59 protein-coding genes and 3 pseudogenes (1 of these 62 running past the window's edge) are annotated in these 53,789 nt (G+C 72.4%); 32 read left to right on the top strand and 30 right to left on the bottom strand.

Features of this window, described 5'->3' with window-relative positions:
* Positions 1–543, bottom strand: the 5' portion of a protein-coding gene (locus tag HCK04_RS31570; RefSeq protein ID WP_142651021.1) for an SDR family oxidoreductase. It extends 357 nt beyond the left edge of the window; only the first 543 of its 900 coding nucleotides appear in the window; its start codon is at positions 541–543; its stop codon lies off the left edge, out of view.
* Positions 544–669: 126 nt separating this feature from the next.
* Between HCK04_RS31570 and HCK04_RS31565 the strand changes: the two genes are divergently transcribed.
* Complete coding sequence (locus tag HCK04_RS31565; protein WP_142651020.1) at positions 670–1,242, top strand: TetR/AcrR family transcriptional regulator; 573 nt, start codon at positions 670–672, stop codon at positions 1,240–1,242.
* A gap of 37 nt (positions 1,243–1,279) precedes the next feature.
* Here HCK04_RS31565 and HCK04_RS31560 read toward each other — a convergent pair whose 3' ends face one another.
* Together HCK04_RS31560 and HCK04_RS31555 are read right to left on the bottom strand one after the other, a co-directional pair.
* Complete coding sequence (locus HCK04_RS31560) at positions 1,280–2,455, bottom strand: HAMP domain-containing sensor histidine kinase (RefSeq protein WP_260617482.1); 1,176 nt, start codon at positions 2,453–2,455, stop codon at positions 1,280–1,282.
* Positions 2,452–3,105, bottom strand: a complete 654-nt coding sequence (locus tag HCK04_RS31555) for a response regulator transcription factor (protein WP_142651045.1) — start codon at positions 3,103–3,105, stop codon at positions 2,452–2,454. Before HCK04_RS31555 ends, HCK04_RS31560 begins: the two co-directional genes overlap by 4 nt.
* Before the next feature lie 156 nt (positions 3,106–3,261).
* Between HCK04_RS31555 and HCK04_RS31550 the strand changes: the two genes are divergently transcribed.
* From HCK04_RS31550 to HCK04_RS31535, 4 genes are read left to right on the top strand one after another with little or no spacing between them, the layout of a single operon-like run.
* A complete protein-coding gene (locus HCK04_RS31550; RefSeq protein WP_142651019.1) occupies positions 3,262–3,777 on the top strand; it encodes a hypothetical protein in 516 nt (171 codons plus the stop codon).
* The gene (locus tag HCK04_RS31545; RefSeq protein WP_260617481.1) at positions 3,774–4,838 is read left to right on the top strand and encodes a peptidoglycan-binding protein; all 1,065 of its coding nucleotides are present in this window, start codon (positions 3,774–3,776) and stop codon (positions 4,836–4,838) included. Before HCK04_RS31550 ends, HCK04_RS31545 begins: the two co-directional genes overlap by 4 nt.
* Positions 4,835–5,626: an ABC transporter ATP-binding protein gene (locus HCK04_RS31540; protein WP_142651018.1), complete on the top strand. Its 792-nt coding sequence runs from the start codon at positions 4,835–4,837 to the stop codon at positions 5,624–5,626. The genes HCK04_RS31545 and HCK04_RS31540 overlap by 4 nt, the downstream gene beginning before the upstream one ends.
* Positions 5,623–6,819: an ABC transporter permease gene (locus HCK04_RS31535; protein WP_142651017.1), complete on the top strand. Its 1,197-nt coding sequence runs from the start codon at positions 5,623–5,625 to the stop codon at positions 6,817–6,819. Before HCK04_RS31540 ends, HCK04_RS31535 begins: the two co-directional genes overlap by 4 nt.
* Before the next feature lie 4 nt (positions 6,820–6,823).
* Here HCK04_RS31535 and HCK04_RS31530 read toward each other — a convergent pair whose 3' ends face one another.
* The 5 genes and pseudogenes from HCK04_RS31530 to HCK04_RS31510 all read right to left on the bottom strand — a co-directional run bounded on the left by HCK04_RS31530 (position 6,824) and on the right by HCK04_RS31510 (position 11,898).
* Positions 6,824–8,176, bottom strand: coding sequence for a serine hydrolase domain-containing protein (locus HCK04_RS31530; protein WP_142651016.1), 1,353 nt, complete (start codon positions 8,174–8,176; stop codon positions 6,824–6,826).
* A gap of 104 nt (positions 8,177–8,280) precedes the next feature.
* The gene (gene add / locus HCK04_RS31525; RefSeq protein WP_168066426.1) at positions 8,281–9,228 is read right to left on the bottom strand and encodes an adenosine deaminase; all 948 of its coding nucleotides are present in this window, start codon (positions 9,226–9,228) and stop codon (positions 8,281–8,283) included.
* Between the two features lie 162 nt (positions 9,229–9,390).
* On the bottom strand, positions 9,391–10,131 hold the full coding sequence (locus HCK04_RS31520) for an alpha/beta hydrolase (RefSeq protein WP_168066424.1): 741 nt from the start codon (positions 10,129–10,131) through the stop codon (positions 9,391–9,393).
* A 101-nt stretch (positions 10,132–10,232) separates the two neighbouring features.
* Positions 10,233–10,670: a MarR family transcriptional regulator gene (locus tag HCK04_RS31515; protein ID WP_142651014.1), complete on the bottom strand. Its 438-nt coding sequence runs from the start codon at positions 10,668–10,670 to the stop codon at positions 10,233–10,235.
* 287 nt (positions 10,671–10,957) lie between these two features.
* Positions 10,958–11,898: pseudogene (locus HCK04_RS31510) on the bottom strand (chlorophyllase).
* Positions 11,899–12,123: 225 nt separating this feature from the next.
* Here HCK04_RS31510 and HCK04_RS31505 point away from each other — a divergent pair.
* Positions 12,124–12,714 (top strand): TetR/AcrR family transcriptional regulator, encoded by a 591-nt coding sequence (locus HCK04_RS31505; RefSeq protein ID WP_142651013.1) that lies wholly within the window; start codon positions 12,124–12,126, stop codon positions 12,712–12,714.
* 65 nt (positions 12,715–12,779) lie between these two features.
* On the opposite strand, the gene HCK04_RS31500 is transcribed toward HCK04_RS31505, so the two are convergent.
* Positions 12,780–13,610, bottom strand: a complete 831-nt coding sequence (locus tag HCK04_RS31500; protein ID WP_240971990.1) for a helix-turn-helix domain-containing protein — start codon at positions 13,608–13,610, stop codon at positions 12,780–12,782.
* 89 nt (positions 13,611–13,699) lie between these two features.
* Here HCK04_RS31500 and HCK04_RS31495 point away from each other — a divergent pair, with 89 nt between their 5' ends.
* Both HCK04_RS31495 and HCK04_RS31490 read left to right on the top strand, forming a co-directional pair.
* Positions 13,700–15,136: a serine hydrolase gene (locus tag HCK04_RS31495; protein WP_205830944.1), complete on the top strand. Its 1,437-nt coding sequence runs from the start codon at positions 13,700–13,702 to the stop codon at positions 15,134–15,136.
* Positions 15,137–15,209: 73 nt separating this feature from the next.
* Positions 15,210–17,456 (top strand): ATP-dependent RecD-like DNA helicase, encoded by a 2,247-nt coding sequence (locus HCK04_RS31490; RefSeq protein ID WP_142651012.1) that lies wholly within the window; start codon positions 15,210–15,212, stop codon positions 17,454–17,456.
* Positions 17,457–17,509: 53 nt separating this feature from the next.
* On the opposite strand, the gene HCK04_RS31485 is transcribed toward HCK04_RS31490, so the two are convergent.
* Positions 17,510–18,601 (bottom strand): hypothetical protein, encoded by a 1,092-nt coding sequence (locus HCK04_RS31485; RefSeq protein WP_142651011.1) that lies wholly within the window; start codon positions 18,599–18,601, stop codon positions 17,510–17,512.
* 315 nt (positions 18,602–18,916) lie between these two features.
* Between HCK04_RS31485 and HCK04_RS31480 the strand changes: the two genes are divergently transcribed.
* From HCK04_RS31480 to HCK04_RS31460, 5 genes are all read left to right on the top strand, one after another.
* The gene (locus HCK04_RS31480) at positions 18,917–20,041 is read left to right on the top strand and encodes a cytochrome P450 (protein ID WP_142651010.1); all 1,125 of its coding nucleotides are present in this window, start codon (positions 18,917–18,919) and stop codon (positions 20,039–20,041) included.
* Positions 20,038–20,826 carry an isocitrate lyase/phosphoenolpyruvate mutase family protein gene (locus HCK04_RS31475; protein WP_142651009.1) on the top strand — a complete coding sequence of 263 codons (789 nt, stop codon included), beginning with the start codon at positions 20,038–20,040 and terminating at the stop codon, positions 20,824–20,826. The genes HCK04_RS31480 and HCK04_RS31475 overlap by 4 nt, the downstream gene beginning before the upstream one ends.
* A gap of 208 nt (positions 20,827–21,034) precedes the next feature.
* Positions 21,035–22,189: an Ig-like domain-containing protein gene (locus HCK04_RS31470; protein WP_260617479.1), complete on the top strand. Its 1,155-nt coding sequence runs from the start codon at positions 21,035–21,037 to the stop codon at positions 22,187–22,189.
* A 59-nt stretch (positions 22,190–22,248) separates the two neighbouring features.
* On the top strand, positions 22,249–22,581 hold the full coding sequence (locus HCK04_RS31465; RefSeq protein ID WP_142651008.1) for a metalloregulator ArsR/SmtB family transcription factor: 333 nt from the start codon (positions 22,249–22,251) through the stop codon (positions 22,579–22,581).
* Positions 22,582–22,682: 101 nt separating this feature from the next.
* On the top strand, positions 22,683–23,588 hold the full coding sequence (locus tag HCK04_RS31460; RefSeq protein ID WP_142651007.1) for a TIGR03620 family F420-dependent LLM class oxidoreductase: 906 nt from the start codon (positions 22,683–22,685) through the stop codon (positions 23,586–23,588).
* A gap of 15 nt (positions 23,589–23,603) precedes the next feature.
* On the opposite strand, the gene HCK04_RS31455 is transcribed toward HCK04_RS31460, so the two are convergent.
* On the bottom strand, positions 23,604–23,783 hold the full coding sequence (locus HCK04_RS31455; RefSeq protein WP_142623945.1) for a hypothetical protein: 180 nt from the start codon (positions 23,781–23,783) through the stop codon (positions 23,604–23,606).
* Positions 23,784–24,050: 267 nt separating this feature from the next.
* Here HCK04_RS31455 and rox point away from each other — a divergent pair, with 267 nt between their 5' ends.
* Complete coding sequence (gene rox / locus HCK04_RS31450; protein WP_142651005.1) at positions 24,051–25,550, top strand: rifampin monooxygenase; 1,500 nt, start codon at positions 24,051–24,053, stop codon at positions 25,548–25,550.
* On the opposite strand, the gene HCK04_RS31445 is transcribed toward rox, so the two are convergent.
* Positions 25,545–26,165, bottom strand: coding sequence for a methyltransferase domain-containing protein (locus HCK04_RS31445; protein WP_221890001.1), 621 nt, complete (start codon positions 26,163–26,165; stop codon positions 25,545–25,547). The genes rox and HCK04_RS31445 overlap by 6 nt on opposite strands.
* A 70-nt stretch (positions 26,166–26,235) precedes the next feature.
* Here HCK04_RS31445 and HCK04_RS31440 point away from each other — a divergent pair, with 70 nt between their 5' ends.
* The gene (locus HCK04_RS31440) at positions 26,236–26,673 is read left to right on the top strand and encodes a MerR family transcriptional regulator (protein ID WP_142651003.1); all 438 of its coding nucleotides are present in this window, start codon (positions 26,236–26,238) and stop codon (positions 26,671–26,673) included.
* Positions 26,674–26,688: 15 nt separating this feature from the next.
* Positions 26,689–26,835 carry a hypothetical protein gene (locus HCK04_RS31435; protein WP_168066422.1) on the top strand — a complete coding sequence of 49 codons (147 nt, stop codon included), beginning with the start codon at positions 26,689–26,691 and terminating at the stop codon, positions 26,833–26,835.
* A 113-nt stretch (positions 26,836–26,948) separates the two neighbouring features.
* Here HCK04_RS31435 and HCK04_RS31430 read toward each other — a convergent pair whose 3' ends face one another.
* From HCK04_RS31430 to HCK04_RS31415, 4 genes are all read right to left on the bottom strand, one after another.
* Positions 26,949–27,710 carry a mitomycin antibiotics/polyketide fumonisin biosynthesis protein gene (locus HCK04_RS31430; RefSeq protein WP_142651002.1) on the bottom strand — a complete coding sequence of 254 codons (762 nt, stop codon included), beginning with the start codon at positions 27,708–27,710 and terminating at the stop codon, positions 26,949–26,951.
* A gap of 193 nt (positions 27,711–27,903) precedes the next feature.
* Entirely contained in the window at positions 27,904–28,221 is a 318-nt protein-coding gene (locus HCK04_RS31425) for a MerR family transcriptional regulator (RefSeq protein WP_142651001.1), read from the bottom strand.
* A gap of 62 nt (positions 28,222–28,283) precedes the next feature.
* Positions 28,284–28,724 (bottom strand): Hsp20/alpha crystallin family protein, encoded by a 441-nt coding sequence (locus tag HCK04_RS31420; RefSeq protein ID WP_142651000.1) that lies wholly within the window; start codon positions 28,722–28,724, stop codon positions 28,284–28,286.
* Between the two features lie 137 nt (positions 28,725–28,861).
* Positions 28,862–29,311 carry a carboxymuconolactone decarboxylase family protein gene (locus HCK04_RS31415; protein WP_142650999.1) on the bottom strand — a complete coding sequence of 150 codons (450 nt, stop codon included), beginning with the start codon at positions 29,309–29,311 and terminating at the stop codon, positions 28,862–28,864.
* A gap of 82 nt (positions 29,312–29,393) precedes the next feature.
* On the opposite strand from HCK04_RS31415, the gene HCK04_RS31410 reads away from it, so the two are divergent.
* A complete protein-coding gene (locus HCK04_RS31410; RefSeq protein WP_142650998.1) occupies positions 29,394–30,278 on the top strand; it encodes a sigma-70 family RNA polymerase sigma factor in 885 nt (294 codons plus the stop codon).
* A gap of 139 nt (positions 30,279–30,417) precedes the next feature.
* Here the strand turns inward: HCK04_RS31410 and HCK04_RS31405 are convergent, their stop codons facing one another.
* The 3 genes from HCK04_RS31405 to HCK04_RS31395 all read right to left on the bottom strand — a co-directional run bounded on the left by HCK04_RS31405 (position 30,418) and on the right by HCK04_RS31395 (position 34,225).
* Positions 30,418–31,566: an epoxide hydrolase family protein gene (locus HCK04_RS31405; protein ID WP_142650997.1), complete on the bottom strand. Its 1,149-nt coding sequence runs from the start codon at positions 31,564–31,566 to the stop codon at positions 30,418–30,420.
* 274 nt (positions 31,567–31,840) lie between these two features.
* Positions 31,841–32,917 (bottom strand): radical SAM protein, encoded by a 1,077-nt coding sequence (locus HCK04_RS31400; RefSeq protein ID WP_142650996.1) that lies wholly within the window; start codon positions 32,915–32,917, stop codon positions 31,841–31,843.
* Between the two features lie 396 nt (positions 32,918–33,313).
* The gene (locus HCK04_RS31395; protein ID WP_142650995.1) at positions 33,314–34,225 is read right to left on the bottom strand and encodes a hypothetical protein; all 912 of its coding nucleotides are present in this window, start codon (positions 34,223–34,225) and stop codon (positions 33,314–33,316) included.
* 64 nt (positions 34,226–34,289) lie between these two features.
* Between HCK04_RS31395 and HCK04_RS31390 the strand changes: the two genes are divergently transcribed.
* The 3 genes from HCK04_RS31390 to HCK04_RS31380 all read left to right on the top strand — a co-directional run bounded on the left by HCK04_RS31390 (position 34,290) and on the right by HCK04_RS31380 (position 35,711).
* Positions 34,290–34,613 carry a multidrug efflux SMR transporter gene (locus HCK04_RS31390; protein ID WP_142650994.1) on the top strand — a complete coding sequence of 108 codons (324 nt, stop codon included), beginning with the start codon at positions 34,290–34,292 and terminating at the stop codon, positions 34,611–34,613.
* Between the two features lie 106 nt (positions 34,614–34,719).
* Positions 34,720–35,397 (top strand): TetR family transcriptional regulator, encoded by a 678-nt coding sequence (locus HCK04_RS31385; protein WP_168066420.1) that lies wholly within the window; start codon positions 34,720–34,722, stop codon positions 35,395–35,397.
* Positions 35,394–35,711: a DUF952 domain-containing protein gene (locus HCK04_RS31380; RefSeq protein WP_142650993.1), complete on the top strand. Its 318-nt coding sequence runs from the start codon at positions 35,394–35,396 to the stop codon at positions 35,709–35,711. Before HCK04_RS31385 ends, HCK04_RS31380 begins: the two co-directional genes overlap by 4 nt.
* A gap of 118 nt (positions 35,712–35,829) precedes the next feature.
* Here HCK04_RS31380 and HCK04_RS42895 read toward each other — a convergent pair whose 3' ends face one another.
* A complete protein-coding gene (locus tag HCK04_RS42895; RefSeq protein WP_240971988.1) occupies positions 35,830–36,135 on the bottom strand; it encodes a hypothetical protein in 306 nt (101 codons plus the stop codon).
* Here HCK04_RS42895 and HCK04_RS42890 point away from each other — a divergent pair.
* The 3 genes and pseudogenes from HCK04_RS42890 to HCK04_RS31365 form a co-directional block, all read left to right on the top strand.
* A pseudogene (locus HCK04_RS42890) lies at positions 36,134–36,535 on the top strand (MFS transporter); the annotation flags it as partial. The gene HCK04_RS42895 and the pseudogene HCK04_RS42890 sit on opposite strands and share 2 nt — an antisense overlap.
* Before the next feature lie 59 nt (positions 36,536–36,594).
* Positions 36,595–37,515 (top strand): annotated as a pseudogene (locus tag HCK04_RS31370) (MFS transporter); the annotation flags it as partial.
* The gene (locus HCK04_RS31365; protein WP_142650991.1) at positions 37,479–37,877 is read left to right on the top strand and encodes a VOC family protein; all 399 of its coding nucleotides are present in this window, start codon (positions 37,479–37,481) and stop codon (positions 37,875–37,877) included. The pseudogene HCK04_RS31370 and the gene HCK04_RS31365, both read left to right, overlap by 37 nt.
* Before the next feature lie 30 nt (positions 37,878–37,907).
* Here the strand turns inward: HCK04_RS31365 and HCK04_RS31360 are convergent, their stop codons facing one another.
* Together HCK04_RS31360 and HCK04_RS31355 are read right to left on the bottom strand one after the other, a co-directional pair.
* On the bottom strand, positions 37,908–38,615 hold the full coding sequence (locus HCK04_RS31360; protein WP_185949074.1) for a helix-turn-helix domain-containing protein: 708 nt from the start codon (positions 38,613–38,615) through the stop codon (positions 37,908–37,910).
* Between the two features lie 278 nt (positions 38,616–38,893).
* On the bottom strand, positions 38,894–39,388 hold the full coding sequence (locus HCK04_RS31355) for a GNAT family N-acetyltransferase (RefSeq protein ID WP_168066416.1): 495 nt from the start codon (positions 39,386–39,388) through the stop codon (positions 38,894–38,896).
* A 112-nt stretch (positions 39,389–39,500) separates the two neighbouring features.
* Here HCK04_RS31355 and HCK04_RS31350 point away from each other — a divergent pair, with 112 nt between their 5' ends.
* Complete coding sequence (locus tag HCK04_RS31350; protein WP_142650989.1) at positions 39,501–39,824, top strand: VOC family protein; 324 nt, start codon at positions 39,501–39,503, stop codon at positions 39,822–39,824.
* A 14-nt stretch (positions 39,825–39,838) separates the two neighbouring features.
* On the opposite strand, the gene HCK04_RS31345 is transcribed toward HCK04_RS31350, so the two are convergent.
* Positions 39,839–40,600, bottom strand: coding sequence for an SDR family NAD(P)-dependent oxidoreductase (locus tag HCK04_RS31345; RefSeq protein WP_142650988.1), 762 nt, complete (start codon positions 40,598–40,600; stop codon positions 39,839–39,841).
* 160 nt (positions 40,601–40,760) lie between these two features.
* Between HCK04_RS31345 and HCK04_RS31340 the strand changes: the two genes are divergently transcribed.
* Positions 40,761–41,573 (top strand): helix-turn-helix transcriptional regulator, encoded by an 813-nt coding sequence (locus HCK04_RS31340; RefSeq protein ID WP_142650987.1) that lies wholly within the window; start codon positions 40,761–40,763, stop codon positions 41,571–41,573.
* 330 nt (positions 41,574–41,903) lie between these two features.
* Here the strand turns inward: HCK04_RS31340 and HCK04_RS31335 are convergent, their stop codons facing one another.
* Positions 41,904–42,854, bottom strand: coding sequence for a YafY family protein (locus HCK04_RS31335; RefSeq protein ID WP_142650986.1), 951 nt, complete (start codon positions 42,852–42,854; stop codon positions 41,904–41,906).
* Positions 42,855–43,042: 188 nt separating this feature from the next.
* Between HCK04_RS31335 and HCK04_RS31330 the strand changes: the two genes are divergently transcribed.
* Positions 43,043–43,480 (top strand): carboxymuconolactone decarboxylase family protein, encoded by a 438-nt coding sequence (locus tag HCK04_RS31330; RefSeq protein ID WP_312845783.1) that lies wholly within the window; start codon positions 43,043–43,045, stop codon positions 43,478–43,480.
* A 31-nt stretch (positions 43,481–43,511) separates the two neighbouring features.
* Positions 43,512–44,114 carry a YdeI/OmpD-associated family protein gene (locus HCK04_RS31325; protein WP_142650984.1) on the top strand — a complete coding sequence of 201 codons (603 nt, stop codon included), beginning with the start codon at positions 43,512–43,514 and terminating at the stop codon, positions 44,112–44,114.
* Between the two features lie 123 nt (positions 44,115–44,237).
* On the opposite strand, the gene HCK04_RS31320 is transcribed toward HCK04_RS31325, so the two are convergent.
* Positions 44,238–45,275, bottom strand: a complete 1,038-nt coding sequence (locus HCK04_RS31320; RefSeq protein WP_142650983.1) for a WYL domain-containing protein — start codon at positions 45,273–45,275, stop codon at positions 44,238–44,240.
* A gap of 135 nt (positions 45,276–45,410) precedes the next feature.
* Here HCK04_RS31320 and HCK04_RS31315 point away from each other — a divergent pair, with 135 nt between their 5' ends.
* Positions 45,411–45,833: a VOC family protein gene (locus HCK04_RS31315; RefSeq protein WP_142650982.1), complete on the top strand. Its 423-nt coding sequence runs from the start codon at positions 45,411–45,413 to the stop codon at positions 45,831–45,833.
* A gap of 16 nt (positions 45,834–45,849) precedes the next feature.
* The gene (locus HCK04_RS31310; protein WP_142650981.1) at positions 45,850–46,962 is read left to right on the top strand and encodes a winged helix DNA-binding domain-containing protein; all 1,113 of its coding nucleotides are present in this window, start codon (positions 45,850–45,852) and stop codon (positions 46,960–46,962) included.
* 263 nt (positions 46,963–47,225) lie between these two features.
* On the opposite strand, the gene HCK04_RS31305 is transcribed toward HCK04_RS31310, so the two are convergent.
* From HCK04_RS31305 to HCK04_RS31295, 3 genes are read right to left on the bottom strand one after another with little or no spacing between them, the layout of a single operon-like run.
* A complete protein-coding gene (locus HCK04_RS31305) occupies positions 47,226–48,026 on the bottom strand; it encodes an ABC transporter permease (RefSeq protein ID WP_142650980.1) in 801 nt (266 codons plus the stop codon).
* A complete protein-coding gene (locus HCK04_RS31300; protein ID WP_142650979.1) occupies positions 48,026–48,799 on the bottom strand; it encodes an ABC transporter permease in 774 nt (257 codons plus the stop codon). Before HCK04_RS31300 ends, HCK04_RS31305 begins: the two co-directional genes overlap by 1 nt.
* Before the next feature lies 1 nt (position 48,800).
* Positions 48,801–49,736 (bottom strand): ABC transporter ATP-binding protein, encoded by a 936-nt coding sequence (locus tag HCK04_RS31295; protein ID WP_221890000.1) that lies wholly within the window; start codon positions 49,734–49,736, stop codon positions 48,801–48,803.
* 197 nt (positions 49,737–49,933) lie between these two features.
* On the opposite strand from HCK04_RS31295, the gene HCK04_RS31290 reads away from it, so the two are divergent.
* Positions 49,934–50,383 carry a universal stress protein gene (locus HCK04_RS31290; RefSeq protein WP_142650978.1) on the top strand — a complete coding sequence of 150 codons (450 nt, stop codon included), beginning with the start codon at positions 49,934–49,936 and terminating at the stop codon, positions 50,381–50,383.
* A gap of 96 nt (positions 50,384–50,479) precedes the next feature.
* On the opposite strand, the gene HCK04_RS31285 is transcribed toward HCK04_RS31290, so the two are convergent.
* Positions 50,480–51,223, bottom strand: coding sequence for an ATP-binding protein (locus tag HCK04_RS31285; protein WP_142650977.1), 744 nt, complete (start codon positions 51,221–51,223; stop codon positions 50,480–50,482).
* Positions 51,224–51,423: 200 nt separating this feature from the next.
* On the opposite strand from HCK04_RS31285, the gene HCK04_RS31280 reads away from it, so the two are divergent.
* Positions 51,424–51,822, top strand: coding sequence for a DUF3224 domain-containing protein (locus tag HCK04_RS31280; protein WP_142650976.1), 399 nt, complete (start codon positions 51,424–51,426; stop codon positions 51,820–51,822).
* A gap of 114 nt (positions 51,823–51,936) precedes the next feature.
* Here the strand turns inward: HCK04_RS31280 and HCK04_RS31275 are convergent, their stop codons facing one another.
* A complete protein-coding gene (locus HCK04_RS31275) occupies positions 51,937–53,277 on the bottom strand; it encodes an FAD-binding oxidoreductase (RefSeq protein ID WP_142650975.1) in 1,341 nt (446 codons plus the stop codon).
* Between the two features lie 269 nt (positions 53,278–53,546).
* Between HCK04_RS31275 and HCK04_RS31270 the strand changes: the two genes are divergently transcribed.
* Positions 53,547–53,789, top strand: a 243-nt coding sequence (locus HCK04_RS31270) for a sigma factor (RefSeq protein WP_277351573.1), incomplete at its 3' end; no start/stop codon positions are given.

Raw genomic sequence — 53,789 nt, 5'->3', positions numbered from 1 at the left:
GCCCTTCTCGCGGGCGATCGCGGCGAGGATCGCGATGAAGCCGTGGTCGCCGGTGCCGTGCACGGTCGGCGCGAAGCGCAGGCTCACGGTGTGCACGCCACGCTCGACGAACTCCAGCGCCAGGTTCTCGCTCCCGCCGCGGGGCGAATCGGGGCCGTGGAACGGCGACGGGTCGTCCTCGGTGGCGGGCCGGCCCGGGGCGAAACCGGCGAGTCCCGAGGCGAGCAGGAACGGACGACCGGTTCCCTCCAGCGCCTCGCCGATGGTCTGCACGGCGGCTCGTTCGGTCGCCGCCGTGCCGGCCGGGTCGGACCAGTCGTGCTTGTTCGCGAGATGGATGACGGCGTCGGCGTCCCGGGCGCCCAGGCGGATGCCGTCGAGATCGTCGAGGTCGCCGCGGCGGACCCGGGCCCCCTTGCCCTCCAGGGCGGCGGCGGACGCGTCCGACCTCGCCAGTCCGATGACCTCGTGACCGGCGGCGAGCAGCTCATCGGTCACCGCGGAGCCGATCCATCCGGAGGCTCCGGTGACGAAAACACGCATGAGGAATCTCCTTCGGCGCACCGCCGGCAGGGCGGAGCGACTTCCCGAAAAACTGATGTCTGTGACTGACGTCAGTCACAGACATTACGGTACTCCTTCGTGGCCGTCATCACTACACTTGATCGCATGACGCGTTGGGCGCCCGGGGCCGCCGAGCGGCTGCAGGAGGCCGCGCTCGAACTGTTCGCGACCCACGGGTTCGAGCAGACGACCGCCACGGACATCGCACAGTCCGTCGGCCTGACCGAGCGCACCTTCTACCGCCACTTCAGCGACAAGCGCGAGGTCCTCTTCCACAACCAGCACCTGTTCACCCAGGCGTTCCTCGCCGGTGTGGAGGCCGCGCCGCCGGACGCGTCGCCGATCGAGATCGTCGCCTGCGCCCTGCGGTCCGCGACGTCCTTCTTCCCGGACGAGCGCCGGCATCATTCGCGAACCCGGCAGTCCGTGATCGACCAGAACCCCGCGCTGCAGGAACGCGAGCGGCACAAGCTCGCCACCCTCGCCGAGGCGGTCGCGGGCGCCCTGCGCGCGCGAGGCGTGGACGAGCCCGCGGCCACCCTGGCGGCGGAGTCGGGCGTCACCGTGTTCAAGATCGCTTTCGTTCAGTGGCTCCGCGAGGACGAGCAGCGCTCCCTCGCCGCCCTCGCGGAGGACATGCTGCGCGAACTGCTGGCCCTGACCCGCGACCAGGCCTGAGCGACCCGCGGGGTCACGGCGCGCACGGCCGCACGGCTCACTTCGGCAGGCGTACGGTCACCACCAGGCCGCCCTCGGGCCGGGCCAGCGCCTCCACCCCGCCGCCGTGTGCCACCGCGATGGCCCGGACGATCGACAGGCCCAGGCCCGCCCCGCGGGCGGAGCGGACCCGGTCGCCCCCGAGCCGGCGGAACGGCTCGAACAGGTCGTCCACCTCGTACGGCGGAACCGGCGGCCCGGTGTTCTCCACCGTCACGCTCACCCCCGCCTCGTCCTCCCGCAAGCGGACCCAGACCTCCCCGTCCCGCACGTTGTACTTGATCGCGTTCTCCAGCAGGTTGAACACACAGCGTTCGAGGAACAGCGGATCGCCGTGCGCGACCACCGGGCACAGGTCCTCGTGCACGATGACCTTCCTGCGGCGCGGCTGCAGGTCGATCTGCTCCATCGCCGTACGGACGACCTGCCGCAGGTCGACCGGCTTGCGCGCGGTCACCTCCTGCTCCGACTGCGCCAGCATGAGCAGGCCCTCGATCAGCCGCTCATACCTCGCGTTGGTGCCGAGCAGCGCGCGGGCCAGCGCCTTGAGGTCCTCCGAGGCCGCCGGCTCCTCCAGCGACACCTCCAGCACCGTACGGTTGATCGCCAGCGGGGTGCGCAGCTCGTGGGAGGCGTTGGCGATGAACCGGCGCTGGGCGTCGAACACCCGGTGCAGCCGGTCGAGCATCGCGTCGAAGGTGTCGGCGAGCCGCTTGACCTCGTCCTGGGGGCCGCGCAGCGCGATCCGCTCGTGCAGCGTGCTCTCCGACAGCCGCTGCGCGGTCTCGGTCACCCGGTCGAGCGGGCGCAGCGCGCGGTCGGCCACCAGGTAGCCCACCACCACCGCGACGGCGCCGACGAGGACCATGACGACCACCGAGGAGCGGAGCACGTCGCTCAGCACGTCGGCCGCCCCCTGCTCGACGTTGGTGCGCACCCGCTGCGCGAGCGTGTCGCTGTCGGGCAGCGTGGTCCCCATGACGGCCCCGGGGGCGCCGACGCCGGTCACCTTCGACGCCACCGCCACCACGAACCGCTGGTTGAGCGCCCGCGCGGTCAGCAGGTGGGTGAACCACAGCAGCACCGACCCCGCCAGGAAGAACAGCCCGCCGTACAGCAGGGTGAGCCGCATCCGCAGGCCGAGCCTGCTCCACAGGGACAGCACACGCCTCACAGCCGATACCCCCGGCCCGGCACGTTCTCGATCACCGGCGGCTCGCCCAGCTTGCGGCGCAGCGAGGTGATGGTGACGCGCAGCACGCCCGTGCCCGCGTCGGCGTGCTCGTCCCACACGCTCGCGCGCAGCCGGGCCGAGCTGACCAGCCCTCCGCCGGCGCGCATGAGCTCGTGCAGCACGTCGAACTCCCTGCGGCCCAGCGCCACCTGCCGCCCGTCGCGCACCACCGTACGGCGGGCGGGGTCGAGCCGGATCCCGGCCCGCTCCAGCACGGGCCGCACCGCCCGGGGCGAGCGCCGGGCCAGGGCCCGGATGCGGGCCACCAGCTCGGCGAACGCGAACGGCTTGACCAGGTAGTCGTCGGCGCCCAGGGACAGGCCCCCGACCCGGTCACGCACCCGCCCGGCCGCCGTCAGCATGAGGATGCGGCTCGCCCCGGCGGCCGTGACCAGCTCCCGGCACACGTCGTCGCCGTGCACCTCGGGCAGGTCGCGGTCGAGCACGACCACGTCGTAGTCGACGTAGGAGGCCAGCTTCAGCGCCTCCTGACCGTCGTAGGCCACGTCCACCGCGATGGCGTGCAGCCGCAGCCCCCGGGCGACGGCCTCGGCCAGCTGTTCCTCGTCCTCGACCACGAGCACCCGCATCCGAACCTCCCGCTCGGGTTCGAGGGTGGCGCAGCCGGTGTTAGCCATGGATAAGCCGATCTCGCTTATCCGCGTTTAGCACCGCCTCCGCTGGAGTTGGGCCCCGTCCCGGGCGAACGCCCCGGACGAGGAGAAGCGACGGAGGAGGAAGGACCTATGCGCTCACGACCACTGCGCGCCCTGGGCCCGGCATTAGGGCTCGCACTGGCGCTGGCCGGCTGCGGCGCGGCCCCCGCGGACGACGGGATCGCCAGCGCGGGCGGCGCCACGGCCGGACCGGCGGCATCGGCGTCGGCCCCGGTGGACCGGCAGGACGCCCAGCTCAAGTTCGCCCAGTGCATGCGCGAGCACGGCGTGGACATGCCCGACCCCGGCCCGGACGGCCGCATCCGCATCACGAGCAAGAAGGGCGACCAGGCCGCGACGGAAAAGGCCATGCAGGACTGCCGGCACTTCATGAAGGACGCGATCGGCGACAAGGCCGGCGGCGGCGATCCCGAGGCGCGTGACCGGATGGTCAAGTTCGCCCAGTGCATGCGCGAGCACGGCATCGACATGCCCGACCCGGCCCCCGGCCAGGGCATCCAGATCAAGATCAAGCCGGGTCAGCGGAAGACGCTGGAAGAGGCCCAGAAGGCCTGCGAGGAGTTCGCGCCGGGGAGGAAGCCGTGAGGAAGGGCCTGGTGATCGCGGGCGCCGGCGTCCTCGCCCTGGCCGCCGCCGGAACGGCCGTCGCCATGGCGGGCGGCGACGGCGCGGGAGCGGCCGAGCCGTCCCCGCCCCCGGTGCCCGCCACCGCGTCGATCACGCGTCAGGACCTGATCGACACCAAGACCGTGGAGGGGGCGCTGACCTACTCCGGCGAGCGGCAGGTGACCGCCGACGCCGCCGGCACCGTGACCTGGACGCCCGCCGAGGGCGCGGTCGTCCGGCGCGGCCGCCCGCTGCTCAAGATCGACCGCAGGCCGGTGGTCCTCATGTACGGATCGCTGCCCATGTATCGCCCGCTGCGGCAGGGCGTCGACGACGGCCCGGACGTCGAGCAGCTCGAACGCAACCTCAAGGTCCTCGGCTACGGCGACGACCTGACCGTGGACGACCACTTCAGCTACGCCACCTATCTGGCCGTCAAGGAGTGGCAGGAAGCCGCCGGGCTCCCCGAGACCGGGCAGGTGGACGCCTCCCAGGTGGTCTTCCTGCCGGCCGCCGCCCGGGTGACCGACGCCAGGGTCGAGGTCGGCGACAGGAGCACTCCCGGACGTCCGGTCCTGACCGTCACGGGCGTACGGCGGCTGGTGCACGTGGACCTGTCCACCGACGACCAGTCGCTGGCCAGGAAGGGCGCCAAGGTCACCGTCGAACTGCCGGGCGGCGAGCGGGTCACCGGGAAGATCACCTCGGTCGGCACGGTGGCCAAGGCCGTCTCGTCCGGGCAGGGCCAGGACCAGGGCAGCACCATCGACGTCGACATCACCTTGAGCAAGCCGCCCAAGACACGGCTCGACAAGGCCCCGGTCGAGGTCGAGCTGGTCAGCGAGCGGCGCGAGAACGTGCTGGCCGTGCCGGTGGAGGCGCTGCTGGCCCTGCGCGAGGGCGGCTTCGGCGTCGAGGTGGTCGAGGGCGCCTCCACCCGCGTGGTCCCGGTCGAGCTCGGCGCCTTCGGCGGCGGCATGGTCGAGATCACCGGCGCCGGCCTCGCCGAGGGCATGAAGGTCGGGGTGCCCGCCACATGAGCATCCCGCAGCCCGAGCAGCCCGCCGTGGTGGAGCTGCGCGAGGTGACCAAGGTGTACGGCGCCGGCGTGCGGGCCCTGCGCGGCGTGGACCTGCTGGTCGGACGCGGCGAGCTGGTCGCCGTCGCCGGCCCGTCCGGATCCGGCAAGTCGACCCTGCTGCACCTCATCGGGACCCTCGACCGGCCCACCACGGGCACCGTACGGATCGCCGGGCACGACGTGGCCGGGCTGTCCGACCGGGAGCTTTCCGCGCTGCGCGCCCGCCACCTGGGCTTCGTCTTCCAGCAGTTCCACCTCGCACCGGGGGTGAGCGCGCTGGACAACGTCGCCGACGGCCTGCTCTACACCGGCACGCCGCTGCGGGCGCGGCGCGAACGCGCCGCCGCCGCGCTGGAACGGGTGGGCCTCGGCCACCGGCTCGGCCACCGGCCCGATCAGCTGTCGGGCGGGGAGCAGCAGCGGGTCGCGGTGGCCCGCGCCGTGGCGGGCGACCCGCCGCTGCTGCTGGCCGACGAGCCGACCGGCAACCTCGACTCGGCGGCGGGCGCCGAGGTGCTGAACGTCCTGCGCGACCTGCACGCCGCAGGCACCACGATCGTGGTCATCACCCACGACCCCGAGATCGCCGCGTGGTGCCCTCGACAGGTGCGCGTACGCGACGGCCGGGTCGTCGCCGACGCCGGGGCGGGCGCCGGACGCCGGCCACCCGGGCCCAACCCCAAAGCCGGCCCGAAAGCCCCCGCCGGCCCCGAAACGGCGTGGGCGGCGAAGGGAGCACCACGATGACCCGTCAGCGGCTGACCCCCGCCCGGCTCGGGCCGTCCGACATCCTGCGGACCGGCGCGGCCGGGCTGCGCACCCGCCCCGCGCGGGTGATCCTGTCCGCGCTCGGCATCGCCATCGGCATCGCCACCATGATCGCGGTGCTGGGCATCTCGTCGTCCTCCCGCGAGCAACTGCTGCGCCAGCTCGACCGGCTCGGCACCAACCTGCTCACCGTCGCGCCGGGGCAGACGATGTTCGGCGAGCAGGCCAAGCTGCCCGAGGAGGCGCTCGGCATGGTCCGGCGCATCGGGCCGGTGCGCACCGCCTCGGCCACCGGCACGGTCGACACCACGATCCGGCGCACCGACCGCATCCCCAAGGCCGTGACCGGCGGCATCGCCGTCCAGGCCGCGACCGCCGACCTGCTCACCACACTGGAGGGCCGGGTCGTCACCGGCGCCTGGCTGAACGCCGCCACCGAGACGCGGCCCGCCGTCGTGCTGGGCGCCAAGGCCGCGGAGCGGCTCGGCATCACCAGGACGGGCGTACAGGTCTGGATGGGCGAACGGTGGTTCACCGTCGTCGGCGTCCTCGGCGCGATGCCGCTCGCCCCGGAGATCGAGCGCTCGGCGCTCGTCGGGTTCCCCGCCGCCGAGAAATACCTCGGCTTCGACGGCCACCCGACGGCCATCTACGAGCGGTCCGCCGAGGAATCGGTGGAGGCCGTACGCGCCGTGCTGCCGCGCACGGTCAACCCGGAGAACCCGGAGGAGGTCACGGTCAGCAGGCCCTCCGACGCGCTGGCGGCCCGGGCGGCGGCCGCGAGCGCGTTCACCAACCTGCTGCTCGGGCTCGGCGCGGTCGCGCTGCTGGTCGGCGGCGTCGGCGTGGCCAACACCATGGTGATCTCGGTGCTGGAGCGGCGCAAGGAGATCGGCCTGCGCCGCTCGCTGGGCGCCACCCGCGGCCAGGTGCGCCTGCAGTTCCTCGCCGAGTCGCTGCTGCTGTCGGCGCTCGGCGGGGTGGCGGGCGCGGTGCTGGGCGGCCTGGCCACCGCCGGCTACGCGCTGTCGCGCGGCTGGCCGGCGGTGGTCCCGCCCTGGGCGTTCGCGGGCGCCGTCGGCGCCACGCTCGTCATCGGCACCCTCGCCGGTCTCTACCCGGCGATGCGCGCGGCCCGTCTGTCGCCGACGGTGGCGCTGGCCACCACCTGACGGGTCACCTCCAGCCGTCCGGGTCGACGCCGCCCGGCACCGGCGCCGCCGGGTCGTACGGCTCACGCGTGAAGATGAACGTGTTGAGGTCGAGGTGGGTCACCCCGCCGGGGGAGCGGACCACCCGCAGGGTCTCCCCGGCGTAGTAGCCGTCGAGCCCCAGCCAGGTGCCGTCGGGCCGGGCGGTGAACCGGGAGGCCCGCCCCTGGCCGCTCACCGGGGTCAGCGACAGGCCCCGCTGCGGCAGGACCCGCAGCACGTACGGCGTCGGCCCCCAATACCAGTGCCCGGTCAGCGCCAGCAGGTCCTCGTCCACGGGGGAGGGCGACCACTCGGCCGGCAGCGGCGGCTCGTGCTCGGCCAGGATGTCCAGCAGGGAGGTGTCGAGGTTGCGCACGCCCGAGGTGGTGTTGGCCATCCACAGCACGGCCGTGCCGTCGGCGGGGTCGGCCCACACGGTGGCCAGGAAACCGGGCATCGACCCGGTGTGACCGGCCAGCCGGCGCGGGCCGCCGGGCCCGGTGTGCCGGGCGAGCTGGAGGCCCAGCCCGTAGCCGCGGGTCCAGGTGTCGCCGTCATCCACGACGGCCGGCTCGCGCATCTCGGCGACGGTGGCCGGGCGCAGCACCTCGCCGGTGTCGCCGCCGATGAATGCCGCCCACCGGGCCAGGTCGGCGGCCGTGGACCACATCTGCCCGGCCGGGGCCATCGCGCCGTGGTCGTTCTCCGGCTCCGGCAGCAGCGTGTCGGCCCACGGGTGCACGGCATACCCGGTGGCGTGCGGCGCGCGCGGGCGCGGGGTGGTGTCGCGCATGCCGAGCGGCTCCAGGATCTCCTCGCGTACGACCTCGTCCCACGGCGCCGACCGCTTGCGCGCGACCAGCTCGCCGAGCAGGGCGAACCCGAGGTTGGAGTAGTGGTAGCGGCGGCCGGGCCGGTGCCGGGACGACTCGGGGCCGAGCGCGGCGATCAGGTCGGCCACCGGCACGCCCGGGGTGCGCTCCCACCACTGGCCGGGAGACTCGGCGGTCAGCCCGCCGCTGTGCGACAGCAACTGGGCGACCGTGACGTCGCCCAGCGGCGTGCCGGGGACGTGCTTGTCCAGGGGATCCAGCAGGTCGAGCCTTCCCTCGTCGCGCAGCCGCATGACGACGACCGCCACGAAGGTCTTGGTGATGGACCCGATGCGGTACTGGGTGTCCCGCGTGGGCGGCTCCCCGCCGACCCGGCCGCGCGCCCCGAACCAGGCGATCTCGCCGTCCCGCACGATCGCCGCCACCACCGACGGCAGCCGCGCCTCGGCCTGCTCGGCCGCCAGCCGGCGCAGCAGTGCGCGGGCCGTCCCCTCCAGCACCATTTTTGGTCGTCCCCTTTCCGTGATCCGCACCAGGCTAGCGTTCCTGTGCCCGCGCGGCCCGGGACTCGGCCCAGGCCGCGCATCGCCCCAAAGAAGCCGGGTTCTCAGCCGTCGAGCCACCGGCCGATCTCGGCACAGACCTGCGCCTTCACCTCCGCAGGGGCGAAGCCGCACTCGACCGAGGCGCGGGCCAGGTCCGCCAGCTCGGCGTCGCTGCACCCGAAGACCTCCCGGGCGCGCTGGTATTCCGCGGCCAGCGATGTCTCCCCGTCCGTGTTCAGGGTGACCGTCAGACCGGCTTCGACCAGGCGCGGCAGCGGGTGCTCGGCCAGCGACGGGACCAGCCCGAGCAGGACGTTCGAGAAGGGGCAGACCTCCAGCGGCACGCGGCGGCTCCGCAGCTCGGCCACCAGCTCCGGGTCCTCCAGCACGCGGATGCCGTGGCCGATCCGCTCCGCGTGCCCCACCGTCAACGCCTCCCGCACGCTGGCCGGTCCTGCCGTCTCCCCGGCGTGGTGCACCAGGTGCACCCCCGCCTCGCGGGCGGCCTGCAACACCTCGGCGAACGGCGCCGCCGGGTGGGACTCGTCCCCGGCCAGGCCGATGGCCACCACCTGCGGGTGCCGTACGGCCAGCTTGAGGCTGTGCCACAGCCGTTCGGCGGGACGGCGGCGGGAGTGGTCCAGGATCACCCGCGTCCGGATGCCGTACCGCTCCGCACCGGCGGCGAGGCCCTCCAGCACGGCCTCCAGCGGCATGTCCGGATCGCCGACCCGCTCGCCGTGGGCCGCCGCGGTGAAGGTGACCTCCGCGTAGCGGACGCCCTGGGCCGCCTCGTCCTGGCAGAACTCCTCGGCGATGCGGCGGAAGTGCCCGGGCTCGCGCAGCAGCGCGCGCACCTGGGCACGCTGGTCGGCGAACTCCCGGAAGTCCCGGAACGGCCGGTCCTGCACCGGTGGGTCGCCGCCCAGCTCGCGGATCGTCGCGGGACGGACGGTGCTTTCCAGGTGAGTGTGCAGGTGAGCCTTGGGCAGCAGGCGGAGGTCTCTCACCGGCAGCACCCTAGGCAATCGGCGCCCGCGGCACCCACACATTTTCCAGCGCGGCGACGGCGACCCCGCTCGGGGCGGCGGTCGCTGTGGGCAACGTGCTGGGCAGCGGAGCCTGCTCGTTGATTCCGAGCGTGATCCGGCGACCGAGCGTCCGCCTCATCGTCACAGGAGGAACGGCAGTGCCCGCGCGACCACGACGGGGCCCGATTTCGGTTCCGTCGGTGACAGGTGGCCGAGGCCGTCGACGGTTTCGAGACTGGCGTCGGGAAGGGCGTCGCGGAGCATGGTGAACTCCGCTCGGTGCTCGGGCCTGGAGCGGCCGCCGACGAGGAGCAGCACCGGGGCGGTGACATCGGCGAACTCGGGGAGCCGGCCATACTGGGCGGCGAGCTGCTCGTGCTCGGCCAGGCATGCCGTCAGCAGGGATCGCATGCGCTCCCATCTCGGCCCGCGCAACACGACGCGCATCACGGTGCGCAGATACCAGTGCGGCAGCTTGGCCATGAAGGCCGGCGCTCCGCCAGAGCCTTGGATGAAGTGGACGAACGCGCCGTAGTGGTCGCCTGCGGCCAGCCGTTCCCGGAACGGCGCCATCCACGCGGTGGGGACGGGGGCGCAGGGCACTCCCGGCTCGTAGACCGCGATGCGGTCGAACAGCGGCAAGGAGCGTGCGGCCTCCAGGACGACGAGCCCGCCATAACTGTGCCCGAAGGCCAGGCGGGCCCCGGTCGCGGCCTGGACGGCGTGCAGGTCCTCGACTTCCTTGGCCAGCGAATACTCCGATCCCTGGGGGCCGCTGGCGCCGCGTCCGCGCCGGTCGACGACGTGCACGGTGAAGGAGCGGGCCAGCAGGCGGGCCAGCGGCAGGTAGTCGTCGGAGGTGCTCAGGTTGCCGCCGACCACGATCAGGTCCGGTCCTGCGCCCAGGGTTCGGTAAGCGATCGCCGTGCCATCGGCCGAAACTGCCGTGTCCTCGTGTAAGGGCGGAGTATCGGTGTTCCGGCTCACTTGCCCGCCTCCCGCTCGAGCCGGTCGAACGTGGTCAGCAGCCGCGCGGTGTGCTCGGCGTACTCGGCGTACGGCACGCCGCTCTCGGCGACGACGGCGGCGAGCCGATCTTCGAACTCCTGCCGGATCGAGGCCACAAGCCGCTTTCCCTCGTCGGTGAGGCTCAGTCGCCGCCGGTTGCCCCCGGCGGGGTCGGGCTGGACGTCGAGGAGACCGTCGGCGGCCAGGACGCCGGTCATGCGGCTCACCGACGGCTCGGTGACGCCGAGGTATTCGGCGAGGGTCCGCTGTGTCGAGGCCCCCAGTTCCCCCACCAGGGTCAGGGCCAGGAACCGGCTGTAGGAGATGTCGTGCTCCGCCCGGAGTATGCGGTCGGCGGCCCGGTCCAGCCGAGCGGTGAGCACATGCAGGTTGAGGCTGAGGTTCCGCTCCATGCCCGCTAACTTAACAAGCTAACTTAGCTAAGGCAAGATGCGGCTACGCGAGCGAGCGTCTGGAGACCTCTCACGGCGCGGTACCGGTCGGTGCGCCGTCCGATGCGGCCGGGGGTGAGTGGCGATCACCTGGCCACGCAGTTCACTGATCGACGGGATCGCGCCGCCTCCGGCGGGCTCCGACGCCGAGAAGCGCTGGGCCGAGAACAACGTGGCGTCCCCCTATTGGGGCGTCCCTTCTGCCGGGCGGGCGGCCGGAGCGGCGGTCCGGCCGCCCGCCCGGGGAATCACCTGGACTCGATCCGGCCCAGCGGATCGCCGGCCGCGGCCAGAGCGGCACGCGCCGCCGGCCAGGCGGAGCCGTCGACGCCGAGCGCGGTGCGGAGGTAGGCCCAGGTGAGCCGCTGGATCAGGGCGACCCGCTCGGGGTTCTCGTCCGTGGTCTCCGTGACGTTGTAGCCGGAGATCCCGCCAAGCGAGTGTTCCGCACCGAACACAGTGAGCAGGCTCTTGCCGTGTGGGCTCTGGACGTACGCGTCGGTGAACCAGTCCGGCCCCCGGACCGACAGCAGGGACTGGTCGTGATCTCCCGCGACCACGAGGGCCGGTGTGGTCATCTCCGCGAAGCCCGGGTTCATGAACGGGAAGTGCTCGGCGGCGAACGGAGTCAGGTCGGCTCCGCCCGTGCCGGGGACGGCGAGCAGCACACCCGCCGTGATCCGCGGGTCGGACAGGTCCTCTCCCGGCTCGCCGGGCCGAGGACACGCGCCCCGAGGAGCATGCTCGCCGTCTGGGCGCCCCAGGAGTGCCCGGCCACGGCGATGCGGCTCCGGTCGAGCCGCCCGGCGAGGCCGGGAGCGGCGGCTTCGACGAAATCCAGCCCGTCGAGGACGCGCGTGAGGTCCTCGACGCGGAGCCGCCAGATCAGAGACGTACGAGGGTCGTCGGGAGGGAGGTTCAGCGTCCTCGAGTCGAGATGGGTGGGCTGGATCACCGCGAAGCCGTGGGCGGTCCAGAAGTCGACCAGCGGGGCGTAGCCGTCCATCGACTCCCCGAAACCGTGCGAGAAGACGATGACCGGCAGTTCGTTTCCGGTCGCCGGCGCGGACACGCGTACGCGCAGGTCCTCGCCGCGGCCGGGGGCCGGCAGCACGACCGGCCGCACCGCGATGACCGGGGACGGGGTGCCGACGGCCAGGCCGGGAACCGCCACAGTTGTCTCACTCATGGGATGGTCTTCCTCTCAGATGCCACATCTCAACGGGGTCGCCGGCGCCACCGGCGGCGCGGGATGAGTGCGCCGACGGCGGCCGGGCGGAAAGGGAAGTGCGGGGAGGACGCATGGATTGGTCGCAGGCCCGCTGCTCTGGCATCATGAGCAAACGGGACCGTGTCCCGTTTTGACGATACGGAACCATGTCCCGTTTAGCAAGTCGATGGAGGGAGCCGCGCGATGAACGACAGCGACCGGGGCGCGGGACGGGCGGCCCGGCCCAGACGGGCGGACGCACGGCGCAACGAGAAGACCCTGCTCGACGCGGCCGCCGAGGTCTTCGTCGCATCGGGCGTGGACGCGCCCGTACGCGACATCGCGGCCAAGGCCGGCGTCGGGACGGCCACCATCTATCGCCACTTCCCGACGCGGGCGGATCTCATCATCGCCGTCTACCGGCACCAGGTGGAGGCCTGCGCCGAGGCCGGACCGGCCCTGCTGGAGTCCAGCGCGACGCCCTACGAAGCACTGCGACGCTGGATCGGCCTGTTCGTCGACTTCCTGGTCACCAAGCACGGGCTGGCCGCCGTGCTGCGCTCCGACGAGCCCGGGTTCGAGGCGCTGCACGCCTACTTCCTCGACCGGCTCGTGCCCGTGTGCACCCGGCTGCTGGACGCCGCGGCCGCCGCCGGTGAGATCCGCTCCGACGTCCCGGCCCTCCAGCTCATGCACGGCGTCGGGAACCTCTGCATCGGCGCCGAGCACGATCCCCACTACGACGCCCGACGGCTGGCCGGGCTGCTCATCGCCGGGCTGCGCCTGCCGGGCTAGGTCATGTCCGTGCCGCGACGTCCCCAGTGCGACGTGCCCGGTGCGACGTGCCCGGTGCGATGTGCTCAGTGCGACGGCCAGGCGACGTCGTCGATCGCGAGCCACGGCGCCTCGGCCACGGCCGCGGGCGTGAGCCCGGCGAACGCCTTGACCTCGCGGGTGAGGTGGGACTGGTCGACGTAGCCGCTTTCCGCGGCGACACCGGCCGCACCGTGCCCCGCCGCGAGCAGGTGGGCGGCGTGGTCGAACCGCACCAGCTGGGCGGCGCGTTTGGGAGTGATGCCGAGCTGGGACCGGAAGCGCGACCACAGGCGCTTGCGGCTCCAGCCCACCTCGTCCGCAAGGCCGTCGACCCGCACCCGCCCCCGGCGGGCGAGGGTTCGCCGCCAGACGTGCGCGACCTCCGGATCGACCTGCGGACGGGCCTCCAGCCGCCGGCCGATGATGTCCCTCGCGATCGTGAACCGTTCGTCCCACGACGTGGTGGCGCGCAGCCTGTCTTCGGCGCGGGCGGCGTCGCGTCCCCAGAGGTCTTCCAGAGCGAGCACCGCCCCGCTGAGCTCGGCCGATACCCCGAACACGGCGGCCGCCACGATCGGCTCCAGCCGGATCTGGAGGCACTCGACCCGGCGACCGGCCGCCCGGAAGTCGCCGGGAAGGAGCCCGGCGACGACGCTGCCGCGCCGGGTCCGGCCACGGGCGTCGTAGACGACGGTCTCGGTGTCGCTCAGGTCGACGAACAGGGTGACGAACGGATAGGCGACCATGCGGATGTCCCACAGCGCGGGGGAGCGCTGGCGGAACCCGGCCATGCTCACCCCCGGCAGCCGGCCCGGCATGCGCGGGACCGCGACGTCCACCCACGCCCAGTCGTATGACGTCCCCGCCGACGGCATACGACCAGCCTAATCACCCCCGGGCCGCATGATCGGCGGGCCTCGCCCGGTCCCGGAATCCGCTTGCGCGGCCTTGTTACGGTGTCCGCATGCCCTCCCCCTCTCAGCGCGCCCTGCTGCCGCGCTCGGCACCGGCGGCCTCGGGGATGTCGTCCCGCTCGATCGCCGCGCTGCTGGACCGGCTCGACGGACGATCCGTCGAGTGCCACTCCCTCATGGTCGTACGCCACGGTCACGTCGTCGCCGAAGGGTGGTGGGCGCCGTACTCGGCCGGACGCCCGCACCTTCTCTACTCGCTGACCAAGTCGTTCACCTCGGTCGCCGTGGGGCTCGCCATCAGCGACGGGCTGCTCGCGCTGGACGACCGGGTGGTCGACGTGCTGCCCGACCACGTTCCGGCCGGCGTCTGCGAGCAGGGACGCCGCATCACCGTTCACCACCTGCTGTCCATGACGGCCGGGCACCGCGACGACAGCCTCGCCGAGGCGTGGGAGCTCGAACCGGGCGACCTGGTGAAGGGCTTCCTGCGCGTGCCGTTCCCCGAGCCCGAGGGCACCCGGCACGCCTACGACAATCCGACCACCTTCGTCCTGGCCCGGATGGTGGAACGGGTCACGGGCCGCGGCCTCCCCGAGTTGCTCGACGAGCGTCTCTTCGGGCCGATGGGCGTCGACCACGCCGAATGGGACCGGGTGGCGAGCGGCGCCGCCTTCGGGTTCCACGGGCTGCACCTCACGACCGAGGCCGTGGCCGCCTTCGGCGAACTGCTGCTGCGCGGAGGACTGTGGGGCGACCGGCGGCTCGTCCCGCGCGAGTGGGTGGAGCTCGCGACCCGGCGGCACATCGCCACCCAGCAGGTCGAGGGCTGGTCGGAGAGCCTCGACACGCTGTGCGGATACGGCTACCAGTTCTGGATGTCGCAGCACGGTTATCGAGGCGACGGCGCGTTCGGCCAGCTGTGCGTGGTCGTCCCGTCGCATGATCTCGTGGTCGCCGTCACCGCCGCCGCGACGGAGGGGGCGCAGATACTCGACCCGATCTGGGAGTGCCTGATCTCCGGCGTGGACCGGGCGGACAGCGCCCGGGACGACGAGATCCTCGCCGAGCGGCTGCGGCGGCTGTCGTTCGCGCCGGTGCCGGGATCGGCCGCCCCGCAGCGCGGCGTCACGGCGAAGGTCGACGCATCCGCCGGGGATTCGCCGCTGCCCGGCGGCACCACGGTGACCGTCGATCCCGTGGACGGTGGCTGGCTCCTGCGGGTGGGGCCGGCGCTCGACGTCGAGGCCGGTCACGGCGCATGGCGGGAGAGCTCGCCGCTCGGCCGCCCTGTCGTGGCGGCCGGCGCCTGGCAGGGCGACACGTTCGTCGCCGACCTTTTCGTCATCACCACTCCTCACCGGGTGCGGCTGGTGGTCGACGCCGGCGCGGGGACGGCGGTGGCGACGTGGAACATCGTGCCCCTGACCGGCCCCGATCTGGCGGTCCACGTGCGGTCGCCGCTGATGACCCGGCCCGACGTCGCGTAGGAGGCCCGCGCTTCGTCCCCCGCGGCTGCGGTCGCGTCCGGCGGGGGCCGCCGGGTGGGAGACAATGCGACCCATGACGAATCCTCCCGGGGGCGCCGCGGGCAGGCCGCCCGGCGTCCAGCTCGACGCCGTGCTGGAGCGGATCACCTATGCCAACGAGGAGACCGGTTACACGATCGCCAGGGTCGCCACCGAACGGTCCGGCACCGAGCTGCTGACCGTCGTCGGCCCGCTGCTCGGGGCGCAGGTGGGCGAGTCGCTGCGGCTCACCGGCCGCTGGGGCTCCCACCCCAAGTACGGCAGGCAGTTCGAGGTGTGGTCCTACACCACCGTCCTGCCGGCGACGATCCAGGGCATCCAGCGCTACCTGGGCTCCGGGCTGATCAAGGGCATCGGCCCGAAGATGGCCGAGCGGATCGTGGACCACTTCGGCACCGACACGCTGCGGGTCATCGAGGAGGAGCCCAAGCGCCTGGTCGAGGTGCCCGGCCTCGGGCCCAAGCGGACCAAGATGATCGCCGCGGCCTGGGAGGAGCAGAAGATCATCAAGGAGGTGATGATCTTCCTGCAGGGCGTCGGGGTGTCCACCTCCATCGCCGTGCGCATCTTCAAGCAGTACGGCGAGGACTCCATCGACGTGGTCCGCAAGGAGCCCTACCGGCTCGCCGACGACGTGTGGGGCATCGGCTTCAAGACCGCCGACACCATCGCCCAGGCCGTCGGCATCCCGCACGACAGCCCCGAGCGGGTCAAGGCCGGGTTGCGCTACACGCTGTCGCAGGCCGCCGACGACGGCCACTGCTATCTGCCCGCCCCCAACCTGGTCGCCGACGCCGTCAAGATCCTTGAGGTGCCGCCCGACCTGACCACCGCCTGCCTGGAGGAGCTCGTCGCCGAGGAGGGCGTGGTCCGCGAGGAGATCCCCGCCAGGGGAAACGGCGAGCAAGACGACGAGAGCACCGTCCCCGCGATCTACCTCGTCCCCTTCCACCGCGCCGAGCTGTCGCTGGCCGGCACCCTGCGCACCCTGCTGACCGCCGGCCACGACCGGCTCAAGGCGTTCGCCGACGTGGACTGGCCGGCCGCCTTCGACTGGCTGCGCGGCCGCACCGGCGCCGACCTCGCGCCCGAGCAGGCCGAGGCCGTACGGCTCGCGCTGACGGAGAAGGTGGCCGTGCTGACCGGCGGCCCCGGCTGCGGCAAGAGCTTCACCGTGCGCTCGGTGGTGACGCTGGCCCGCGCGAAGCGGGCCAAGGTCATCCTCGCCGCCCCGACCGGCCGGGCGGCCAAGCGGCTGGCCGAGCTGACCGGCCACGAGGCCACCACCGTGCACCGGCTGCTCCAGCTCCGCCCCGGCGGCGACCCCACCTTCGACCGCGACAACCCGCTCGACGCCGACCTGGTCGTCGTGGACGAGGCGTCCATGCTCGACCTGCTGCTGGCCAACAAGCTGGCCAAGGCGGTCGCCCCGGGCGCGCACCTGCTGTTCGTCGGCGACGTCGACCAGCTTCCCTCGGTCGGTGCCGGAGAGGTGCTGCGCGACCTGCTGGCCGCCCCCGGCATCCCCCGGGTGCGCCTGACGCAGATCTTCCGCCAGGCGCAGGAGTCGGGCGTGGTCGTCAACGCGCACCGCGTCAACACCGGCCAGCACCCGCTGGTCCGCGAGTTCCCCGACTTCTTCCTGTTCTCCTGCGAGGAGCCCGAGGAGATCGCCGCGCTGACCGTGGACGTGGTCGCCCGGCGCATTCCCCGCAAGTTCGGGCTCAACCCGCGCAGGGACATCCAGGTGCTGGCGCCCATGCACCGCGGCGCGGCCGGCGCCGGCGCGCTCAACATCGCCCTGCAGGAGGCGCTGACCCCCTCCCGCGAGGGCATGCCGGAGCGCCGCTACGGCGGGCGGGTCTTCCGCGTCGGCGACAAGGTCACCCAGCTGCGCAACAACTACGACAAGGGCGCGGCCGGGGTGTTCAACGGCACGGTCGGCGTCGTCACCGCCATCACCCCCGAGGAGAGCAAGCTGACCGTGCTGACCGACGAGGACGAGAACGTCGACTACTCCTTCGACGAGCTCGACGAACTCGCCCACGCCTACGCGGTCAGCATCCACCGCTCCCAGGGCAGCGAGTATCCGGCGGTCGTCATCCCGCTGGCCACCAGCGCCTGGATGATGTTGCAGCGCAACCTTCTCTACACCGCCATCACGCGTGCCAAGAAGCTCGTGGTCATCGTCGGGTCGCGGCGGGCGCTCGGCCAGGCCGTACGCACGCGGGGGGCGGGCCGCCGCCACACGGGGCTGACCCACCGCCTCCGCGTGCCCTGATCCGCCGTGCCCTGATCTCTCACGGCCTGGCCGGCGCGCCCGCCCCTGCCTGGTCAGTACACCGAGGTGTACGTCACGAACGACGCCTCGTTGACCCTGGTGGTGGCCTTGTAGCAGGCGACGTCGCGGACGTAGACGTCGGAGCCCGCGGTCGTCCACAGGGTGAGCAGGTTGCAGAACTCAGGACCTGGCCCGTACGCCGTGACCTGCACGTTGTTGGGCAGCGCCCCGACCTTGGGGAAGGTCACCAGGCGCAGGCCGAGGCCGGCCGACTGGACCGTGTTGACCGCGCCGGGGTAGTTGAAGTTGATCTGCGGGGGAACCGGCGCGTACGGCCCGGGGTTGGCCGGGACGTTGTCGAAGGTGTAGGCGAACAGCTTCGGCGGCGCGAACGCTCCGGTGATGGCCCGCTCACGCTGGTAGGTGAGGGTCCAGCCGGTGTCGAGCGGGTTGACGGTGGCGTCGTGGCACAGCACCTGGATCTTCTGCCCGGACGGCGCCCAGCTCCAGGCGCCCACCTTGCACCGCGCCGGCTGGGTCGAGTCCACCGCCGTGACCTGGATGTCGCCCGCCGCCACGGACGAGCCCAGCCCGGGCAGCCAGACGGTCCACACGCCGGTAGAGCCGGGGAAGACGGCGTTGGCGCCGAGCGAGGAGTTGTAGTCGGAGGCGATGGAGCTGCCGTCCCAGTAGACGTAGCCGAACGCCTGCGAGGCCGAGGACAGCGCACCGCTGCTGCTGGCGAAGACGAGAGAGAACAGCGCCTTGGCCGGGCCTCCGCCGAACCGGTAGCACCGCACCACGACGATCTCGTCGGGGCCGGACTGGCCCCACTTCTCGATCTGGCACCACTCGGCCGTCTGCGAGATCGCGGTCACGTGCGCGATTCCGCCCGTGGGGATGCCGATGTTCGGGAACCGCACGTAGTACTCCCCGGGGACGCCGGGGGAGACGGTGACCGCGCCGGACGTCCAGCTGCCGGCCTGGTAGGACAGGTTCGGCACGCCGGAGCTGGTGTCGACGTAGGCGAACCCCCACACGTCGGGAACCGCCGCGTTCGCGGCCCCCGCCCCGGCGACGGCGCCGCCGCCGACCAGCGCGCACAACAGTAGTAATCGGGTGAACACGGAGTGTAACAGACGCATGCCGTCCTCCATCGCGGTGGTGCCCAGTGGGCGTACGAGATGTCGACGCCGGGTTTCCGGCGCGTGGTGCCCATTCGTGGAGCCGTGGAACGTTCTAGTGGGGCGCGGGGATCACCAGCGGCCTCCCGCCCTGTGATAACCCGGGGACCGCTCGTTGAGAAGACCCAATGGCCCAGACCTCGCACATCGCACATTTAGGCGTGAAACGTTCATCTTTCGACGGTCGCCGAAAGATCACGGCCCTAGCCTGCCGGGGAGACGACGACCACCATCGGAAGGGGGGAGGGGGCGGCCTCCACGCGCCCCCGGCCACCGATGACAGCAGATCAGCCCGCCACACCGGAACGGCGGCTCACCCGGCACGCGGACGTGCGCGCCGTGCTCGCCGATCCCCGCTTCCTGGTCCCCGCCGCCCCCGCCGCGCAACCGGGATCGGGGATGGCGTGGCTGCGGGGAGCGGTCAGCAGATTCAGCAACGGAGCCGAGCACGCCCACCGCCGCGCGCGTGTCGCGGAGTTGATCGACGCCCTCGACCCCGTACGGCTGCGCCGCGAGGCCCGCGAGCGGGCCGTGGCCGAACTGGCGGGCGGCGCCCGGGTGGACGTGATGGCGAGGATCGCCCGCCGCGTCCCGGTCGGCGTCCTCGCCACCGCGCTCGGTGTACCGCAGGGCCGGCGGGAGGAGGTGGCCGAGGCGGTGACGGCCATGGCCGCCGCCTACCACCTCCCTCCCGCGCCCAGTACGACGACCGGCGCCGCGTCTCCTGAGGCTGCGTCTCCCGGGGCCGCGTCTCCCGGGGCTGTGTCTCCTGACAACGCGGCGGTGGCCGTGCTGGCCGGCGTGCTGGCCGGCGCGCTGGGCGACGGGCTGGGCGACGGGCGACAGCCGGACCCCGGCCTGCTGGCCGCGGTGGCGGCGGCGCTGATCCAGGCGTGCGACGCCACCGCCGGCCTGGTGGGCAACACCCTCGCCGTCGTGACCCGCCTGCCCGCCGACCTGTCCGTACGGTGGCCGGTCGAGGCGCTGCTCACCGAGACCCTCCGATGGGACCCGCCTGTACGGCTCACGCGCCGGGTGGCGGCCGAGGACGCCACGGCCGGAGGAGTCCTCGTGCCTGCGGGTGCCGTCGTCGTGCTGGACCTGGCGGCGGCCAACCGCGACCCCGAGGTCTTCCCCGACCCGCACCGTTTCGATCCCGCCCGTGTCGATCCCGCCCGTGTCGACTCGGATGGTCGGGGCGGCGGGCATCTGGGGTTCGGCAGCGGGATCCGGCCCTGCCCGGGGGAGGGGGCCGCGCTCGCCCTGGCGGCGGGCGTCGTGGAGGCCGCTCTCGCGCACCGCCTCGCCGACCCCGAGATCCCCTACGAGCCGTCGCCGAACCTGCGCGTCCCCGCCTGCCTCCACCTGGAGAGCGCCGCCACCGTGAAAGGACCCCGATGAGCACCCACGCCGAAACCTTCCGTGCCCTTCACCACGCGAACCAGCCGCTGGTGCTGCCCAACGCGTGGGATCACGCCTCGGCGGCGGTCATGGCCGCCGCCGGGTTCGCCGCGATCGGGACCACGAGCCTCGGTGTCGCCGCGGCCGCGGGCAAGCCCGACGCGACCGGCGCCACCGCGGCGGAGACGCTGGCGCTGGCCCGGCGGCTGGCCGGGCTGCCGTGCCCGGTGTCGGTGGACATCGAGGGCGGCTTCGCGGACACGCCGGAAGGGGTGGCCGAGATCACCGCCGAGCTGGCCGGGCTCGGCGTGGCCGGCGTCAACATCGAGGACGGCCGGCCGGACGGGACGCTGGCGGACCTCGGCGAGCGGTGCGAGACGATCGCGGCGGTCAAGACGAAGGCGCCGGGGCTGTTCGTCAACGCCCGCACCGACACCTACTGGCTGGGCGCCGGGGACCTGGCCGCGACCGTCGGACGGCTGCGGGCCTTCGCCGAGGCCGGGGCCGACGGGGTGTTCGTCCCCGGGGTCGCCGGCGGCGACGACATCCGGGCGCTGGTGGAGGCGGTCGACCTGCCGCTCAACGTGCTGTTCCTGCCCGGCCGTCACGCCGTCGCGGGTCTGGCCGCGCTCGGCGTGCGCCGGATCAGCACCGGATCGCTGTTGCTGCGGGCCGCACTGCACGCGGTGGCCGAGACCGCCCGGGCGGTCGCCACGGGTGAGCGGATCCCCACAGGCCTTCCCTCGTACGAGGACGTGCAGGTCCTCGCCACGACGGGCGCATGACCCGCCGCTTGATCAGACTTGACGCGCACCTTACCGTTTCTTGGGACGGGCACAGTGAACAGCGACCGAAATGTGACCTAAGCACCGGAGAAAATGCCAACATAGGAGGCAACCCCGAATAAGGTCTTATGGTGCCCTTCGCGCTCATGGGGGAGTAGTTGTGCTGAGCACTGGAAGTCGTTCGAGGTGGCCGATCGCCGGAGTCGCCGTGGTCTTGGCCGCATCTCTGTCGGCATGCTCCGGTGGATCCAGCACGCCGGACTCGACGGGCGGGAACTCCGGCGACGCCGCGCCCGCCATCCCGGCCCCGAAAATCACGATCAGCCCGGCGACGGGCAGCGCGAAGGTGCGCCCCGACAAGACCGTGGTCGTCACTGCCTCGGACGGCGAGCTGGAGGAGGTCACCGTCAGGGCGGGCGGCAAGACGCTCGACGGCGAGTTCGACTCCACGCACACCAAGTGGACCTCCAAGGAACCGCTGAAGCCCTCCGCCAAATACACGGTCTCGGCCAAGGCCACCGGCGAGGGCGGCCCGGCGACCGCGACCAGCCGCTTCACCACGCTCAAACCCAAGGTCGGGCTGGAGGTCGTGGACGTCACCCCCGGCATCAAGGGGGAGACCGTCGGCGTCGGCATGCCGATCATGGTCAGGTTCAACGCGCCGGTGCAGGACAAGGCCGCCGTGGAGCAGGCCCTGGAGGTGGACGCGGAGAAGCCGGTCAAGGGCGCCTGGCGGTGGATCGACGACAGGTACGTCATCTACCGCACCGCCAAATACTGGCCCGCGCACCAGAAGGTCAAGTTCACCGCGCACCTGACCGGTGTGAAGGCCGGGCCGGACACGTACGGCATGGAGGACCACAGCACCACCATCAAGATCGGCGCCGCCTGGATCAGCTCGGTCAGCACCAAGACCCACATGATGGTGGTCCGGCGCGACGGCAAGGTCGTGCAGACCATGAAGATCAGCGCCGGCATGGCGACCACCCGCGAGTACACAACCACCAGCGGCATCCACCTGACCATGGAACGCGGCAACCCGGTCACGATGATCTCCCCGGGCAAGAAGGAGGGCGACCCCGGCTACTACAAGGAGGTCGTCAACCACGCGGTGCGCATCTCCAACAGCGGCGAGTACGTGCACAGCGCGCCCTGGTCGGTGGGCTCGCAGGGCCGGGCCAACGTGAGCCACGGGTGCATCAACGCCAGCCCCTCCCAGGCCAAGTGGTTCTACGACAACTTCCACCGGGGCGACGTCGTCAAGATCGTCGGTACGAACCGGATCCTGGAGTGGAACAACGGCTGGGGCTTCTGGCAGATGCCGTTCAGCAAGTGGCAGCAGGGTAGCGCCCTCGAATCGTGATGCCCTCGCTTGCATCGAGGAATCCCGATACCTCGGTGGGTGGGCGGTAGCCTGGGTTCATGGCGGAGACCGTGGCATTGCCGGATCCCGGGCTGGTGGAGGCGTTGCGTGCGCTGTCGAACCCGATGCGGTTGCAGCTGCTGATGTGGCTGCGTGAGCCCGAGCGGCACTTCCCGCTGGAGGAGGCGATCGCCGACCCGGCCGAGGTCGGGGTGTGCGTGAGCCACATCCAGGCCAGGACGGGTCTCGCGCAGTCGACGGTGTCGGCCTACATGGCCGAGCTGCAGCGGGCGGGCCTGGTGAAGGCCACGCGGGTCGGCAAGTGGACCCACTACAAGCGCGACGAGCAGCGCATCGCCCGGCTCGTCGCCACGCTCGGAGAGACCCTCTAGAAACCGTGACGCCGGATGGCGTGGCCCTAGCGTGGACCTTCATATCGAAGATCTGCGATACTTCGATATGTTGATATGAGGCGAGCGTGAGGAGATCACCGATGGGCGACCTCGGCGGCCTGGACCTGGGCGGGTTCGGCATCTACACCTTCGACTTCGAGCATCAGCCCGCCGCGCTGATTCGCGAGTCGGTCCAGGAACTGGAGGATCGAGGATGGCCCGCGTTCTGGATCCCGGAGCTGGTGGGGCGTGAGGCGTTCACACACGCCGCTTATCTGCTGTCCTGCACCCGGCGGATCACCGTGATCAACGGCATCGCGCAGATCTGGTCGCGCGAGGCCCCGCGGGCGTACGGCGCCGCGCTGCTCCTGGCCGACGCCTACCCCGGACGGCACGTGCTCGGCCTGGGATTCGGCGGCGTGCCACGGCCGGGGACCACGCCGCTCGCGGCGATGGCCGGATATCTCGACGAGATGGACGCGCTGACGACGCCCAACCCGCTGCCGCGCACGCCGATGCGCCGCATCCTGGCGGCGTACGGGCCCAAGATGCTCGAGCTGGCCCGTGAGCGCTCCGCCGGCGCCCTCACCTACCACGTCACGGTGGCGCACACCGCCCGGGCACGGGAGATTCTCGGGCCGGACGCGTTCCTGGGCGTCGAGCACGCGGTGCTGTTCGAATCCGATCCCGCACGGGCCCGCGCGACCGCGCGCGAGCACCTCCACCGCTACCTGAACACGCCGTACAACATCGCCAAATTCCGGCGGCTGGGCTACACGGACGAGGACTTCACCGGCGGCGGCAGCGACCGCCTCGTGGACGACCTGGTGTTCTGGGGGGACCTCGACACGATCGTGACCAAGCTCGGCGCCCACCGCGACGCCGGAGCCGACCACGTCGCGATCCAGGTCATCGGCGTCGAGCCGGGGAAATCCGCGATGCCGCACTGGCGGATGCTCGGCGACGCGCTGCTGCCCCAGCAGGCCGGCGTACGGCGCACGGCCTGAGGGGCGGCCGGGGTCCTACTGCACGCCCCACTTCATGAGGGCGAAGGCGCCCACGATCTTCAGCGCGACGAGCGCGATGACCACGCAGAACACGATCAGCGCGGGGCGGTGCTCGAAGTGCTTGCCCTCCTTCAACGGAGGCCGCTTCGCCACGCGCTCGGCGATGCGCTCTTCGATGGGTTTGCGGTGGAACATGAAGGCAGATTACTACCCGTGCCGCCCGGCCCATCTCCGATCACCGGGAGCGGCGGGCCGCCGCGGCCGGGTCGTGATCAGAGGGCGGGGAAAAGGATTGGACGAGATCGTGATCGGGCTTGTAGCGTGCCGTCGACCGTGACACCGCCCGAGGAGGTGAGACCCATGAACGCTGTATCGATGTGGGTGCTCCCCCTTCCCGTCACGGCCGGGCGATCGACGTAGGTGTCGCCGGGAGCGTCGAGGCACTCCCGAAAGGCACCACCTATGCGTACTTCATTCACCGGCGACCCGTCTCCCGCCTCCGATGCCGATCACGCGCCCGCGTACGACGTGGTCATCGCCGGGTGCGGGCCGACCGGCGCGATGCTGGCCGCCGAGCTGCGGCTCCACGACGTGCGGGTGCTCGTCGTGGACAAGGAGACAGAGCCCAAGTCGTTCGTCCGCATCGTCGGCCTGCACATCCGCAGCATCGAGCTGATGGCCATGCGCGGACTGCTGGAGCGGATCCTCCCGCACGGGCGACGGCGCCCGGCAGGCGGCTTCTTCGCCGCCATCGACAAACCCGCGCCCACGGGCCTGGACTCCGCGCACGCCTATCTGCTGGGCATCCCGCAGCCGGTCATCGAGCGCCTGCTCGAAGAACACGCGACCGAACTGGGCGCGCAGGTCCGGCGCGGCTGTGCGGTGGCCGGTTTCGAGCAGGACGACGAGGGCGTGACCGTCGAGCTGTCCGACGGGCTACGGCTGCGCTCGCGCTATCTCGTCGGCTGTGACGGCGCGCGCAGCACGGTGCGCAAACTGCTCGGCGTCGGCTTCCCCGGCGAACCCTCGCGGAACGAGACGCTGATGGGCGAGATGCACGTGGGGGTGCCGCAGGAGGAGATCACCGCCACGATGGCCGGCATCCGCGAGACCCCGAGGTCGTTCTGGCTCAGGCCGTTCGGCGGTGGTGTCTACAGCGTCCTCGTCCCCGCCCTGGGAACCGGTGACCGGGCGGAACCGCCCACCCTCGAGGATTTCCGGCAGGCGCTGCGCGCCATCGCCGGAACCGACTTCGGCGTGCACTCCCCGCGCTGGCTGTCCCGCTTCGGCGACGCCACCCGGCTGGCCGAGCGTTATCGGGCCGGGCGGGTGCTGCTGGCCGGCGACGCGGCGCACATCCATCCGCCCATCGGCGGGCAGGGCCTCAACCTCGGCGTCCAGGACGCGGTGAACCTCGGCTGGAAACTGGCCGCGCAGGTCCGCGGCTGGGCGCCGGACACCCTGCTCGACACCTACCAGGCCGAACGCCGCCCGGTCGCCGCGGACGTGCTGGACAACACCCGCGCCCAGCGGGAACTGATGTCCCCCGAGCCGGGCGCGCAGGCCGTACGCAGGCTGCTCACCGAGCTGATGGACTTCGAGGAGGTGAACCGATATCTCATCGAGAAGATCACCGCGATCGGCGTCCGCTACGACTTCGGCGAGGGCCCCGGCCTGCTCGGCCGCCGTCTGCCCGACATCGAGGTGAAACAGGGCCGCTTCTACGACCTGCTGCGTCGCGGGCGCGGCCTGCTGCTGGACCGCACCGGACGCCTGACCGCCGGCGGCTGGCCGGACCGGGTCGACCACCTCGCCGATCCTGCGGCGGCGCTGGACGTTCCGGGTGTCCTGCTCCGGCCCGACGGCCACGTCGCCTGGATCGGCGACGACCAGCGGGACCTGGACGTCCACCTCCGCCGCTGGTTCGGCGAGCCCGCCGGCTCACGTGGGGACCGGTCATGACGGCCCGCCGGCCGGATTGACGGCGAGCACACACGCGGCGGGCGGGTCGAGGTCGAGGGTCTCGACCCGCGGACGGGTGAACCCGGCCCGGGTGAGCAGGCCCCCCAGCTCCTGCGCGGCCCGGGCCGTGGTGTCCCGGGTGGCGCCGGGACAGCGGGGCTGGCTGACGAGCGCGATGCGCCCTCCGGGGCGGAGCAGGCGGCGCAGCTCGCCGAGCCGCTCCACCGGCTCGGGCCAGAACCCCACCGAGTTGACCGCGAGGATCGCGTCCAGCGGGTCGCCGAAGCTCGGCAACTCCGCCACGGATGCCTGCGTGAGGTGCACGCGGCCGGCGCGGATGGCGGCGGCGTTGCGGCGGGCCGCCTGCCGCACCATGGCCTGCGAGTGGTCCACGCCGAAGACCTGGCCCCGCACGGCGCGGGCGGCGAACGCGGCGATGGCGATGCCGGGGCCGAAGCCGATCTCCAGCACCCGGTCGGTGGGCCGCACGTCCAGCAACGCCACCGCCCAGACGTTGCGCTTGCGGTTGGAGGGGCGAAGGGCGAACAGCCACCCGTTCGCCCACCCGACGACGCCCCTCGGGCGATGCGCCTGGCCCACCAGATATCCGATCACGCGTTGCTTGAAAGATGTCCCTGTTGTCCGCATGCCCGCCAGTCAACGGCTTCAAGTACGCTTGAAGTCAATGGACGAGCAGTTGACGATCGGCGAGCTGGCGCGCCGCACGGGCGTCGCCACCTCCGCGCTGCGCTACTGGGAGGAGCTCGGCCTGCTGCCGCCGCCCGCCCGGGTCTCGGGGCAGCGGCGCTACCCGCCCTCGGCGGTCGGGCTGGTCGGCCTCATCCTGATGCTGCAGGACGTCGGGTTCACCCTGCGGGAGGCCAAGGCGTTCGTCGACTCCCGTTCCCTGGACGACGACGGCTGGCGGGAACTGTACGAACGCAAGCTCGCCGAGCTGGACCAGCGGATCGCCCGGGCGCAGGTGGCACGCACCGCCATCGCCCACGGCCTGGCCTGCCCGCACGAGAAGATCTTCGAGTGCCCCAACTTCGCCAAGGGGATCGAGGCGATCCTCGCGGGAGGCACTCTCAAAGAGGTCCACGAACAGATCCACTCGGACTGACTCCCGCCGCTCACGATGGCCCGCTCGACGACCTCCGGGATCATCTCACCGCAGGAACTGGTGCGGGGTCGGCCCCCCCACCTGCCCGGTCAGGCTCGGGCCGCCGAGTCCGGCGAGCAGCTCGCGCAGCAGATCGGAAAGCTGCTCGCGGCGTTCGCGTGACCTGGCGAGGCGAGCCAGTGCACGGTCTCGGCGATGTCCTGCGGCGACCCCGCCCGGCCGGTGTGGGTCTGCCCGGCCGGCATCGCATCGGCGGGCCGGGCCGTCGCGGCCGGTCAGCCGCCGAGGCCGAGCCGTACGGCCCGGGCGAGAGGGGTGGCGTCGCCGGCGGTCAGCGGCTCGGCCAGGAAGAACGGCATCTGGGACATGAAGCGCGGCCGGGTGCCGTGATGAGGCTGAGCGGCGTGGACGAGGTGCGGATGGCACAGGTAGACATCGCCGGGCAGTCCCGTGGCGAGTGCCTCGGGGCGGTGCGCGCTCGCCTCGTCCAGCACCGGGCCGGAGGCGAAGAACTCCAGCCCCTGCTCGCCGTACGGTTCCAGGACGCGGACCGTGTCGAGATGGGAGCCGACCCTGATGCGGGTGGGCGCGTCGCCGGGACCGACCTCCGACAGCAGCGCCAGCACGAGCATCGTGCGGGACGCGAGAACGACCTTCCCCCAGGCGCCGTCCGGTCCGGGGTCGTTCTGGTCGATGTGCCAGCCGGTGTCCCCGGCGTCGTCGGGGTGGGGGAAGCGCACCGGCGTGTTGCCGATGGTGCCGCGCGGCGCCCATCCGTCCTTGCCCGCCACGAGGTCCAGCGCCTCGGCGAGTGCCGGGGCGCGCATCGCCTCTCCGAACGGGCCCCGCCCCGCGGGGTCGGGGGCGGCCCACACCACCGGCTTCGTCCAGTCTTCCGGCCGGTCGGGGGACAGCCCGATCTGCCGCCACAGCAGGTCTCTGATCCGGTCGCCGGTCTCGCGCGGGAACGCCTGCTCGATCTTGAGGAAGCCCTCGGTGACGAAACGGTCGAGGTCGGCGTCGGTGAAAGCAACCATGGCGGGACGCTAGCGAGGCCCGGCGACCGATGTCGACCGATTAAACCCCCCGGCGTGAGCCCATCGGCGGAACCCCTCGGCGTGAGCCCATCGGCGGAACCCCTCGGCGTGAGCCCATCGGCGGAACCCCTCGGCTTGAACCGCTCGGCGTGAGCCCATCGGCGGAACCCCTCGGCTTGAACCGCTCGGCGCCTCATCCGCCGAGCTCGGACAGGCGGCGCAGGGCCGCCTCCAGCTCGCCGGTGAGGCGCGCGACCTCCCGCTCCAGTTCGAGGATGCGGCGGATGGACGCGAGGGTCATGCCCTCGGTGACGAGGCCCACCACGTAGCGCACCTGTCCGATGTCGTGGCGGGAGTAGCGCCGCTGCCCGCCGGCCGACCGGCGGGGCCGGACCACCGCGAACTCGTCCAGCCGGCGCAGGAACGCCTGCTGGACGTCGAGCATCTCGGCGACCTGGCCGACCGAATACAGAGGCGCGTGCTCGTCGTCGATGGGCAGGCGGGGCATCATCACCTCCGGGTACGGCGGCGGGCCGGCGTACCAAGGACGCCGGCCCGCGGGTGGTCGGGTGCTCAGGCCTTGATGGCCCTGCGCTCCCCGCTCCTGATCTCGATCTTGCGCGGCTTGGCCTGCTCCAGGACCGGGATCCGCAGCGTCAGGACTCCGTTGTGGTAGCCGGCCTCGATCCGCTCGCTGTCCAGGTGCTCCGGCAGGTAGACGCGGCGGGTGAACTGCCCCATCGTGCGCTCCCTGACGAACACCCGGTCGTCGTCGCCGAGCTCCTCCTCGCGGCGGGCGCTGACGGTCAGCACGCCGCGGTCGACGGTGACGTCGATGCTGTCGGGATCGACGCCCGGAAGGTCGAACCGGAGCACGACGTCATCCTTGCGGCGGACGCCGTCCAGGGGCATCACACCCCCGCCGCCGTCGGTCGCACCGAACGCGGAGCGGGCGATGCGGTCGAACTGCCGCTCGAACTCCTGGACGAAGGGGTCGATCGACGTGAGCAGCATCGCAACCTCCTTCTTGTTACTCCCATAGGAGGAAACCTTCTACTTCATTTATAAGTTACTTGCGCGCAGGATGCAAGCTGTCCGGACGGCGGCGCCGCGACCTCGGGTTCGCGCCGCAGCGGCGTCTCCGCCCGGCGTCACCAGGCCTTGCCGGCCGGCTCCCGGACCGTACGGTTGATCCGGTTGAAGAAGTTGGTGAGCGCGATGTTCAAGATGATCGCCGACAGCTCACTCTCGTCGAAGTGGGCGGTAGCGTCGTCCCAGATCTCGTCGGTCACGCCCGGCGCGCCGTCCTGGATCCGGGTGGCGGCCTCGGTCAGCGCGAGCGCCGCCCGCTCGGCCTCGGTGAAGAACGGCGCCTCGCGCCAGGCGACCACGTTGTGCAGCCGCTCGTCGGTCTCCCCGTGCTTCTTGGCCGACGCGACCCCGGCGAACACGCAGGCGCTGCAGCCGTTGATCTGGCCGGCCCGCAGGTGAACCAGTTCGAGGACGCGCGGGTCCACGCCGCTGGAGTGGACGGCCTTGAACAGGTGCTGGATCGCGGTGGTCACGTCGGGGTTCGCCGGGCTCTTCATGCGTGCTTCCATCGGTGGTGCTCCTTCGTCGGTTACCTCGGCCCGTCCGGGCCCGTCATCCCCATGACGGAGCAGATCCGAGGGAGGTAACAACATGTCCGACACCAGCCCCGCGGACCCGGTGACCGAGGCGTTCGAAGCCCAGCGCGACCGGCTGCGCGCGGTCGCCTATCGCATGCTCGGGTCGCACGCCGACGCCGAAGACGTGGTCCAGGAGGCCTGGCTGCGGTTGTCCCGCCAGGACACGGCGACCATCCACAACGTCGCCGGCTGGCTGACCACCGTGGTCGGCCGGATCAGCCTCGACGTCCTGCGGTCGCGTCAGGCCCGGCCCGAGGCGTCCTACGACGACCGGCTGCCCGCGCTCGTCGTGACGGTCGACGCCGGCCCGGCGCCCGACGACGACGTGGCGCTCGCCGACTCGGTCGGGCTGGCGCTCCTCGTCGTCCTGGAGTCGCTCGGGCCGAGCGAGCGGCTGGCGTTCGTGCTGCACGACCTGTTCGCGGTCTCGTTCGACGAGATCGGCAAGATCCTCGGCAGGTCCACCGCCGCCGCCAAGATGCTCGCCAGCCGCGCCCGCAGGAAGGTGCAGACGGCCGAGCATCCGGCTGCCGGCGGACGAGAGCAGCGCGAGGTGGTCCAGGCGTTCCTCGCGGCGGCGCGCGACGGCGACTTCGAGGGGTTGCTGCGGGTGCTCGACCCCGAGGTGAAGCTGACCGCCGATCTCTCTCACGGTGTGGTCGTCGTCCTCGGCGCCACCGAGGTCGCCGCCGGCGCGCAGAGCCGCATGGCCGCAGGCCTGGCCGTGCGAGGCCGGGCGGTGCTCGTCAACGGCCTCCCCGGGTACGTGGCATGGCGCGAGGACGGCGCCCCGCTGTCGGTCATGGCGTTCACCATCACCGGCGGCCGGATCACCGACATCGCGATCGTGGCCGACCCGGCCAAGCTCGCGGCCATCGACCTGCCGCAGCCGGAGTGAGCCCCCACCGGAGATCGGCTCCACGTGCGCTGTGTCTTCCGGCTGCGCTGTGTCTTCGCTGCGCTGTGTGTCTTCGCTGCGCTGTGTGTCTTCGGGCCGCAAGGTGTCCGCGGCGCGCGCGGCCGTACCCGCCTGCCGCCTACCGGGCCTTGAGTTTCCGGAAGAAGTCCCGGATGTCGGCGACCAGGAGGTCCGGTGCCTGCAGTGAGGCGAAGTGCCCGCCGCGGGGGAACCGCGACCAGTGGACGACGGTGTTGGACAGCTCGGCCAGCCCGCGGATCGCCCGGTCGCCGAGGAAGTTCGCCACTCCCGTCGGCACCGGCGGGGGCGCGGGCCGCCGGCCCCACGCCTCCGACGCGGTCTCCAGGTACATCCGCGCGGCCGACCCCGCCGTGGCGGTCAGCCAGAAGATCGTGACGTTGGTCAGGATGGTGTCGCGGTCGACGGGGGTTCGCTCGGTGCGGGTGGGATCCCAGTCGACGAACCACTCCAGGTTCCAGGCGAGCTGGCCGGCCGGGGAGTCGTTGAGCGCGTACGCCAGGGTCTGCGGCCGGGTGGACATCTGGGTGGCGTAGCCGGAGCGGCCGTACCACCACGCCTGGTTCGACCTGGCCTGCTCGCGCTCGTCATCGGTGAGCCTGTCCAGCTCGCCGGGGCCGATCGGTGTCGAGGCGGTGGCCAGCGCGTTGACGTGCACGCCGATCACGCGCTCCGGCGCGATCCGGCCGAGCTCGGGGGAGACGATGCTGCCGAAGTCGCCCCCTTGAGCGCCGTACCGCTCGTATCCCAGGCGCCGCATGAGCTCGGCCCAGGCCCGGGCGACGCGGGCGGCCCCCCAGCCGGTCTCACGGGTCGGCCCGGAGAACGCGAAACCCGGCACCGAGGGCGCGACGACGTGGAAGGCGTCCGCCGGATCCCCGCCGTACGCCCGGGGGTCGGTCAGCGGCCCGAGGATGTCCAGGAAGTCGTACACCGTGCTCGGCCAGCCGTGCGTGACGATCAGCGGGGTGGCGCCGGGCTCGGGGGAGCGTACGTGCAGGAAGTGGACGTTCTGGCCGTCGATCTCGGTGGTGAACTGCGGCACCTCGTTGAGGCGGGCCTCGTGCTCGCGCCAGTCATAACCGGTGCGCCAGTGGTCGACCAGCCCCATGAGGTAGTCCTTGTTCACCCCGTAGGACCAGCCGACGCCGGGAAGCTCGTCGGGCCAGCGAGTGCGGGCCAGACGACCGGCCAGGTCGTCGAGATCGGCCTGCGGGATGTCGATGCGAAACGGTCGTGGTGTGCTCACGGCGTCAGCCTGCCCCGCGTGGAGGACAGCCACCGTCCTCTACGTCCGGCACGAAGCGGATGAAAAACGCCACGGCCGGGACGCTCTGACCGCGGGCCGGGGCGATGCGGGCAAGCGTGCCGATTTCCGACGCCGTCCACAACGGGTCGTCCACAACGCGTCGTCCGTCCCGTCGCTTGAACGGCCCGGTCCTGCCACGGCCTGGTGCTGCCACGGCCTGGTGCTGCCACGGCCCCGGGCGGTACGGGACCGGTGGCCCGGGCCGCCTGGGGAGTCAGACGAGGGCGAGCTGGCGGGCGGGGGACCGGCGCCGCCGCCACCGCCGGGCGTCCCTGCCGATGCCGTAGGTCTCGGCGAGGACGCGCACCTGCTCGGCGATCCGCCGCCGGTAGCCGTCCTCGGCGACCTGGCCCTTGCCGTACAGCGCCTGGTAACGCGGCACGAGACCGGGGTGCTCACGCTCCAGCCACCCCATGTACCACTCCCGCGCGCCCGCGGGCAGGCGCAGCACGACGGGCGTCACGCTGACCGCGCCCGCCTCGGCCGCCCGCCGTACGGTCGCCCTGAGGTGATCGGTGGAGTCGGTGATGAGCGGCAGGATCGGCGCCATCAGCACACCGCAGGGGATGCCTGCGTCGTTCAGCGTCGCGCAGATCTCCAGGCGCCGCTGCGGTGTCGCGGCCCCCGGCTCGACGGCGCGCCGCAGGCGGTCGTCGACGAAGCCGACCGACACCAGGGCGCCGACCTGGGTCACCTTCGCGGCGTCGCGTAACAGGTCGAGATCACGCAGGACGAGGGGGCTCTTGGTGAGCACGGTGAACGGGTTGGCCGCGTCGGCGAGGGCCCGGATGACGCCGGGCATCAGGTGGTAGATCTCCTCGGCCGGCTGGTAGCAGTCGCCGGTGAGACCCAGCGCGACCGGCTCGCCGCTCCAGCGCGGGCAGCCCAGCTCGCGCCGCAACCGCCGGGCCAGGTCGGTCTTGACGACGATCTTCGTGGAGAAGTCGCGGCCCGGATCCAGCCCCAGGTAGCGGTGGCCGCGCCGGGCGGTGCAGTAGCCGCAGCCCGACTCGCAGCCGCGATAGGGGCTCGCGCCGTACATGAAGGGCAGCTCGGCCGCCTCGGGGACCCGCTCGATCGCCACGCGTGCCGGCACCTCATAGCAGGTGATGCCGTCGAAGACGCGGGTGACGGCCTGCCGCTCGATGCGCGGGCGTGCGGGCCCCTCGACGACGAGCGACTGCTGCTCAGGCTGCCCGGCCTGCGCGGACCGTCTCGACTGTCCAGGCCGGGGACTGGGCTGCGCAGGGTGCCGGGTCTGGTGCTGTTCGGACGGTGCGGGTTGTCGCATGGGCTGCCCGGGTTCCTGCACCGTCTGCTGCTGCCCGCGTGGCCGCGCAGCGGGCTGGTCCTCCGCACGGGAAGTGGCGTCGCGACGCATGAGGTTCAGTAGAACACGCATTCGACGCTCACGCCAAGTGTCCACGCCCGCACGCGCCCCGCCCGTGCAGGCCCCGCGACGGCCGGGGCCGGCGGGGGTGGTCGAAGCTCGGCGCTTGGAGCACGGCGGCCTGGCGAGGCGGTCGGGCGTGGCGGTCGGCGCGGCGCGGCGCCCGGGGCCGCGGAGGGGTCAGCCTTCGAGGAGTGTGGCGATGGCTTCGGCGCCGCCTTGGTCCAGCCGGCTTGGGAAGCCCAGCAGATCCGGGTGGCGGTGGCGTAGGGCGGCAATCAGGCACAGTGACGTGAGCTACAGCGGGAGCGTGGCCCTGACCTGCCAGCCGTACGGCGTGGGCCCCGCGCTGGCCCGGCCGCCTACCTCCTCGGCCCGTTCGACGAGCGAGCGCAGGCCGACGCCGGGCTGCCACGACGACGCCGGGGTGCCGTCGTCGCGCACGGTGATGGTCAGGTCGGGCCCCAGGCCGTCATGCAGCTCGCGCTGGAGCCGGACTCGTTCGGCCGCTGTCGCCTCCACCACGGCGGTTCGGGCTTGCGAGACCTGCCGGCTGAGCATGGTGGCGTGCAGGGCGACCGCCAGTGGGGTCGCGACCAGGTCGAGAGCACGGCGGTCGGCGGCGTGCAGGGCGTGCTCGCCCGCGCGTAACCCGACCACCAGGGTGCCGACGGTCTGGCCGCCGTACAGCAGGGGCAGCTCGGCGTGCTCGGCGGCGGGTGTTCCCGAGGGGACCGGCTCGGGCAGCCCGTGCAGGGCCAGCCAGGGCAGCCGCGGCGCGGTACGGGTTCTGTCGAGCGCTGCGGCGAGGTCGTCGTCGTGCTGCAGCCGCTCGCCGATGCTGGCCGCGGCCGTCCACGGTTCGGAACGCAGCCCGTACAGGGCCCGGTCGATCAGGCGCTGGAAGGCCGGCCGTACCGGTGTGGATCCGATCGCCACCACGATCGCCACCACGATGGCCGCCGCGATCGACACGCCGCGATCGGCGTTGGCGGGCACCAGCAGCGACAGTCCGGTGACGATCCCGGCATAGGCGGCGATCACGGCCGACACCGCCAGGCCGTACAGCAGGGCGCGTGAGAGCACGAGCCGGATGTCGAGCAGCCCGTGCCGCACGATCGCGATCCCGACAGCGGCGGGGAACAGCACGAACGACAGCAGCAGCGGGATCGGGCCGACAAGCCTGGAGCCCCTGGTCGGCCCGCCCATGGCTTTGCCGCGCCATGGAGCGTAAAATTGGGACAAGCGTACCGTTTTTATCAATGGGGTTCCCATGGCCTGGCTCCTGCTCGTCGGCGCGATCGCCTCGGAGGTCCTGGCCACCTCCGCGCTCAAACTCAGCGACGGCCTGACCCGCTGGGGCTGGACCATCGTGGTCGCCGTCGGCTACATCGCCTCGTTCCTGCTGCTGGCCTGGGCGCTCAAGCTCCGCATGCCCGTCGGCATCGCGTACGCGGTGTGGGCGGGCACCGGGACCGCGGCGATCGCGCTGATCGGCGCGTTGTTCCTCGGCGAGAACATGAACCTCGTGAAGGCGGCCGGCATCGCCCTGATCATCGCCGGGGTTGCCGTCCTCAACCTCGCCGGCGCCCACTGATCGATCGGCGCCGGTCGTTTGACCCGGCGGCGCGTGCCCGCTAAGCGTGATCCCTACGGATCCCCGGCCCGCGGGGAGCCCCGACGATCCAGGGGAGGAACACGGCGTGCCCGATCAGGACCGGCCCGCACCCGTCCCGGCGGCGGCCCGCTCACGCGGCGTCGCCGCGCGGGCCGTCGCGCCCGTCTCGTCCCAGCCGCGGCGCCCGCAGGAGCGTGCCGTACGCCGCAGGGAGGCGCTGCTGGACGCCGCCGTCGACCTGCTCGGCGACGGCGGGTTCGCCGCCGTGACGCACCGGGCCGTCGCCCGCCGGGCCGGGCTGCCCCTCGCCGCCACCTCCTACTACTTCACCAGCCGCGACCAGTTGCTGGCCGAGGCGTTCGCCCTGCTGGTCGAGCGCGAACTGGCCCGCATGCGGGCGGCGGTGGACCACCTCGCCGGCCGTACGCCGCTCGCGGTCGCCGAGACGCTCACCGGCGTGTACGCCTCCGACCGGCTGCGCCAGCTCGGCCTGTGGGAGCTGTACCTGCAGGCGGGCCGCGACCCGGCGCTGCAGGCCATCGCCCGCGCCTGGACCGACGGCTGCGACGACATCGTCGCCGCGGTGCTGGGCGGCGCCGGCTACCCCTGCGGGCCCGGGGAGGTGCGTTTCGTCGCCGGGCTGCTGTCGGGACTGTGGGTGGAGGAGGTCGTCGAGGCCCGCCCCGACGGCAGGCAGCGGGCACGGGAGGCGGTGGCCCGGGCGCTGGCCGCGCTGGCCCCGCCCGCTAGGGTCGGCTCATGATCTTCCATCTCGCGCTGGCCGCCGACTGGGACGCGGCCGTCCCGGCGGGCGAATACCGCGTCTCCACCCTCGGCCGGACCCTGGAGGAGGAGGGCTTCATCCACGCTTCGGCCGACCTCGGCCAGGCGCGCGGTGTGGCGGGCCGCTACTACGGGCACGTCACCGAGCCCCTGGTGCTGCTGGAGATCGACGAGGACCGGCTCGGCTGCCCGGTCAGGCTGGAGGTGCCCGAGGGGGCCGACGAGGCGTTCCCCCACATCTACGGGCCGATCCCGGTGGCCGCCGTCACGGCCGTCACGCCCTTCTCCCACTGACCCGCCGGCGTCCCGACACGTCCGGCCACCGCCCGCCGTGGTCCTCGGTCGTGACCGGCACGGCCGCCTGCCCCGCCTTCGCCGAGCCCCACGTCACCGGCGTGGTCGCACGAGATCGTCAGGCGGGGCAGGCGAGTGCGGCGGGGACCTTGGCGAAGGTCTCCTCCACTAGGTTCAGCAACGCGTCGCGGCCGCCGTGGCCGCCCTGCACCGTCCACCGCAGGGAAGCCGTGCGCCAGGCGGCCACGAAGATCTCTACGGCCAGCCGGACGCGCACCTCGTCGACATCGGCGCGGCCGCTCACCACATTGACCAGGGCCAGGGTGGTGTCGTGGCAGTAGCCCAGGCTGTGCGCCTGCAGCGCGGGGACGGCTTCCGACAGCTCGCGGGCGGCCAGGAAGCGGCGATCCCAGTCGGGGTCCATGGCGCTCAAGGTGGTGTTCAACGCCACGCGGAGTGCCTCGATGAGCGGGCCGTCGATCACGCTGGCGGTGGTGCTGCTCGCCTTCATCAACGTGCCGATGTCCATCTCCGGTGCAGCCGTGGCGCCGCCCGGCATCGGCGCGGACCTGCATACCGCGGGCGCGCCGCTGCAATGGGTCATGAACGCCTACAACCTGACGTTCGCCTCGTTCATGCTGGTGACCGGGTCAGCGGCCGACCTGGTGGGACGCCGCCGCATCTTCCTGGCCGACGCGGGGCTGTTCGCCGCCGGTTCGCTGGCCTCGGCGGCCGCCCCCGGCATCGTCCTGCTGGACCCGGCCCGCGCCCTGTCGGGCATCGGTGCGGCCGGGGTGTTCGCCAGCGGCGGTGCGATCTTGGCCACTACCTTCGACGGCGCGGGCGCACCCGCGCGTTCGCGGCGCTCGGCAGCGCCGCCGGGCTCGGAGTGGCGGTCGGGCCGGCCCTGTCGGGCAGGCTGGTCGGCGCGCTGGGCTGGCGCGCCACCTTCGGGCTGTACGCCGCTTTGGCGGTTGTGGCGCTGGCCGGCGTCGGTTACGTCGCCGAATCGCGTGCCGAGCAGCGTCCCCGCCTGAACGTGACCGGCGCGGTGGTGTTCGTCGCCGGCCTGGGCGCGTTGGTTCTGGGCGTGGTCCAGGGCCCGGAATGGGGCTGGGCCAGCGCCGGTACGCTCTCGCCGCTGGTCGCCGGCGTGGGCCTGCTGGTGGTCTTCGTCGTCCTTCAGGCGCGTGCCTCCGCCCCGCTGCTCGACCTGTCGCTGGTGAAGAACCGCCGATTCCTGGCGTTGTGCATGGTGCCCGTGGTCGCGGCGTTCGGCTTCGTGACGCTGCTGACCTACCTGCCCACGTACCTGGTGGGTGCGAGCGGCTTCTCCCCGCAGCGCGCCGGAACGATGCTGCTGTTGATGACCGCACCAGTGCTCCTGGCTCCGCCCCTGGCCGGTGGGCTGGTGAACCGGGGCATGCCGACCCGCGTGCTGATCACGATCTCCTTGGCGTTGCTCGCCGGCGGAAACGCCTGGCTCACCGTGATCGGCCCGGACACCTCCGCCGCCGTCATCGCCGGGCCGCGCTGCACGGAGCGGCCGCCGTGTGCGCCGCAGGCACGGTGGCCATCGCCGCGGCACTGGCCCGGCCACACCACGACGTCGCCGCAACCCCCGACCCCGGCGCCGTCCCCCTGCCTGCCGAGGTCACCTCTGACCAAGCATCGTGACACCGCGCCACATCGACGCGCGTGCGCCACCCCGGCGCGTGTCCGATACGTTCAAGACGGCCGGCCCGCCCGTCTCCTAGCGTGGGCGTCATGGCACCGACGTTCGATCTCATCGGCCTGGTCGTGACCGACATGGCCGCCTCCCTGTCCTTCTACCGCCGGCTTGGGCTGGACATCCCGCCCTCCGCCGACACCGAGCCTCACGTCGAGGTGACCCTTCCCGGCGGGCTGCGTCTCGCGTGGGACACCACGGAGACCGTCCGGTCCTTCGACTCCTCCTGGTCGCCCGCGAGCGGCGGGCCCCGCGTCAGCCTCGCCTTCCGCTGCGACACCCCCGCGGAGGTCGACCGCCTGTACGAGGACCTCGTCGCGGCCGGCTACGAAGGACACCTCAAACCGTGGGACGCGTTCTGGGGGCAGCGCTACGCCGTCGTGCACGACCCGGACGGCAACGGCGTGGACCTGTTCGCCGCCCTGCCCACCACCTGACGGGCTCCACCGGGCCGGAGGGCCCGGTGGTCAGCGGATCAGCGCGCCGAGGGTCACGCCGGTCAGCGACCTCACCTCACGAGACAGGTGGGCCTGGTCGGCGTACCCGGTCACGGCGGCCACCACGGCCGGCGGCGTGCCCCCGCGGGCCAGGTCCACCGCACGGTTCATCCGCAGGATGCGGCCGAGCGTGCGCGGCCCGTACCCGAACGCGTCCAGGCACCTGCGGTGCAACCGCCGTTCGCCGACACCCGCGTCCGCGGCGATCCGCGCGACCGGCAGGCCCGCGCGCACGCCCTCGACGACCGCTCCGACGAGAGCGGCGTCGACGCGGCGGGGCGCCGTGCCCAGGCGGCGCGCCGCCTCCTCCTCCAGCACCGCGCCCAGACGTGCGAGAACGTCGGCGGCCTCCCCGGCCCGCTCCGCCAGCCGCCGCGCCTCGGCGCCCGGCCACAGGTCGGCCAGCGGCACCCGCTGGTCGCGCAGCTCGTGCGCCGGGACCCCGAAGACCATCGGGCCGGTGCCCGGGCCGAAACGCAGCCCCACATAGCGGGCGCCGGGCCGGTCGGTCACCACGTGCGCGGCGGTGTCCGGCCCCGCCACCAGCAGCGCGCCGTCCGCCCAGATCACGTCCATGCACCCGTCCGGCAGCACCCGCCGCTCACCGGCCGCCGAGCCGGGGGAGGTGCTCCACCACAGCACCGCGTCCGGCACCCGCGAGGCCCTCTCCCGGTACATGCCTGGCATTATCCCTCGTGCGCGGCTCCCCCTACGAAAGGATCAGCAGGTCGCAGGCGGGGATCAGCGGGGATTGCCCGCCCGCAGCCGGCCGACGTAGTCCGTCACGGCCCGGTCGAGATCCCACGCCAGGCCGCCGTGGAAGATTTCGGGCGCGCCGGGCGCGAGTCACCGCCGCTGATCACGAACCGGGGGCCCGGCCGCACGCACCCACTTCACCGGCCGAAGCGTACGTGCCGTGATCGGCGCGACCGTCGGCGAGCGGCCGGGGATGGGCGTCACCCGCCGCCGGCGCCTCTGGCCATCACGTATTTGCGCAGGTCGGGGTCGCGCGGATGGAGTGCGTACTCGCCCGTCTCGCGGAATCCGAGCCGCCGGTAGACGCGTTCGGCGGGCTCGTTGCCCGCGATCACCCACAACTCCACCCGGGACCGGCCCGCCTCGCGCGCCCAGGCCACCACCTCAAGGGCCAGACGCTCGGCGATCCGCCCACCCCGTGCCCGGGGACGCACCCACATGCCGAACAGCTCGACGGCCCCGGCCCGATCCGCCGGCACGCGTCCCGCGGCCACTCCTACCGGGCCGTCCGCGTCGAACGCGGCCGCCTTGACGCCGTCTTCGGTCCACGCGCGCCATCGGGCCTCGTCGTAGGCCCGTTCCTCGGCCAGGTCGCCGTGGAAGATTTCGGGCGCGTCGGCGAGCGCCGCCAGGCGCAGCAGCCGCCAGGTGCGCCAGTCCTCGCCACTGAGACGGCGTACGACAACCGGGGTCATGCTCACGCTCCCTCGCTCTTCCTCGCAAGATCCCCCTTCTGCCATGGTCGAGATCCGGCCCGGCCCGGACAACCGGGCCCGGCCTGATCGGTCCGTACGCCGAGAGGGAGCTATGAGCATTCGCCTGGGTGGCGTGGTCATCGACGCCAACGACCTCGACGGGCTCGCCGCGTTCTGGAGCCGCCTGCTGGAGCGGGACATCACCCGCCGCGAGGACGACTGGATCAGCCTGGGCCCCGGCCTGGCCCTGCAACGCGTCCGCGAGCCCAAGACCGTGAAGAACCGCGTCCACCTGGATCTGGTCGCCGACGACTTCGCCGCCGCGGCCGCCCGCGCCGCCGCGCTCGGGGCCACCCCGGTGGGGGAGATGCACGAGGATCTCTGGCAGGTCTGGCGGGATCCCGAAGGCAACGAGTTCTGCCTCTGCGTGTCCTGACGTACGGGAGGGGCCTACCGACGGCCCGGGAGCGTCGCGAGCGCCTTCGACCGCTGCGCGACCAGATCGGCGTACGTGCCGTCGCGCTCGGCCCACCGGTGCATCAGCACGCCCTTGACCAGGATCTCGTGGGGCGTGGGGTCGGTCTGGAGCAGGTCCATCACCTCGGTGGCGAACGCGGCGAGGTCGAGCGCGCGGGGGTTGATCCGCGCCTGCTCGGGCGTGGTGGCGACGGCCGGGGGAACCAGCTCGGCCACCTCGACGCCCGTGCCGTCCAGCTGCGCGCGCAACGCCTCGGTGTAGGCGTGCACACCGGCTTTCGACGCCGCGTACGTCGGCATGAGCGGGAACGGCAGGAACCCGATGCCCGAGCTGACCGTGATGACGGCGCCGGCGCCGCGCCCGACCAGGTGCGGGGTGAACGCGTCGATGACGCGGATGGTGCCGAGCAGGTTGGTGTCGATCGTCTGCTGCGCGACGCTGAAATGCGCGGGATCGCGCAGGTCCTCGGGGATCATGACCCCCGACATCGTCACGATCGTGTCGAGGCCCGGGTGACCGCGGAGCACCGCGTCGCGGGCACGATCGACACTGTCCTGGTCGGTCACGTCGATGGGAACGGTGCCGAACCCCTCGGCCGCGAGCCGGCCGAGCAGGTCCGCTCGCCGGCCGCCGACGATCACGGAGCTGCCGGCCGCGGCGAAGCGGCGGGCGAGTTCGAGCCCGATTCCCGACGTGGCGCCGGCGATGAAGACGGTGCGGTTGGTGATGTCCATGGATTTCTCCTGCTCAGGGCGGGTCGGTGGCAAGGCCGGTCGGCGCTGCGCCGCGGCGTCTTCAGTGTCGATTCGCGCTCCGGCCGGGGGCAGTGCCCCCGTCTTCCGGGGTCCTGTCAGGGCCCCCTTGGTCAGAAAAGTCCGAAATACGATGGCGGGCATGACCGACGACCGCGCCAACCTGCTCGGCGACTACCTCCGCGCCCGCCGGGCCCTGGTCACCCCGCAGCAGGCCGGGCTCGCGCCGGGGCCGAACCGGCGCGTACCCGGGCTCCGCCGTGAAGAGGTCGCCATGCTCGCGGGCATCAGCGCCGACTACTACCTGCGGCTGGAGCGCGGCCGCGACAAGAATCCCTCAACGCAGGTGCTCGAATCGCTCGCGCGGGTCCTGCATCTCGACGAGGTCGAACAGGAATACCTTCTCGGCCTGGCCGCCGCACGCCCGAAATCCCGGCGGCGCAGGAAGCCCGAACGCGTCCCCGCGCGGTTGCACCAGCTCCTGGCGAGCGTGCAGGTTCCCGCCTTCGTGGAGGGGCGCGCGTTCGACGTGCTCGCCTCCAACCGGCTCGCGGTCGCGCTCTCTCCGCGCCTCCAGCCCGGGTACAACCGGCTGCGGTCTCTGCTGCTCGATCCCGAGGAGCAGGCGTTCCAGCAGGACTGGACACGCTCCGCGGAAGGCTTCATCGCCGCCTTCAGGAAGTACGCCGGGGACGACATCGACAACCCGCGGTTCGTGGAACTGGTGGGCGAGCTCGCCCTGTCGAGCGAGCGCTTCCGTACGCTCTGGGCGCGCCACGACATCCGCACCCTCGACGGCGGCACCACCACCGTCAACCATCCCATCATCGGCGAGCTGCGCCTGCACCGGGACAAACTCCCCGTGGACGACCTGCTCCTGGTGCTCTACTACGCCGATCAGGGCAGCGAGAGCGACGAGAAACTCCGCCTCCTCGCCTCCATGGCCTCTCGTTAGCGGACGAGTCACCAACCGCCACGTGCCGGCCGTCTCGCCGCTGCGCGGGAGCCGGAGAACAAGCAGGCGAACCGCGCGCGGCGGAACTCTTCCGCGACTGGAGGGCCGGAAACTCCCGGAAAACGCCCCGAAAGGCGCCAAGAAGTGCCAGAACGAAACGGAAACCCGTCAGTGCGCGAGCGAGACACCTCCTCGTCGCTGACGGGTTTCCGCGATGCCACGCTCGGTCACCGACCTGCTCACCGACCGCGTCACCGGGCAAGGCCCCGGCCACTGACACCCGGCCCGGGTCACTGACACCCGGCCCGGGTCACTGACACCCGGCCCGGGTCACCGGTTGTCCTCGAGAAGCCGCCGGGTCCGGGCCAGGAATGCCTGGCGGACCTCCTCCGGGTGCAGGATCCGCAGCGGCCGGCCGAGGCTGAGCAGATAGCGGGCCAGGCTGTCGGCGTCCGGCCCGCCGATGTCGACGATCGTGGCGTCATCGCCGTCCGGGCGGTGGACGCCGACCGTCGACGGCACCAGCCTGCGGGCCTCGTCGGCCGGTACGGCCAGGCGCACGGTCACCCGCACCGGATAGGGCCTCCGCGCGATGCCCGTACCGACCGTCTGCGCCGGATCCGGCGGGTCGGGCAGGGCCGCGGCCCGCCCGGTGGCGGCGGCGTCCACGATCCGATCCGTACGGAACGTGCGCCAGTCCTGCCGCGTCAGGTCGTAGGCGAGCAGATACCAGCGGCGGCCCGTGTAGATGAGCCGATAAGGATCCACGTGTCGCGTGGACGTCGTCCCGGCGCCGTCGCGGTAGGCCAAGCGGGTGCGTTCGCCGCGCCGGCACGCGGTGGCCAGATCGAGCAGCAGCGCGGGGGAGATCTGGCCGTCGTCGGGGTGCGCGGTGTGGGTGAACGCGCCGTCCAGCTCGCCGAGCCGGGCCGCGATCCCGGCCGGCAGCACCTGGCGGAGTTTCAGCAGCGCCGACAGGGCCGCCTGGTCGCTTCCCGAGACCCCGCTGAACGCGGCGGTGCGCAACCCGACGGCGACCGCGAGGGCCTCCTCCTCGTCAAGGATCAGCGGCGGAATGCCGGCCCCGGGCCCGAGGTGATAGCCGCCCCACGGACCCATCTCCGATTCGATGCCATAGCCGAGCTCACGCAGCCGGGCGATGTCCCGCCGCACCGTCCGCTCGGTGATCTCCAGCCGGGCGGCGAGATCCGCGCACGTCCACGACGGCCGCGCCGACAGCAAAGACAGCAGCCGCAGCAGCCGCGCCGAGGTGTTGACCACGGCTCACAGTCTGCTCGATAACCAGGACCGTTTCTGACCGGGTCATCCCGTAACGTCGCCGGCACGGCCGAGAACCTCCCGGCCGGAAAGTCCACGACGACGATGACCGCTGCCGGGGTGCCTTGGAATGACGGGCCCCGGGCGGGGGCGCACGCGACAGACGAGGGGCACAACCCATGGAAGCACGCATGAAGAGCGTGGCGAACCCCGACGTGACCACCGCGATCCAGCACCTGTTCAAGGCCGTCCACGCCGGTGGCGTGGACCTGCGCGTGCTCGAGCTGGTCCATCTGCGGGCCGGCCAGATCAACGGCTGCAGCCCGTGCGTGTACGCCGGGGTCGCGTCGGCGAGGAAGCATGGGGAGAACGACGAGCGGCTGCACGGTGTGGTGGCCTGGCGGGAGGCGCCGTTCTCCAGTGAGTCCGAGCGGGCGGCGCTCGCGCTGACCGAGGCCGCCACCCGGATCCAGGACGGCGCGCCGGGCGTGACCGACGACATCTGGGACGACGTCACCGCCCAGTTCGGCCGGAACGAGCTGTCCGCGATCATCCTCAACATCGCGCTCACCAACTTCTTCAACCGGATCAACCACACGCTCCGGGAACCGGCCGGCACGGCCTGGTGACGGCGGGCGGATCACCAGGGGGCACACGACGATGAGCGACGAACTCCCGGAACTGACCGTCACCGACGCCCGGGCCTGGAGGGAGTGGCTCGGCGAGCACCACGACGGCTCGGCAGGGGTGTGGCTGGTCCTCGCCAAGCAGAACACGACCCGGCCCACCAGTCTGACGTACGACCAGGCGCTCGACGAGGCCCTGTGCCACGGCTGGATCGACGGCCGGCTACGACGGCGGGACGAGACCACCTTCTTCCGGCGCTTCACCCCTCGCGGACGGCAAAGCGCCTGGTCGGAGCGGAACGTTTCCATCGTCACCCGCCTGATCGGCCAGGGCCGGATGCACCCGGCCGGAACGGCCGAGGTCGAACGCGCCAAGGCCGACGGCCGCTGGGAGGCGGCCTACGCGGGCCAGGCCGGCATCGAGGTGCCCGCCGACCTGGCCGCCGCACTGGCCGCCGATCCCGGAGCACAGGCGATGTTCGACATCCTCACCGCCCAGAACCGCTACGCCGTCCTCTATCGGGTCGCCAACGCCAAACGCGCCGAGACCCGGGCCCGCCGTATCGCCCAGTTCGTCGGCATGCTCGCCCGCGGCGAGACGATCCACCCGCAAAAGCGCACCCTCGACGATCGCTGACCCGCACCGGGGCGGGCAGCACTCCGCGGGGCGCCTCGCCACAGGCACCCGGCCCATCCCGGCAGACGACGAGGGGGCCGGTGTAGGGGCGGCTGAGGGTGAAGCCGGCGGCCGGTGCCCTGACTACGACGCCGGGGGCGGGTCGAGGCGGCCGGGGAGCGGGGAGGCGGACGCGCCGCCCGCGGCCCTGGCATAACGGCGGGCCAGGTGCGCGAACGCCTCCCTCAGCTCGGCCGGGCCGACGACCTCGATCTCGGCGTCGAACCTGCCGATGGCGGCGGCCAGGCCGTGCCACGACCACGAGCCGAGGACGAGCCGGCAACGGCCCGGGCCCAGCTCCTCCACGACACCGTCCCGCACGTACGCAGACACCACGGCGGCAGGCAGGCCGAGGACCACCTCACCGCGGCAGAGCCAGTCACCCGACCCGTCGAAGCCCCGGAACCTCTCGGCCACGAAAGCGGCCACATCACCTCCGGGCACCTCGCGCGACGCGAAACGCGGCCCCGTGGGGGAGCGCGGCGCCATCCGGTCGACACGGAAGGTGCGCCAATCCTCCCGGTCGAGATCCCAGGCGACCAGATACCAGCGCCCACCCCAGTTGACCAGATGATGCGGCTCCACCCGGCGCGGCGGCGCCGGCACCCCGCCGTCACCCGCTTGCGGCGAGAACGCGGCCGCGTAGTCGAAACGCAGCACCTCACCGGCATGGACCGCCGCGCTGAGCGCCACGAGCACGCTGCCATCGACCCGTACGTCCGGCCGCGTCGCGGGCCGCTCGACGGCGGTGACCTGGAAGGTGTCGATCCGGTGACGCAGCCGCGCGGGCATGACCTGCCGGACGGTGTTCAACGCACGCGCCGCCGCTTCCCCGACGCCGGCGCCGGTCGTGGTGACCGTCTGAAGCGCCACGGCCAGGGCGACGGCCTGATCGTCGTCGAACAGCAACGGGGGCAGCCGCGAACCCGCCTCCAGCTGATATCCGCCGTCGGGCCCCTTGAAAGTCGTGATCGGATAACCGAGCTCACGCAGACGGTCGACGTCACGGCGGACCGTACGCGTGCTGACGCCCAGCCGCCCGGCCAGCTCCTCACCCGACCAGTTGCGGCGGGCCTGCAGCAGCGACAAAAGCGCGAGCAGCCGCGCGGACGTCTTCGGCATGACACCCATCCTGCTCAAGAAGAGGACGCATGCTGTCCGCTACCCCTGAAACCGTGAGGTCATCGACGCCGGCCGACGACGCATGCCCGACCGCTTCCGGCGTGTGTACGACAGATCGCAAGGCGAGGAGCCACCATGTCCATCACCACCACGACCCACCTGAACTTCCACGGCGACGCCCGCGCGGCGCTCGGCTTCTATCACTCCGTCTTCGGCGGAAACGTCGTCGCCATCACCTACAAGGACGCGGGCAACCCCCAGAACCCCGGCGAAGCGGACTGGGTGATGTGGGGCCAGGTGACCGCGGACAACGGCTTCCACGTCATGGCCTACGACGTGCCCTCCCACACACCCTGGAACCCGGGCGAGAACGCCGTCTTCGTCTCCGTACGCGGCGACGACACCGACGAGATCACCGCCCTGTGGCACAGGATGGCCGCCCGCTCCACCATCGTGCGGCCGCTCGAACCCGCGCAGTGGGCGCCGCTCTACGGCATGCTCAAGGACCCCTTCGGCGTCGTCTGGGTCCTCGACGTCGCGGCCCCCTACAACGGCTGAGCACACCCGCGACGCCATGACCGTCCTCGACAACCGCGCGCTCAACCGCGCCACGCTCGCCCGGCAGTTCCTGCTCGACCGCACCGGCGCACCGGCACTCGACGTCATCGCGCACCTGTGCGGCATGCAGGCACAGGAACCGCAGGAGCCGTTCGCCGGACTGTGGTCGCGGGTGCGCGACTTCCGCCCCGCGACCCTGGACGGCCTGCTGACCGGGCGGCACGTGGTGCGCACCCACCTGATGCGCCGCACCGTCCACCTCGTCACCGCCGCCGACGCGCTGGCCTGGCGCTCCCGGCACGACACCATGCTGCGCCGGCGGGTGCTCACCACCTACCGCCGGGAACTTGCCGGGCTCGACCCGGACGAAGTGGCGGCGGCCGGCCGGGAGGTCATGGCCGACGGACGGCCCCGCACGATGGCCGAGCTCGTCGACGCGCTCGCCGTCCGCCGGCCCGCCCCACCACGCAGGGCCCTGGGCGAGCTGCTCGTCGCCGCGCTCATCCCCATGGCCCAGCTGCCCCCGCGCGGACTGTGGCGCACCAAAGCGGGGGTACGCAACCTCCCCCTCGCCACCTGGCTGGGACGCGACATCGCCCCGCTGCCTGCGGACGGGTCCGACCCGGCCGGTCAGGCGCTGGTCCGCCGCTATCTGGCCGCCTTCGGGCCCGCCACCTCCGCCGACCTGCGCGCCTGGTGCGGCCTGGCCGGGCTGCCCGCCGCGGTCGACGCCGTACGCGGAGAGCTCGTCGCCTTCCGCGACGAGCGGGGCCGGCAACTGCTGGACCTGCCCGACGCGCCGCGCCCCGACCCCGGCACCCCCGCGCCTGTGCGCTTCCTGCCGGCGTTCGACAACGCGATCCTCGGCTACCACGACCGCAGCCGCATCGTGGACGACGCCCACCGCGGCCTGTCGGTCGCCGGCGCCCGCGTCGTCCTGGTGGACGGCCGGATCTCCGCGACCTGGGACGCCACAGCAGGTGCCACAGCCGGCACCGTGACCGTCACCCCGCTGCGCCGCCTGTCGCGCTCAGAACACGCCGCCGTCATCGAGGAGGGGAGGTCGCTGGCGGCGTTCCTGTCGGACGGCGACAGCGACCGCGTACGGATCGACCCGTCCGCCGCCTGAGCGCCGGAACGACCGAACGCCGGAACTTTGGCGCCGGCGGCGGGCGTGGCGCGGCGGCGCCATCGGCCGCGCCCTGTTCACCACCGGGTTCACCGCCAGGTTCGCATCATGTGCCCGACATCGTGTGGCGGACATCGTGTGGCGGACATCGTGTGGCCGACATGGGGTGGCGGACATCGTGTGGCCGACATGGGGTGGCCGACATGGGGTGGCCGACATGGGGTGGCCGACATGGGGTGGCCGACGTCGTGTGGTTCACATCGTCAGTCGCACAGCACCCGGGTCAGGCGCCGGGAGGCGAACCAGACCCCCGCCACGGCCAGCGCGGCCAGGTAGACCGCATGCCCCACCAGCCCCCACCCCAGCACACCCATGCACAGGCCCCGCACCAGCTCCACCGCGTGGTAGAGCGGCGTGACCTGGATCAGCACCTCGACCCCGACCGGATAGTCCTGCACAGGGGAGAACGTCCCGGAGAACAGGAACAACGCGAACTGCCCGGTGCCCATCAGGTCGAAGTCCTGCCAGCCGCGCATCAGCGTGCTGACCGCCATCCCCAGCCCGCCGAAGGCCAGCCCCACGAGCACGGTCGCCGGAAACGCCGCCACCGCCCAACCGGGCTCGGCCAGCCCCATCGCCACCATCACGACCAGGAAGATCACGGTGTAGAGCGAACCCCGGACGATCGACCACACCAGCTCGCCCACCGCGACCTCGACGGGCCGCACCGGCGTCGCCAGCACCGCCTCGAACGTCTTCATGTATTTCAGCTTGAAAAAAAAGTTGTACGTCGTCTCGGCCAGGGCCCCCGACATCGCCGACACCGCCAGCATCGCCGGCGCGACGAACGACGCGTACGACATGGTCCGCCCGTCCACCGTCAGGTCACCGACCAGCGCGCCGACGCCGACACCGATCGACAGCAGATACAGCAGCGGCTCGAAGAAACCCGACAGCAGCACGATCCAGTACGACGGCCCGGAACGCAGCGCCCCTACGTTGCGGCCGATAACGGCGCCCACCCGGCCGGGGGAGACCCGGGACGCCACCAGCGTCGTCACCATCAGTCCTCCAGCCTCCGGCGGAACGCCCGCACCGCCAGGAAAAGACCCGCCGCCGCCCACACCAGCAGATAGCCCACATGCACCGGAACCGGCCATGCCGTCGCACGGCCGAGCGTCGCCGCCCGGCACAGCTCCACCGCATGCCACAGCGGCGAGGCGTACGCCAGCGGGCGCAACACCGGCGTGAGCTGCTCGACCGGGAAGAACACCCCCGCGAACAACGTCGAAGGAAGAGCCACCAGCCGAAACACCAGGGAGAAGTAACTGTCATGGTCGATCGTGGCGGCGAACGCCGTCACCGGCGCGGCCACCGACACCGTCAGCAAGGCGCACACCAGCGGGGTGACCAGCGCCCACGGCGAGTGCAGCCCGCCGAAGAACACCACCACGACCAGGAAGGCCACGACCGCGATCGCCACCCGGAACACCAGGTAGAGCAGATGCCCCCGGACCATGTCCATCGGCTCCACCGGTGTGGCCCGCATCGCGTGATAGGCCCTGACCCACTTGAAGTCACCCAGCACCGAATAGGTCGACTCACCCACCGCGATCTGGAAGGCCGTCGAAGCGAGCACGCCCGGCACGATCCACGACAGGTAATCCACCCCCTGCACCCGGCCGATATAACCCCCCACGCCGATGCCGATGCTCAGCAGGAACAGCACCGGCAGCACGAACGAGGAGAACACCGACGCCTGCCACAGCCGCCGGTAAAGGGTCAGGTGCCGCTCCAGCACCGCGATCGTCGGATGCACCCCATGCGTCACGGCCATCTCAGTCCACCAGCGTCCGGCCCGTCAGATGGAGGAACACATCCTCCAGCGTCGACCGCCGCACCAGCACACTCGACGGCTCCAGGCCGCGCCGGTGGACCTCGGCGAGCGCGGCGTCGCCGTCGTCCACGTAGACCAACACCCGGTCGGGCAGCGGATCGACCCGCTTGCCCACCCCCTCCAGCGCCGCCGCGTGTCGCGGCCCCGCCTCGGGCATGCCGGGGAACCGCAGCTCGACCACCTCGGCCGTCGAGTAGGTCTCGATCAGCGACCTCGGCGACCCCTCCGCCACGATCCTGCCGCCGTCCATCACGACCAGCCGGTCGCACAACTGCTCGGCCTCGTCCATGTAATGCGTCGTCAGCACCAGCGTCGTGCCCCGCTGCTTGAGCCGGAACAACCGCTCCCACAACAGGTGACGGGCCTGGGGGTCCAGCCCCGTCGTGGGCTCGTCGAGCAGCACGAGATCGGGGTCGTTCACCATCGCCCGCGCGATCGTCAGCCGCCGCTTCATGCCTCCCGACAGCGGCTCCACCTTCCCGCCCGCGCGATCGCCGAGCTGCACGAACTCCAGCAACTCGTCGGCCCGCCTGCGGCTCTCCGCCCGCGACAGCCCGAAATAACGGGCGTACGTCACCAGGTTCTCCCGCACCGTCAGGTCGGGATCGAGATTGTCGAGCTGCGGGCACACCCCCAGGCGCGCGCGGATCCTCGGCCCGTCGTGCACCGCGTCCATGCCCAGGATCCGCAGCTCACCGGTGGTCGGCGTGGACACGCACCCGATCATCCGCATGGTCGAAGACTTGCCGGCCCCGTTGGGCCCGAGGAAACCGAACGCCTCTCCCGGCGCAACGTCGAGATCGATCCCGTCGACAGCGGTGAACTCCCCGAAGCGTTTGACCAGGCCGCGCGCGTAGATCAAAGGTTGATCGGCCACGATCCGAGACCCTAACCAACGGCCCCGACATTTCCGCAACAGGTTATCCGCGCCGCCCGGACCGGCCCCGCCCCGCCTCCCCGGCGGCACGCGAAAACCGCCGCGCGCCACCACCGGCTCCGCCCGAGATCACTGGAGATCCGTCCGGGCCCGGGCCCGGATGCGGCCGCCCCCGGGGGAGCCGTACCCTGACTTGCGTGAACACGTTCGAGCTGGGCACCGACGGCCCCCGGGTGATCCTCGTCGGCATCGACGGCTCGGAGACCTCCCTGCGCGCCGCCGCCTACGCCTGGGGCCTCGCCCGCCGCCAGGGTTCGCACGTCGTCCTCGTCTACGTCGCCAACCCAGGGGCGATCACCACGATGGTCCCGGCCGCGTCGGCCTCGGTGATCGAGGCGGGGGAGGAGATCGCCACGGACCTGCGCGCGCAGGTGGAGCTCTTCGCCAAGACCGCCCACTCCCGTGTCGACTACACCTTCCGCACCGAATACGGCGACGCCGCCGGCGTCCTCGCCAGGATCGCCGACGAGATCCGGGCGGACGCCGTCGTGGTGGGCGCCTCCACGCAGGCCGGTCACCGTTTCATCGGCTCGGTCGCGCTCCGCCTGGTCCGCACCGGCCGCTGGCCGGTCACCGTCGTCCCCTAGGCACCACACAACAGGCACCACGCAACAGGAGCCGCACGACAGGAGCCGCGCGGCAGGCATCGCGCGACGTGCCGGGGGATCAGACGTGCCAGGAGATCAGCGGCGCTCGGGCGGCCCGGACACGTCCAGCGCCCGCAGGCCCTCCAGCACCCGCAGCAGCGTCGCCTCGTCCGGGCCGTCATCCCGCACGCCCACCGGATGCCGCCGCACCCGCCGCGGCAGCATCCCCGGCGGTGCCTCCACAACGGTCTCAACAGCGGTCTCCGCAACCGTCCCCGCAGGCACTCCCGCCGACGTCACATCAGCGGCGGCCGCGTCCTGCGGGCCCGCAGCCGGAGCACCCGCCGTCCCCGGCGAGCGCGCCTCCTCCGGCGGCGCGATGGCCAGCTCACACCACACGATCTTGCCGCGGTCCGGCGCCGAATAATGACCCCACCGCCGGGCCAGACTGCCGACCAGCACGAGCCCCCGGCCGCTTTCGCCCAGCTCACCCCCCGCGTCGCCGTCCGGCACCGGCTCGCGGTCGCTGACATCCCACACCTCGATGAACAGGCTCCGCCGACCCGGCGCCACCCGCACCCGCAACGCCACCGTACGCAGGGCCACCGGGAACATCGACGAGGCCATCGGCGGGCTGACCACGGCGTCCGTCGCCCGCACCGCGTTCGTCACCAGCTCGGAGACGACCAGCTCCGCCGTCTCGGCCAGATCCGCGAGCTCCCACCCCCGCAACTGGCACCGTACGAACGCGCGTGCCCGGCGCGGGGCGGTCGCGGCCGACCCGAACACCTTGTACGCGGTCCTGCGGCCCTCCTGGGAGGGAAAAGGCGAGATCAGCATTGCGATGGAAGGCCCTGGACGGACCGGCCGGCGAGGACCGGGACGGCCGGTCGGGGAACACCCATGCCTCCGATCATCTGTCATGAGCGGCTGCAAGGTGGCGGGCTTCACGGCATTCGCCTAACTTTCTCCTCCCGATCATCACCCCGGTGCCGCCCTACCTGACGGAAGATGACAGGAACACGCGGCACGCTGGGCACATGAACGGACACGCCACCGGCACCTTCGACATCACCAACTGGACCGAACTGGCCACCGAGGAGAAGGAGGGCGCCACCTTCGGCCGCAACGCCATCGCCAAGACCTTCCACGGCGACCTCACCGGCACCAGCACCACCGAGATCCTCACCGTCGTCACCCCCGAAGGCCCCGCCGCCTACGTCGGCGTCGAACACTTCGACGGCACCCTCCACGGCCGCAAGGGCACCTTCGCGCTCCAGCACAGCGCCGGCAGCCACAACGGCGAACAGTGGCTGAAATGGCAGGTCGTCCCCACCAGCGGCACCGGCGAACTGGCCGGCCTCACCGGCGAGGGCACCATCCGCGTGGACGGCGACGGGCACCACTACCTCCTCGACTACACCCTCCCCGAGGACTGATCACCCCCATCCGGCCACCCCCATCCGGCCACCCCCATCCGGGTGGCCGCCGGCGCATGGCGAAACCCGCCGGCAGACCACCACACCGCCGCCTGACGCGCCCGGCAGGGCGGCCTACCGAGGCCGCACGTTGTGGTTGCGGGCGAACAGGTTGCCGGGGTCCCACTGGCGCTTGACCGCCGCCAGCCGCTCGTAGGTCCGCGGCGGATACACCGCCGCCACATCCTCCTCGCCCGCCGAGGCGAGGAAGTTCACGTACGCGCCGCTCACGTGGGGCGCGAGCCTGCCCCAGATCGCCTCCAGGCCCGGCAGCGCGGCCTCCACGACCGGCGCCGGCCCCGCGACCGTGGTCCCGATCATCAGCTCCGCCCGGCGATGCGCGTACGCCGTGGCGTCGCCGGGCACCCGGGCCACCGCGCCGCCCAGGCTGCGTACGGAGATGAACGGCGCCCCCTCCGCCGCCCCGGCCGCGGCGAGGATCCGCAGGGCCTCGGGCACCGACTCCCTCCCGACGAACCCGCTCCGGGTGAACAGGCGGATCCCCGGCGGCGCGACCATGCCGTCCACGAGCGTGTCGGCGTACGGCCGCAGCGCCACATCGTCGGCGATCACCGTGCCGAGCCGGCGGATCGGATCGATCGCCCGGGCAGCGAGGTGCGGGTCGTCCCCGTCGAAGGCGACCTGCACCTCGATCGGCGCCAGAGGGCCACCGGCCAGAGGATTGGCGAGGTTCGCGATCGACGTCAGCTCCTCCGGCGCCGCGCGCAGCAGGTCGGCCCACCCCTGGAGCACGGCGGCGGCCTCCTGCGCGGGGAAGGCGATCTTTCCGAAGAAGACGTCCGTCGTCGGATGCGCCGCGAACTCGAACGCGGTCACGATCCCGAAGTTGCCACCGCCACCCCGAAGAGCCCAGAACAACTCGGCGTTGTCCTCCACGCCGGCCCGCACGACCTCTCCACCGGCGGTCACCACCTCGGCGGCGACCAGGCTGTCCAGCGCCAGGCCGTGCTTCCTGACCTTCCACCCGATGCCGCCGCCCAACGTCAGCCCGCCGACACCGACGCTCCTGGTGTCGCCCGAAGAGATCGCCAGCCCGTGCGGGGCCAGAGCGGCCGCCACCTGACCCCAGGTCGCGCCGCCGCCGATCCGCACGATGTGCCGCTCCTTGTCGACGACCTCGACCGTCGCGAGCCCGCTCAGATCGATCACCACGCCGCCGTCGTTCGTGCCGAAGCCCGCGAAGCCGTGACCGCCGCCCCGCACGGACAGCACAAGCCCCGCCTCCGCTGCGAATCTCACCCCCGCCCGCACATCCCCGACGCTCCTGGGCCGCAGGACACAGGCCGGACTGCCCTGCACCAGCGCGGTCCGCCCGGCCGACGCGTACTCCGCCGCTCCCGGTTCGATGACGTCGCCGCCGAAGTCACGGCGAAGGGTCTCAAGCGCTGCGTTCATGACTCGTGTGCTCCTCACTCGCGATGTGCCGCGCCGAGCACCGGCGCGGCGTCCTGACGAGCAAGAGATCCCGGCCACCCGAAACCTGTGACGGCACCGTCGTGTGACGTGCGTCACCCATCCCTGGTGTCACAAAGCGGCGAGCGCCGGGATCGTATGGACGCAACGGCCGAGAACCAGCAGACGAGAACCAGCAGACAGGAAACCCGCGCATGAGCGAGAGACCAACGCACGCGCCGCAGCCGCTCGGCGACCGGACGGAGCCCGCCATGGACCGCGCCGTGGACCACGCCATGGACCCGGCCACCGCGGCGTTCGTCGCCCACCGCAACCTGCTGTTCACCGTGGCCTACGAGATGCTCGGCTCGGCCGCCGACGCCGAAGACGTGCTCCAGGAGACCTGGCTGCTGTGGGCGGGCGTCGACCTCCACGCCGTACGCGACCAGCGCGCCTACCTCGTGCGCATCACCACCCGCCAGGCCCTCAAACGACTCCGTACGCTCGGCCGGCGC

This window comes from Microbispora sp. CL1-1, from assembly GCF_012034195.1.
GTDB lineage: Bacteria > Actinomycetota > Actinomycetes > Streptosporangiales > Streptosporangiaceae > Microbispora.
This window is presented reverse-complemented; position numbering and strand designations above follow the sequence as displayed.

Excerpts from the sequence above, each read along its gene's own strand:
- HCK04_RS31565 (WP_142651020.1), top strand. The coding sequence starts at position 670 with ATGACGCGTTGGGCGCCCGGGGCCGCCGAGCGGCTGCAGGAGGCCGCG.
- HCK04_RS31555 (WP_142651045.1), bottom strand. The coding sequence starts at position 3,105 with ATGCGGGTGCTCGTGGTCGAGGACGAGGAACAGCTGGCCGAGGCCGTC.
- HCK04_RS31550 (WP_142651019.1), top strand. The coding sequence starts at position 3,262 with ATGCGCTCACGACCACTGCGCGCCCTGGGCCCGGCATTAGGGCTCGCA.
- HCK04_RS31540 (WP_142651018.1), top strand. The coding sequence starts at position 4,835 with ATGAGCATCCCGCAGCCCGAGCAGCCCGCCGTGGTGGAGCTGCGCGAG.
- HCK04_RS31535 (WP_142651017.1), top strand. The coding sequence starts at position 5,623 with ATGACCCGTCAGCGGCTGACCCCCGCCCGGCTCGGGCCGTCCGACATC.
- HCK04_RS31530 (WP_142651016.1), bottom strand. The coding sequence starts at position 8,176 with ATGGTGCTGGAGGGGACGGCCCGCGCACTGCTGCGCCGGCTGGCGGCC.
- HCK04_RS31515 (WP_142651014.1), bottom strand. The coding sequence starts at position 10,670 with ATGGAGCGGAACCTCAGCCTCAACCTGCATGTGCTCACCGCTCGGCTG.
- HCK04_RS31505 (WP_142651013.1), top strand. The coding sequence starts at position 12,124 with ATGAACGACAGCGACCGGGGCGCGGGACGGGCGGCCCGGCCCAGACGG.
- HCK04_RS31500 (WP_240971990.1), bottom strand. The coding sequence starts at position 13,610 with ATGCCGTCGGCGGGGACGTCATACGACTGGGCGTGGGTGGACGTCGCG.
- HCK04_RS31495 (WP_205830944.1), top strand. The coding sequence starts at position 13,700 with ATGCCCTCCCCCTCTCAGCGCGCCCTGCTGCCGCGCTCGGCACCGGCG.
- HCK04_RS31490 (WP_142651012.1), top strand. The coding sequence starts at position 15,210 with ATGACGAATCCTCCCGGGGGCGCCGCGGGCAGGCCGCCCGGCGTCCAG.
- HCK04_RS31485 (WP_142651011.1), bottom strand. The coding sequence starts at position 18,601 with ATGCGTCTGTTACACTCCGTGTTCACCCGATTACTACTGTTGTGCGCG.
- HCK04_RS31480 (WP_142651010.1), top strand. The coding sequence starts at position 18,917 with ATGACAGCAGATCAGCCCGCCACACCGGAACGGCGGCTCACCCGGCAC.
- HCK04_RS31475 (WP_142651009.1), top strand. The coding sequence starts at position 20,038 with ATGAGCACCCACGCCGAAACCTTCCGTGCCCTTCACCACGCGAACCAG.
- HCK04_RS31465 (WP_142651008.1), top strand. The coding sequence starts at position 22,249 with ATGGCGGAGACCGTGGCATTGCCGGATCCCGGGCTGGTGGAGGCGTTG.
- HCK04_RS31460 (WP_142651007.1), top strand. The coding sequence starts at position 22,683 with ATGGGCGACCTCGGCGGCCTGGACCTGGGCGGGTTCGGCATCTACACC.
- HCK04_RS31455 (WP_142623945.1), bottom strand. The coding sequence starts at position 23,783 with ATGTTCCACCGCAAACCCATCGAAGAGCGCATCGCCGAGCGCGTGGCG.
- rox (WP_142651005.1), top strand. The coding sequence starts at position 24,051 with ATGCGTACTTCATTCACCGGCGACCCGTCTCCCGCCTCCGATGCCGAT.
- HCK04_RS31440 (WP_142651003.1), top strand. The coding sequence starts at position 26,236 with ATGGACGAGCAGTTGACGATCGGCGAGCTGGCGCGCCGCACGGGCGTC.
- HCK04_RS31435 (WP_168066422.1), top strand. The coding sequence starts at position 26,689 with ATGGCCCGCTCGACGACCTCCGGGATCATCTCACCGCAGGAACTGGTG.
- HCK04_RS31430 (WP_142651002.1), bottom strand. The coding sequence starts at position 27,710 with ATGGTTGCTTTCACCGACGCCGACCTCGACCGTTTCGTCACCGAGGGC.
- HCK04_RS31425 (WP_142651001.1), bottom strand. The coding sequence starts at position 28,221 with ATGATGCCCCGCCTGCCCATCGACGACGAGCACGCGCCTCTGTATTCG.
- HCK04_RS31420 (WP_142651000.1), bottom strand. The coding sequence starts at position 28,724 with ATGCTGCTCACGTCGATCGACCCCTTCGTCCAGGAGTTCGAGCGGCAG.
- HCK04_RS31415 (WP_142650999.1), bottom strand. The coding sequence starts at position 29,311 with ATGGAAGCACGCATGAAGAGCCCGGCGAACCCCGACGTGACCACCGCG.
- HCK04_RS31410 (WP_142650998.1), top strand. The coding sequence starts at position 29,394 with ATGTCCGACACCAGCCCCGCGGACCCGGTGACCGAGGCGTTCGAAGCC.
- HCK04_RS31400 (WP_142650996.1), bottom strand. The coding sequence starts at position 32,917 with ATGCGACAACCCGCACCGTCCGAACAGCACCAGACCCGGCACCCTGCG.
- HCK04_RS31395 (WP_142650995.1), bottom strand. The coding sequence starts at position 34,225 with ATGGGCGGGCCGACCAGGGGCTCCAGGCTTGTCGGCCCGATCCCGCTG.
- HCK04_RS31390 (WP_142650994.1), top strand. The coding sequence starts at position 34,290 with ATGGCCTGGCTCCTGCTCGTCGGCGCGATCGCCTCGGAGGTCCTGGCC.
- HCK04_RS31380 (WP_142650993.1), top strand. The coding sequence starts at position 35,394 with ATGATCTTCCATCTCGCGCTGGCCGCCGACTGGGACGCGGCCGTCCCG.
- HCK04_RS42895 (WP_240971988.1), bottom strand. The coding sequence starts at position 36,135 with ATGGACCCCGACTGGGATCGCCGCTTCCTGGCCGCCCGCGAGCTGTCG.
- HCK04_RS31365 (WP_142650991.1), top strand. The coding sequence starts at position 37,479 with ATGGCACCGACGTTCGATCTCATCGGCCTGGTCGTGACCGACATGGCC.
- HCK04_RS31360 (WP_185949074.1), bottom strand. The coding sequence starts at position 38,615 with ATGTACCGGGAGAGGGCCTCGCGGGTGCCGGACGCGGTGCTGTGGTGG.
- HCK04_RS31355 (WP_168066416.1), bottom strand. The coding sequence starts at position 39,388 with ATGACCCCGGTTGTCGTACGCCGTCTCAGTGGCGAGGACTGGCGCACC.
- HCK04_RS31350 (WP_142650989.1), top strand. The coding sequence starts at position 39,501 with ATGAGCATTCGCCTGGGTGGCGTGGTCATCGACGCCAACGACCTCGAC.
- HCK04_RS31345 (WP_142650988.1), bottom strand. The coding sequence starts at position 40,600 with ATGGACATCACCAACCGCACCGTCTTCATCGCCGGCGCCACGTCGGGA.
- HCK04_RS31340 (WP_142650987.1), top strand. The coding sequence starts at position 40,761 with ATGACCGACGACCGCGCCAACCTGCTCGGCGACTACCTCCGCGCCCGC.
- HCK04_RS31330 (WP_312845783.1), top strand. The coding sequence starts at position 43,043 with ATGAAGAGCGTGGCGAACCCCGACGTGACCACCGCGATCCAGCACCTG.
- HCK04_RS31325 (WP_142650984.1), top strand. The coding sequence starts at position 43,512 with ATGAGCGACGAACTCCCGGAACTGACCGTCACCGACGCCCGGGCCTGG.
- HCK04_RS31320 (WP_142650983.1), bottom strand. The coding sequence starts at position 45,275 with ATGCCGAAGACGTCCGCGCGGCTGCTCGCGCTTTTGTCGCTGCTGCAG.
- HCK04_RS31315 (WP_142650982.1), top strand. The coding sequence starts at position 45,411 with ATGTCCATCACCACCACGACCCACCTGAACTTCCACGGCGACGCCCGC.
- HCK04_RS31310 (WP_142650981.1), top strand. The coding sequence starts at position 45,850 with ATGACCGTCCTCGACAACCGCGCGCTCAACCGCGCCACGCTCGCCCGG.
- HCK04_RS31305 (WP_142650980.1), bottom strand. The coding sequence starts at position 48,026 with ATGGTGACGACGCTGGTGGCGTCCCGGGTCTCCCCCGGCCGGGTGGGC.
- HCK04_RS31300 (WP_142650979.1), bottom strand. The coding sequence starts at position 48,799 with ATGGCCGTGACGCATGGGGTGCATCCGACGATCGCGGTGCTGGAGCGG.
- HCK04_RS31285 (WP_142650977.1), bottom strand. The coding sequence starts at position 51,223 with ATGCTGATCTCGCCTTTTCCCTCCCAGGAGGGCCGCAGGACCGCGTAC.
- HCK04_RS31280 (WP_142650976.1), top strand. The coding sequence starts at position 51,424 with ATGAACGGACACGCCACCGGCACCTTCGACATCACCAACTGGACCGAA.
- HCK04_RS31275 (WP_142650975.1), bottom strand. The coding sequence starts at position 53,277 with ATGAACGCAGCGCTTGAGACCCTTCGCCGTGACTTCGGCGGCGACGTC.